Below are 55,220 nucleotides of genomic sequence, written 5' to 3'. Positions count from 1 at the left end.
CGTCGCCGCGTAGCCGTAGCCGCCGTTCGACTTCTTGACGATCAGCGGCGCCGGGTTGCCGTCCGGGCCCTTCACGTCGTCGAAGAACACGCAGAGCGCGCCCTCGGAGCGGACGGCGACGCCCGACTCCTCAAGGATGCGGCAGGTCTCCTCGAGCATGTCGTTGTACCCGGACTCGCCGACGATGTCGGCGTCCCGGATCTCCATGTCGAGCTTGTTGAAGACCGAGTAGAAGTAGATCTTCGACTCGTCGACGAAGCGCTGCCACATGGCGAGCGTCTCCGCGTCGCCGGCCTGGAGCGCCACGACGCGGTCCCGGGAGCGGGCCTTGAACTCCTCGTCGGAGTCGAAGAGCGCGCGGGAAGCCTTGTAGAGCCGGTTCAGCGAGGACATGGCGGCCTCGCCCTCCGCCTCACCGCCGGCGCCCTCGTGGGTCAGCTCGCCCGGGTGCTCGGTCAGGTACTGGATGAGCATGCCGAACTGGGTGCCCCAGTCGCCGATGTGGTGCCTGCGGATCACGGACTCGCCCGTGAACTCCAGGATCTGCACCATCGCGTCACCGATCACGGCGGAACGCAGGTGGCCGACGTGCATCTCCTTGGCCACGTTCGGCTGCGCGTAGTCGATGACGGTCGTGCCCGCGGCGCTGTTGTACGGCACACCGAGCCGGCCCTCGTCGTCCGCGGCGCGCGCGGCGAGGGTCTCGATGATCGCCCTGTCAGCGAGCGTGACGTTGAGGAAGCCGGGGCCGGAGACCTCGATCTCCTTGATCAGGCCGCCCGCCGGGATCGCGGCGGTGACCTGCGAGGCGAGCTCGCGCGGGTTGCCCTTGAGCTTCTTGGCGAGGGCCAGGATGCCGTTGGCCTGGAAGTCGGCCCGGTCGCTACGTCGCAGCAGCGGGTCCGCGGTGCCGGCATCCGGCAGAGCTGCCGTCAGGGCGTCCGCCAGCTGCTGCTGGAGCGTGGAAGCGAGGGAATTGACCGAGGCCATGAGCTGGCTGCCGTTTCCGTAGGAGTACAAGGGATCACGCCCAGTATTCCACGGGCGGTAAAGCCGTTTTCTTCGCGCGGGCGATGAGGCGTTCGCGTTGCCGTTCCCGAAGCCGTTCCCGCGCGCGGGCCGTAAGCCGTTTTCGTGGCGGCGGCGGACCTGGGAGAATGGGCGGAGCCCCTACAAGAGAGAAGGACGTGCAGACCGTGGCTCAGAGTCAGAGCAGCACCGAGGCCGACTGGGTCTCCCGCTTCGCGGACGATGTCATCGCCGAATCGGAGCGTCGTGCGCCTGGCAAACCGGTCGTCGTCGCGTCCGGTCTCTCCCCGTCGGGCCCGATCCACCTGGGCAACCTCCGCGAGGTCATGACCCCGCACCTGGTCGCCGACGAGATCCGCCGCCGCGGGTACACCGTCCGGCACCTGATCTCGTGGGACGACTACGACCGGTACCGCAAGGTCCCGAACGGTGTCCCGGGGATCGACGAGTCCTGGGCCGAGCACATCGGCAAGCCGCTGACCTCGGTGCCCGCCCCGGCCGGGTCCGCGTACCCGAACTGGGCCGAGCACTTCAAGGCCGCCATGACGGACGCGCTGGACGAGCTGGGCGTCGAGTACGACGGCATCAGCCAGACCGAGCAGTACACGGCGGGCACCTACCGCGAGCAGATCCTGCACGCGATGAGGCACCGCGCCGACATCGACGCCGTTCTCGACCGGTACCGGACGAAGAAGGACCCGGCGGCCGCGGGCGCCAAGGGCGGCAAGAAGCCGCAGCAGCAGAAGAAGGTCGACGAGGCCGAGCTGGAGGCCGAGGCGGGCTCCGGTGCGGCGAGCGAGGACGACGGCAGCGGCGGTTCGGCCGGCTACTTCCCGTACAAGCCCTACTGCGGCAACTGCGAGAAGGACCTCACGACCGTCACGTCGTACGACGACGACAGCACCGAGCTGAACTACACCTGCACGGCCTGCGGCTTCGCCGAGACGGTGCGGCTGAGCGAGTTCAACCGCGGAAAGCTGGTCTGGAAGGTCGACTGGCCGATGCGCTGGGCGTACGAGGGCGTGATCTTCGAGCCGAGCGGGGTGGACCACTCCTCGCCGGGCTCCTCGTTCGTCGTCGGCGGCCAGATCGTCCGCGAGGTCTTCGACGGCGTGCAGCCGATCGGCCCGATGTACGCCTTCGTCGGCATCTCCGGCATGGCGAAGATGTCCTCCAGCAAGGGCGGCGTGCCGACCCCGGCCGACGCGCTGAAGATCATGGAGGCGCCGCTGCTGCGCTGGCTGTACGCGCGCCGCAAGCCCAACCAGTCCTTCAAGATCGCCTTCGACCAGGAGATCCAGCGGCTCTACGACGAGTGGGACTCGCTGGCGCGCAAGGTCGCCGACGGTTCGGTGCTGCCGGCCGACGCCGCCGCGTACGCGCGGGCCATCGGCACGGCCGCCGGTGAGCTGCCGAGCACGCAGCGCCCGCTGCCGTACCGGACGCTCGCGTCGGTCGTGGACATCACGGCCGGGCACGACGAGCAGACGCTGCGCATCCTGAGCGAGCTGGACCCGGAGAACCCGCTGACCTCGCTGGACGAGGCGCGGCCGCGTCTCGACCGGGCCGAGAACTGGATCACCAGCCAGGTCCCGGCCGAGGCCCGCACGATCGTGCGCGAGGAGCCGGACAAGGAGCTGCTCGGCTCGCTGGACGACCAGGGGCGCCAGTCGCTGCGGCTGCTCCTGGAGGGGCTGGACTCGCACTGGTCGCTGGACGGGCTCACCACGCTCGTCTACGGCGTGCCGAAGGTCCTGGCGGGCCTGGAGCCGGACGCCAAGCCGACGCCCGAGCTGAAGGTCGCGCAGCGGTCGTTCTTCGCGCTGCTGTACCGGCTGCTGGTCGGCCGGGACACCGGGCCGCGGCTGCCCACGCTGCTGCTGGCCGTGGGCGCCGAGCGGGTGCGCAGACTGCTCGGTGAGTAGCCTGCCGGGCGCGTAGACGCCTTTTGCGCCTCTTGTACGGAGGGCCGTCACCCGGTGATTCGGGTGACGGCCCTCCGTCGTCGTTGCTGGTTGCTGGTTGCGGGGTGGCTCAGGCGATGTGGTCCGCTTCGAGTTCGGAGTGGTAGCGGTTCTTGAACTCCGGCATCATGCGGCGGATCAGTGCCGCGCTGCGCGGGTGCCTGACGTTGTGGCCGTCCGTGACGTGTATGTCCAGGGCGTCGACGCTCGGGTAGTTGTTGTGCTGGTTCACGAACGCGGCGAACACCTCGTACGCGATCGCGGCGAACTCCGCGTCCTCCTGCGCCCACTCGACGGGGTCCGGCTCGGGTTCCTGGGCCTGTTCCGGGGCCTGCTGCTGGGCCTGTTCCCCGGCCTGCGGGTGCTCCTGGAGCTGGAGCTGTTCCTGAAGGGGCTCCTGCTCCTGCCGGGGGCCGGGGACGGCGCCGATCGTGCCCACGCTGCCCAGGGGGCGGGTGCGGCCGCCGGGGCCCGAGGGGACCATCACCGGGCCCGGCTCCAGGCCCTCCTCGTACGCGGGGTCGTAGGCGCTCTCGTACGTGTCGTCCGGGACCTGGGCCGCCGCGAACCAGGGGCTCTCGTGCGAGCCGGGCCCTTCCTGGGGCCACTCCTCGGCGGCGGCGCCGGGGTCGGAGGGGTGGCTGTGCTGCTGGTACTGCTGGTGCTGCGGCCCGTGTTGCTGCTGCTGTTCGTACTGCTCCTGGTCCTGCTGGGCGTACTGCTGCTCGGGGACGTACGGCAACTCGGGCTGGAGTTCGGCCGGTTCGGCCTGGGCCAGGGCGGGCGCCTGGGCCGGGGGGAGCAGGGCGGGTTCGATGCCCGCGGCGGCGAGGCCGGCCGGGGCGGTCTCGGCCAGCGGGACGCCGTACTTCGCCAGGCGCAGCGGCATCAGGGACTCGACGGGGGCCTTGCGGCGCCAGTTGCGGCCGAAGCGGGCCTGCAGGCGGGCCTGGTAGATCAGCCGGTCCTGTTCGAGCTTGATGACCTGCTCGTAACTGCGCAGCTCCCAGAGCTTCATGCGGCGCCACAGCTTGAACGTCGGTACGGGGGAGAGCAGCCAGCGGGTGAGGCGGACGCCCTCCATGTGCTTGTCGGCCGTGATGTCGGCGATCCGGCCCACCGCGTGGCGGGCGGCCTCGACGGAGACCACGAACAGCACCGGGATGACGGCGTGCATGCCGACGCCGAGCGGGTCGGGCCAGGCCGCGGCGCCGTTGAAGGCGATCGTCGCGGCGGTCAGCAGCCAGGCGGTCTGGCGCAGCAGCGGGAACGGGATGCGCAGCCAGGTCAGCAGCAGGTCCAGGGCGAGCAGGACACAGATACCCGCGTCGATACCGATCGGGAAGACCAGCGAGAAGTCCCCGAAGCCCTTCTGGAGGGCGAGTTCGCGCACCGCCGCGTACGAACCCGCGAACCCGATCGCGGCGATGAGCACCGCTCCGGCGACCACGAGACCGATGAGTATCCGGTGGGTGCGTGTCAGCTGCATCGCGGCCACCCGCGTTCCCTCCCCGTTCTCCCGTATCCGACGTCATGTTCTGGCGTCGTGCTCCGACTTCTGGCGGGCACAGCCTGGCACACGAGGGCGCGGGGCGTTGCGCGGGGAGGGGCGAAGCCCGGTACTCGGGGAAGTACCGGGCTTCGTGATGCCGCTTCCGGGCCGGGGCGCTGCCGACTGGTCAGCCGGGCCGGTCCGGGTGTGTGGCCGGTTCGTCCGCCGGGCCGGTCCGGGGGTTGCTAGCTCGTCTTCTTGACGGACGACTTGCGGGCGGAGGTCTTCCTGTCCGTCGGCTTGTTGCGGTCGTCGGAGCCGCTGTCCGAGGACTTGGGGTCGTCCGCCTTGTCGGTGGCCTTCTGGCTCGGCGCGGTCGAGCCGGAGTCCTTGTCGGCGGCGACCGCGGCCACCGCTTCCTTGGCCGCCTTCTCGGCGCCCTTCCGGATGTCGTCGGCGGAGGGGGTCTTCGCGCCCGCGTAGCCCGCACCGTTGTAGGTGAGCGTGATGACGACGTTCTCCGTACGGGCCACGACCGTCGCGTACTTGAAGTCCTCGCTGGTCTTGGTGAGGTCGTAGGTGACCGTGGTGGCCTGGTCCCCGATGCCGTTGGCGGGCGCTTCGGCGACCTTCTTGGCGCCGTCGGCCGTCTTCGCCTTGTCGACCTGCTTCGCGAAGTCCTGCTGCGCGCGCTTGGCGCCGCTGCCCAGGGCCTGGTCCGAGTCGAAGCGGGTGAAGCCGACGTCGAGCCAGCGGTACTGGGAGCCCTTCACGCCGTTGTCGTCGAGGCCGTTCCAGGAGCAGCCCGCGCGGGAAGTGAGGTCGCTGGACTTGGTGGCCGTGCCGTTCTTCGACTTCGCCGAGGGAACGAGGGAAGTGACCGTCTTCTTGGTGATCGACTTGCACGGGTCGGGCAGCTGGGTGAACTTCGCCGGTTCGACGGTCGGTTCCGCCTTCTTGCTCGCGCTCGGCGCCGCGGACGACGCGGACGAGTCCGAATCCTTCTTGCCGCCGTCGGAGTCCGACGAGCAGCCGGCGACGACGAGCATCACCGGTACGGCGGCGCAGGCGAGTATGCGGGAGAGTCGCGGGGCTGAACGGTGCATGGTTCCTTCACTCGGGTGGCGCGGCGGGCGGGCTGCCAGGCGGTCGGGTGGCCGGGCGGGTGGTCGGCCGGGGTTCCGGAAGCTGTTCCGGAGGGTTTTCCGGAGGGCCACGGTACGACGGACTGCGACCGGATGCCGCCTCGGCCGGGGGCCCGGTGGCCGCGGGCGGCTCCGGTCAGGGGCGCCCGGGGCGGGGTCATTCGCTGAACTCGTCGACCAGCTTCCGGGCCAGTGCCTGGGCCTTCTCCTGCAGTTCCTTGCTGTCGGGGACGGCGGTGGAGACGGCCGGCTGTTCGGTGTACTCGACGGTCACGATGACGTTCGATGTGCGGAATACCACCTTCACCGTGCGGTGTTGTGCGGTGGAACCTGCCCGGGTGAGTAGATCGTCCAGAAATGCACTGTCGCCGAGGTCGTCGAGGATGCGTGGCTGAAGGCTCTCGTCCGGGGTGCCTGCGCCGTCGTCGGTGTTCTCGTCGTCGGTGCTCTTGCCCTCGGGGGTGGGGCCGGTCAGGGCGTGCGAGGTGGATGCGGAAGCGTCGCCGGACGTGTCACCGGAGGCTTCGTCGGAGTCGGCCGGGGGCGTCTGCTTCTTCTCGCCCTTGCCCTCGCCGCCCTCCGTGTTCTCCGCGCTCTCCGTGGCGTCGGGGGTCGCGGAGGGGGAGGAGAGGCCGGCGGCGGTCTCCTTCTTCGTGTACACCTCGCGGGCGCGGTCGTCGTCGCTCACCGCGGGGTCGTAGGACACGACGCGCTCGAAGTCGATGAACAGGCTGTGCGAGGAGGAGGAACCCTCGGACTTCCAGCGGCAGCCGACCCGGCGGTCGGTGTCGTAGGTGACGGCGGCGGTGCCCTCGTACACCTTTCTCTGCTGGTCCTCGGCGAGTTCGGCGGCGCCCGGGAGCAGGTCCTTCAGCGTCGGTGACTCGACGGCGCGGCACGGCTCGGGAAGAGTGCGGTACTTGCCGGGGGCCGCGGCGGCGACGGTTTCCGTGCCGGACTTGCTGTCGGCTGCGGAACCACCGGTTCCGGTGTCGGCGCTGCAGCCGACGACGAACGCTGCCAGTAGCGCGGTGCCGGTTACGTAGGCCATTCGTCGCACGGTCCTGAGCTCCCTTCGTGCGAAAAACGGTTGCCGCTCGATGGCGACCGGTGGACACAATGTGTATCGCACGCGCCGCTGTGAATGCCGGTCGACCGACTTATTTGCCGACCTTGGCACCGGATTTGCGCTTTCAGACTTTTCGGGGGAATCGAGGAACTATGTCGTATGTAGAGGTGCCGGGGGCGAAGGTTCCCATCCGCATGTGGGCCGACCCGGCCTCGGTCGAGGACGTCGCGATGCAGCAGCTGCGCAATGTTGCCACGCTGCCTTGGATCAAGGGTCTCGCCGTCATGCCGGACGTCCATTTCGGCAAGGGCGCGACGGTCGGTTCGGTGATCGCGATGCACGGCGCGGTCTGTCCGGCGGCGGTCGGCGTGGACATCGGCTGCGGAATGTCCGCGGTGAAGACCTCGTTGACGGCCAATGACCTGCCGGGCGACCTGTCCGGGCTGCGGTCGAGGATCGAGCAGGCCATCCCGGTGGGCCGGGGCATGCATGACGAGGCCGTGGAGCCCGACCGGCTGTACGGCTTCCGGGCGCCGGGCTGGGACGACTTCTGGGGACGGTTCGACGGAGTGGCCGATGCGGTCAAGTTCCGTCAGGAACGTGCCACGAAGCAGATGGGGACGCTCGGATCGGGAAACCACTTCATCGAGTTCTGCCTCGACGAGGCGGGTTCGGTCTGGCTGATGCTGCACTCCGGATCGCGGAACATCGGCAAGGAACTGGCCGACTTCCACATCGGGCAGGCGCAGAAGCTGCCGCACAACCAGGACCTGATCGACCGGGATCTGGCGGTGTTCATCGCCGACACCCCGGAGATGGCGGCGTACCGGAACGACCTGTTCTGGGCGCAGGAGTACGCGAAGCACAACCGGGCCATCATGATGGCGCTCTTCCAGAACGTGGTCCGCAAGGAGTTCAAGAAGGCCAAGGTGACCTTCGAGCCGGTCATCTCCTGCCACCACAACTACGTGGCGGAGGAGCGGTACGAGGGGATGGACCTGCTGGTCACGCGGAAGGGCGCGATCCGTGCGGGTTCCGGGGACTTCGGGATCATCCCGGGTTCGATGGGCACCGGTTCGTACATCGTGAAGGGGCTCGGGAACGAGAAGTCGTTCAACTCGGCCTCGCACGGGGCCGGCCGGAAGATGAGCCGGAACGCCGCGAAGCGGCGCTTCTCGACGCGCGACCTGGAGGATCAGACGCGGGGCGTGGAGTGCCGTAAGGACTCCGGTGTCGTGGACGAGATCCCGGCCGCGTACAAGCCGATCGAGAAGGTCATCGAGCAGCAGCGGGACCTGGTGGAGGTCGTCGCCAAGCTCAAGCAGATCGTGTGCGTGAAGGGCTGAATCCAGGCCTTCAGGCACGGGCGGACGAAGGGGCCGGGGACGCGGGTGGTGTGTCCCCGGCCCCTTCCTGTCTGCCCTTTTCCGGTTCAGTCGGGTCGGGTCGGGTCCGGTCGGGTCCGGTCTGGGCGAGTCCGGTCCGGTCAGGCGGTGCGGTGGACCTTGGAGTTGGAGGCTTGGGCGCGGGGGCGGACGACCAGGAGGTCGATGTTGACGTGGCTGGGCCGGGTGACGGCCCAGGAGATGGTGTCGGCCACGTCGTCCGCGGTGAGGGGGGCGTCGACGCCCGCGTACACCTTGGCGGCCTTCTCGGTGTCGCCGCGGAAGCGGGTGGTGGCGAACTCCTCGGTCTTGACCATGCCGGGGGCGACCTCGATGACGCGGACCGGGGTGCCGACGATCTCCAGGCGCAGCGTCTCGGCCAGGACGTGCTCGCCGTGCTTGGCGGCCACGTAACCGCCGCCGCCCTCGTACGTGGAGAGGCCCGCGGTGGAGGACAGGATCACCACCGTGCCGTCGCCGCTCGCGGTGAGGGCGGGGAGCAGTGCCTGGGTGACGTTGAGCGTGCCGATGACGTTGGTCTCGTACATCTGGCGCCAGTCCGCGGGGTCGCCGCTGGCGACGGGGTCGGCCCCGAGCGCGCCCCCCGCGTTGTTGACGAGGACGGCGAGGGTGCGGAACGCCGTGGCGAACTCGTTCACCGCATCGCGGTCGGTGACGTCCAGCTCGTAGGCCGTGGCTTGGTGGCCCGCCTCGTTGATCTCGGCGGCGAGCGCCTCGATGCGGTCCTTGCGACGGGCGGTCACCACGACGCGGTAGCCGGCGGCGGCGAGCTGTCGGGCGGTCGCGGCGCCGATGCCGCTGCTCGCTCCGGTGATGACGGCGATCGGGGTGGCGGCCATGGCGGACTCCTCGGACAGCTGATCGGTACGGGGGTCAGGATAGGCGGGTACGGGGTGGAGCCGGGCGGCGCGGGGTGTGCCGGGGCGAGGTGGTGCGGGGCGCGGCGGGGTGGAGTGGTGCGGGGTCAGGAGTTGCGGGGGGCGTACATGATGACCGCCATGCCGGCCAGGCAGATCAGGGCCCCGATCACGTCCCAGCGGTCGGGGCGGTAGCCGTCGGCGACCATGCCCCAGGCGATCGAACCGGCGACGAAGACCCCGCCGTACGCCGCGAGGATGCGGCCGAACTCGCCGTCCGGCTGGAGCGTGGCGACGAAGCCGTAGGCGCCCAGCGCGATGACGCCCGCCCCGATCCAGATCCAGCCCCGGTGCTCACGCACGCCCTGCCAGACCAGCCAGGCGCCCCCGATCTCGAAAAGCGCGGCGACGACGAACAGAGCAACGGATCGGGCGATCGACATGGGGCAAGGCTGCCATGTGGGGAGAGGGGCAAGGCGCGCCGAACCGGTCGGTAAATAAGGATGATTCGGGGTGATCTGTATCTTCGGGACATGCTAGTGACGCATAGAGCTGCACGGGCCGTCTCCGCGACGGCGATGTTGGCCGGGAGCGTGGTGCTGGTGGCGGGGGTGGGGGCGGGGGCCGCGGTCGCTGCGCCCTCCGGTCTTCCCGAGCTCTCCGGTCTTCCCGGCCCCTTCGCGGTCATTGCGCCTGAGGCCGATGTGGCACACCACGGGCATGTCCTGCTGTGGGGCGCGGGGCTCAAGGTCCGGGTGCGGACCGAGAACCACGGCCCGTCGAACCTGGCGGGTGTGACCGTGCGGGTGCGGACATCGGTGGCGCTCGCCGGAGGGCAGGAACTTCCGCAGGGCTGTCTGCAGGCCGACCGGCGGACCGTGCTGTGCCGGACCGGCGGCCTGCGCGCCGACGGGGCGCAGGAGCGGCGGCTCGCTCTCGAACTGCGGCTTGTGGCACGGCCGGACGAGGTCGTCGTACGGGTCGACACGCTGTGGAACGGCGGAGCGGCCGACCGGAACCCCGGGAACAACGACCACGAGGTGCTGGCCCTGGCCACCGGAGACGAGTACGTGTTCTGAGCCCGGGCCGGCGGGGCCGGTGAGGCGGGACCCACGCTCATCGGGGCGGGCGGGGTCGGTGAGGCGCTCATCGGGGCCGGCGGGGTGGGTGCCGGGCTCATCGGGTGAGTGCGGCCTGCAGGGCCGTCGGATCGGGGCGGTCGCTCGCCCAGGCGATGTAGCCGTCGGGGCGGACGAGCAGGGTGGTGGTGCGGTCGCCCTGCCAGTGGGCGTGCACCAGCGGGGCCGGTGATGCCGGCGTGGCGGCGCCGGTGGGGGTGACCAGGACGAACGTGCCGTCGCGCAACAGCTGGTGCAGGCGGCCCTCGCGCAGGCTCAGGTCGGGGGCGCGCTTCGCGGTCAGGGGGTGCGCGCCGCGCGGGGCCCGGTAGGCGATGGCGATGCCGGAGACCATGCCGATGGCCTTGTCGGAGGCGGGCCGGATGGTGGCCAGTGTCCTGGCCACCATGGTCCTGACCGTCCGCTGGAGCGGGGTGCGGGCCATGGCGAGGCGGACGAGCGCGCCGCTGGTGCGGAGCACGGTCGCGCCGACCGGGTGCCGTTCGGCGTGGTAGCTGTCGAGGAGCGCCTCCGGGTCGGTCGTGTGCCCCCGCAGTACGGCGGCGAGCTTCCAGGAAAGGTTCGCGGCGTCCTGGAGGCCGGTGTTCATGCCCTGGCCGCCCGCCGGGGAGTGGACGTGGGCGGCGTCCCCGGCGAGGAAGACCCGGCCGGTCCGGTAGGACGGCACCTGGCGTTCGTCGCTGTGGAAGCGGGAGATCCAGCGGGCGTCGTACATGCCGAAGTCGGAGCCGAGGGCGACGCGGCAGATCTCGCGCAGCTCGTCGAGGTCGACGGGGTCGCTGTCGGCGGCCTGGCGCGCGCGGTGCCACCCCATCACTCGGTACCAGCCGTCGCCGAAGGGGGCGATGAAGGCGAAGGCGTCTCCGCCGCCGCTGACCGTCAGGATGTCGGAGGGCTTCTCGGCGAGCCGGACGTCGGCGAGAACGATCGACCGGATCACGGATTTGCCGGGGAAGGGGAGCCCGAGCGCATGGCGCACGGGGCTGCGCATCCCGTCGGTACCGACGAGGTAGCGGGCGGTGAGGGTCGTCCGGCTGCCGTCCGGCTCGCGCAGTTCGGCGGTGACGGATTGCGATGCGGGGCTCTGGTGGAGCGTGGTCAGCTCCGTGTCGTGCCGGAAGCGGACGCCGGCGGTGCGGGCCCGGCGCTCCAGCAGGCGCTCCACCTCGTACTGCGGGGTGATCAGCACGAACGGGAAGCGCGTGTGCAGCCGGGAGAGGTCGAGCGAGAGCTTCCCGAAGAAGCGCAGGGAGGTGAGGGGCGTGCCCGTCCTGATCAGCTCGTCGGCCAGGCCGCGGCTGTCGAGCAGTTCGAGCGTGCGGGCGTGCACGGCGAAGGCGCGCGTCATGTTGCTGATCCGGCTCGGGCGGCGCTCCACGAGCGTGACGGAGACGCCCTGGGCGGCGAGATCCCCTGCCAGCAGCAGGCCGGTGGGGCCCGCGCCCACGATGAGTGCGTCGACGGTCTCGGGTGCGGTGCTCGGGGTGGTGGTCATGGCTGCCTCCTGGGCCCGTCCATCAGCTGTCACCTTTGCGCCGACGTGTGTCGGTCAACGCATGTTGGTCAACGAACGTTGGTCAACGCTTGTTGGCAACGGTAGCTCCGATGCGACTGGCGTGTCAACGGTTGTTGGCCTACAGTTGTTGGCATGACAGAGCCCGTCGCCGCGCCCCGCCGTTCGGATGCCACCAAGGCCGCGATCCTCGATGCCGCGCGCGAGCGGTTCGCCGCCGACGGGTACGAGCGCGCCACCATCCGTGCCATCGCCCGTGACGCGAACATCGACCCGTCGATGGTCATGCGCTACTACGGCAACAAGGAGGGGCTTTTCGTCGCCGCCTCCGCGATCGACCTGCGGATACCCGACCTGGGGGCGATGCCGGGCAAGCACGTGGGTGCGGTACTCGTCGGGCATTTCCTGGACCGCTGGGAGGGCGACGACGTGCTCACGGGCATGCTCAGGGTCAGCGTCACCAACGAAGCGGGCGCGGAGCGGATGAGGGCGATCTTCGCCGAGCAGATCGGCGCGGTCACGACAGGGGTCTGCCCCGTCCCGGCCGAAGCGGCCCACCGTGCGGTGCTCGTCGCCTCGCAGATACTGGGGATGGCGCTCGCGCGCTACGTGCTTCGGTTCGGGCCCGCCGTCGAGATGTCGCGCGAGGAAGTGATCGCCTGGCTCGCGCCCACCGTCCAGCGCTACCTGACCGCCGAGAAGCCGTAGCCCGAGCGGGCAGGCCGGGCCGAGGCAGGTCGGGCCGAGGCAGGCCGGGCCGGGTCAAGTCAGGCCGGGGTAGGTCAGGTCGAGGCCGGTTCGGCCGGGGGCGGTTCGGCCGGGCGGTCGGCGTTGTCTGCTTCGTACACTCTCTGCATGTCGCAGAAGTCCCAGCCCGGCCGCAGTGCGCTGATGGCCGAGCTGACCGTCGAGTCACGCCGCTACATGGCCGCCTACGCGCTCTTCAACCAGGCCGTCGCCGACCATCTGCGGCTCCACCCGACCGATCTCCAGTGCCTCAACCTGCTCGGCCTGGAGGCGGGGCCGGTCACCACGGGCCGTATCGCGGAGCTGACCGGGCTGACCACTGGGTCGGCGACCCGGCTGGTCGACCGGCTGGAGCGGGGCGGGTACGTGAGGCGCGAGCGGGACACCGCCGACCGCCGACGGGTGCTCGTCGCGACCGTGCCGGAGCGGATGGCGGAGATCGGTGCGGTGTGGGAGCGGCTGAACGGGGCCTGGGCGGCGATGTTCGAGGCGTACGACGACGAAGAAGTGGCCCTGCTCATCGCCCACATGCGGCGGACAGTCGAGCTGAGCGCACTGCAGGTCGAGGCATTGCGGCAGGCCCACGGCGGCACGTGACGGCCGGCCCCGGGTCTACGCGCCGTCCGCCGACGTGGGCGCGAACTCCTGGAGGGCCTTCGTGACGATCGCTTCCAGATGCGAGTGGTGGGCGCCCCGCCAGTAGACGCGGTCGCACTCCGTGCACTGCGCGAAGACGTCGTACGAGCGCCGGGTGCCGTGTTCCAACTGGTTACTGACCGTGTCCTTGTCGGCCTCCTTCAGCGGCCCGTTGCATGCGGTGCACCTGGTCCAGGGCGCGAGGCGCGGGGCGAACCGCTCCAGCACATCGCGGAGTTGCTCCTCCGGGCGGTCGCTGTAGACGTAGGCCCCGGCCCAGATCTCCCGCCGGTGCAGCAGTCCGCGGTCCCGTGACAGCAGTACGCGCCGCTCCTGTGCCGACCGGGCGGCCAGCGTGGGATCGCCGATGTCCTCGCTCTCGTACGCCGCATCGACCCCCAGCAGCCGCAGCCGCCGGGCGAGCGTGCCGAGGTGCACGTCGAGCAGGAACCGCAAGGGTGCGCCCGGGACCTGCTGGGGGCGTTCCACGGCACGTACCTCGACCAGTTCACCGGCCGCCGGGATGTGCGAGACCGGTACGGACCGGCCGTCGACCAGGATCTGTCCGGCCTCGGTGAGCGGGATGCCGAGCGATTCCACGACATGGCCGAGAGTGGAGGCGCCGTCCGTGGTCACGGCCGTGCGCCCCCGGCGGCGTTCATGCGCGACGAAGAGCCGCAGCTCGGGGGCGACTTCGAGGTGGATCTCCGGTCCGTTCACTCCGCCAGGATGTCATCGGCCGGGTGCGTCAGCCAGGGGGTTTCGGTTGTCGGGGTGAGCCGGACGCGTACCCGGCGGGCGAGAGCTCAGGGGCGGAAGGCGGCGGCGTTCTCCTCGGCCCAGGCGGCGAAGGTGCGGGCCGGGTGGCCGGTCAGCTTCTCGACGTCGCCGGTCACCTCGTCCGGGATGCCGTCCGAAGCGGCCGTGTACGCGAGCAGCGCGTCGGCGAACGCCTCGGGCACGAAGCCGGCGACGGACTTCTTCCAGGCCGCTCCGGTCACGGTGTTGATGGCGATGGGGCGCCCGGACGCCGCCGCCAGCAGGCCGACCTGCTCGGCGGCGGTGAGCGATTCGGGGCCGGTCAGGTGGTACGCCTCGCCCTGGAGGCGAGGGTCGGTGAGCACGGCGAGGGCGGCCTCGGCGATGTCCGTCGCGTCGATGGGGCTGGTGTGGCTGTTGGGGTAGGGGAGGTCGACCGTGCCGTGGGCCCGTACCGACTGTGCCCACTGGTACGCGTTGCCGGCGAAGGCCCCCGGGCGCAGCAGCGTCGTGGTGAGGGGTGAGGCGAGCAGGGCCTGCTCCACCGCGTGGTGGGAGGCGGCGATCGGGTTGTCCTGGGCGTCCGGGTCCAGGACCGAGCTGGAGGAGAGCAGCACGATGTGGCCGACCCCGGCCGTCCCGGCCGCCGACAGAAAGGCGTCGATGCCGGACGGTTCGGCGTAGAGGAAGACGGAATCGACGCCGTCGAGAGCGGCCCCGAAGGTGGCCGGATCGCCGAGGTCGCAGGCCACGACGGGTACACCGGCGGGCAGTGCGGTGGCTGTGGCGGCGAGGCCCTCGGGGGTGCGCGAGGCGGCGCGGACGGAGTGGCCGTCGCGGTGCAGCAGCGAGACGAGCGTGGAGCCGATACGGCCCCGGCATCCGGTGACGAGAGTGAGCATGGTGGAGGGGTCCCCTCTGCAGGTGCAGATATGGCAGATCCGTGGATCCGCAGGCAGCGCAGATCGGCGGGCAGGGCAGATCCGCAGGCAAGGCAGATCCGCAGGCACGGCAAATCTGCGGCATGGCAGATCTGCAGGAATGGCGGATATAAGGCTGTGTCGCGAATAAGCTGCGTGACGCAGATAAATATCCAGGGGTGGGACCGGCCCGTCAAACGTTTTCGAGGTCGAGCCGCCAGTCGTTCGTCAGCAGCGCATGGCCGGGCGGGTACTCGAAGTCGCACTCGCCGATCAGAGTGAAGCCCGCCTTGCGGCACACCGCGTTCGACGCGCCGTTCCCCACGGACGGATAGGCGTGCAGGAAACGGTGCTTGCGCTCGGCGCGGGCCTGCTCGGCAACGGCCGTCGTCGCGGCCGTGGCGATCCCCAGCCCCTGGAATTCGGGGAGGACGGCCCACCCCGTCTCGTACACCTCCTGGCCCTGCCAGGTGCGCTCCCAGAAGCCGATCGTGCCCACGGCACCGGCCCCGTCCGTCAGGGCGATGCGGAACATCCTGCCCCGGCCCGTGCGGTCCGCGCTCAGCTCCACGTAGCGCTCGTGACGCGCTATGAGCTGCTCCTCCGTCTCGGGGCCGCCCAAGTGGTCCATCAACTCGGGTGCGTTGGCGCGGCGGAGCAGCTCCAGGTCGGCATCCGACCAGGCCTCGATCCGTACGGACGACGAAGCGGTGCGTTCCATGCCAGAAACTGTAGGACGCGGCACTGACAAACGAGGTCAGTGCGGTGCGAACGCCGTCGGGGGCACGCCTACCGTGGCGGTGAAGTCCCTGATCAGATGGGCCTGGTCGCTGTAACCGAGCTCCGCCGCGAGTGCCGCCCAGTCCACCCGCGGGTCCGACTCGGCCCGCTCCAGCGCCTCGTGGATGCGGTAGCGGAGGATGACCCACTTGGGGCCGACGCCGACGTACGCGGCGAAGAGCCGCTGGAGCGAGCGCGGCGACAGCCCCGCCGCGTGGGCGAGTTCGTCGACGCGGCGCACCGTGCGGTCCGTGCGCACCAGGTCGGCCAGGGCCATCGCGCGTTCGGCCTGCGGGTCGGGTTCCGGGCCGAGCGCCAGCAGGTACCGGTCGAGCGCCGCCACCCGCGCGTCCTCGTCCGCCGGGCCGAGGATGTCGGACGGCGGGGCGGGCGGGGTGAACGCCTCGTCGGCGAGGAGCCGCTGCCCCGTCCACTCCGCGACCGGCCGGTCCGGAGCGAAGGGCCGGAAGCCGCCGGGCCGGAACTGCACCCCGCAGACCCGGCCGCGGCCCTCCAGTTTCTGTGTGAAGAGCTCAAGCCCGATGCCCGAGACCTCCGCGAAATCGGCCTCGCCCTCGAACCGCTGGAAGACCAGGTTCACGGACGGGTGCGGCACCACATGGGAGGCGTACGGCTGGGACAGGTCCCAGTCGATGAGCCAGTAGTGCTCGATGTACGTCCGTAGCCCGGCGGCGGGTTCACGGCGGCGGAAACGTACCTGGGCGAAGAGTTCGGGGGCGTCGACGATGCCCCGGGTGTCGCGTCGAGGACCGGCCATGGCGGCGATCCTATGATCTGCGGGCCGCCGGGGTGCGGGCGATGTCGCGTTTCTTCAAGCCCCCGTCCGTCCGGTCGTGCATCGTCGAACGATGACGAAGATCAGTGAGTTGCTGGATACGGCCGTCGGACCGGCCGTTGCCGTGCTGGACGGGGTCGACGACAACAGCCTCGGCGCGCCCACGCCGTGCGCGGAGTACGACGTACGGGCCCTGATCAACCATCTCTTCCAAGTGATCGTCAACTTCCAGGCCCTGGCGGCCAGGCAGGAGGCCGACTTCGGTACGACGCCGGACGTCGTCACCGGGGACTGGCGGACCCGCTTCGGCGAGGAGGCGGCCAAGCTGGTGGCGGCCTGGGCCGTGCCCGGCGCGGACGAGGGGACCACCGGGGCCATGGGGCTTCCGGCCAGGACCGTCGGGAACATGGTGCTGGGCGATCTGACCGTCCACGCCTGGGACCTGGCGCGGGCCACCGGCCAGGAGTTCACCCCGGACGAGTCCGTACTGGGCGAGATCGGTACCGCGCTGGCCTCGATGGCCCCGATGGCCAGGGAGGCGAAGGTGTTCGGCGAGCCGCACCCCGTGCCGGACGGGGCCAGCCCGTTCGACGAGGTGCTCGCTCTGACCGGCCGGGATCCCGGCTGGCGGCCGCCCGTCGCCTGACCTCGGCGGCCGGAGGAGGGTGGGGGGCCTGGGACCCGCCCTCCGGGGCATCCGGGGTGTCGTAGAGGCCGTCCAGTCTGGTGAACGCGCCGTCCACGACGCCCTCGGCGTCCACCGGCATCGCGCGCTCGTCCAGCCATCGGCTGTTCGGCCGGTCTACTGGCTCCACACATGTACTGCGTCGCCCGGCCCCGACACCGTGTACCAGGTGCCGTCGCCGAGCGCCGTGGGCGCGCCGGATACCGGGAACGGGTACGTGACCTGCGCGGTCACCCGCATTTCCGCCCCGGCCGTGCTCACCAGCCAGTGGCGCGGCTCGCCGTACTCCTCGTCCCGCTCCGCCGTACCGGCGATGACGGTCTCCTCGTCGAGGAAGCCGCACTCGTAGTCCCAGCACGTCTCGTCGGCGTCCCGGTCGTCGGGATCGGCCTCGGGGTGGCGGGGGACGGTGTGCTCGGTGTCGAGTTCGGCGAGTACGGAACCGTCGTCGATCCGGTGCACGCCGAGCGCCTCCCCGTAATGGGTCACCGTCACGAAGCGGTCCCCCGAGGGGCTCACCCCCGTCAGGATCCGTTCGTCGTCGCAGAACTGCCCGACGGAGAGCTTCTCGCCGTCCCACCGGCCCCACCGCAGCGGCACCCCGTCCTGGCCCTCGCCGACGCTCAGCCCCATCCGGGCGGGGTCGGGATGCGGGACGTGATCGGAACCGGCCGCCACCGTCTCGGTCTCCGCCCGGCCGAGCACCCGTCCGTCGGCGGCGTCGATGACCAGCCACTCGTCCAGTGCCTCCGGATCGGGGCCGGACGCGGCGACCGGACCGCGGATATGGGCCCAGACGAGCGCCCCGTCCGCCGAGAACACGGCCGAGCCGCTGTCCGCGTATATATGCCTGTGATCGGCCGCGTACTCCTCGTAGGCGTTGTGCAGCGTGCGGCAGCTGCCGTCCCAGCAGCCGTGCCGCACCTCCCAGCGCACCGCCCCCGTGGGATCCACCGCGCGCACCGCGTGTACCCCGGCGAAGACCGCGAGGTCGCCGCGTGGCGCCACCGTGAAGGTGCCGAAGTTGCGGGGCCAGGGCGCGGGGAAGCGGACCGGCGCCGCGTCCGGGGTGCCGGGGTCGACGGCGATCAGTTCGGCGTCGCCACGCTGGACGAGCAGGCGTCGGCCGACTGCCCGCTGCCCGTCACCGGGCGCGGGTTCTGCGTCCGGCCAGCGCAGGAGCTGCGGGGCTTCCGCCGTGTTCTGCGCGCGGTCCAGCGGTGCGGCGAGCGTGGTGACGAGGCGTGCGGCGGCTGTGCCGGCCATGGGCGGGCCCTCCCCTTCGCGAGCGAGTGAGCGAGTGAGCGCGTGCGCGCGTGTGCGTGTGCGTCGACTCGTACGTCGGCGCATCGGTACGGGGAGAACCGTAAGGCCGGCCGACGGGCGCCCGGTCGGCGCCCTCAGCCCTGGTATGTGTCCGGGACGACGGCGACGGGGCAGGGCGAGTAGTGCAGCACCGCGTGGTTGACCGGGCCCAGTTGGAGTCCGTGCCATACGCTGGCCCGCCGGGCGCCGACAACCAGGAGCTCCGCGGTCTCGGCGGCTTCGATCAGCACTTGGTGCGCCGGTCCCTGCGCCACCGACCGGTGGATGACGACGGATCCGGAGCCGTCGTCATGGGCCCCCTGGCTGTCCTGCGTGTCCTGGCTGTCCTGCTGTTTCCGCGCCTCCAGGGTTTCCAGGGCCTTCAGGACCTCTTCGAGGTGTTCCTCGGCCTGGCGGCGGTAGGCGGATGAGGAGGAGCCGGGGAGCGGCGGGTGGCTGAGGAGCGCGTGCGCGGGGCGGCGCCAGGCGCGTACGGCGGTGAGCTCGCCGTGCCGCGACGCGGCCTGGGCCAGGGCGAAGACGGCGGCGGCCGACGGACCGGTGGCGTCGCTGATGCCGACGACGACGCTCCCGGGTGTCGCCGGTGTGCCGGGCTGCCGCGCCGGAATCACCACGACCGGGCAGTGCGACCGGCCGGCCAGCGCCAGCCCCACGGACCCCAGGAGCATTCCGGCGATCCGGCCCCGGCCCCGGGAGCCCAGGACGACGAGCGAGGCCTTGTGGCTCTCCCGTACGAGGGTGGCCACCGGGTCCTCGGGCTGCACGTCGGCCACCACGCTCACCTCGGGACTGAGATCCCGCACCCGGTCCCGGGCCGAGGCGACCAGATGCTCGGCGAGGAGCTGTTCGCCGGGGACCTCGGGGTCGGCGGGGGGCCGCAGGCCCTCGTAGTGCTCCCACAGCGACGCATGGACGACGCGCAGGGGGAGCCGGATGCGGGCCGCTTCCGCCGCGGCCCAGTCCAGGGCTCGCAGGCTGCCCTCCGAGCCGTCCACCCCGACGACCACCGGGAGCCTCATCGCTCCCACCGCCTTTCCCGCTTCCGCGTCGCTCCGATCGCCTCCACGGTGCGTCGACCGTCCCTACGGCTCGATCGTCAGCACCCGGTCCAGGCGGCGGCGCGGTGTCCGCGGCCCGGTGGGCCCGTAACCCAGGCGGATGATCATCTGGGGGTGTCCCGTGCCGTGCAGCGGGTCGCGCAGGACCCAGCGCAGGTCCGGCCATTCGATGGGCTGGGTCGCGAACGAGGTGGACACCGCGTCCAGCGTGGCGGCGAGCAGGACGCGCTCCAGCGCCTGACCGGCGCGGAGCCAGTCCGCCGGGCGGTCGTTCTCGGTGCTCAGCAGGGCCAGCTGCGGCCGCCGCTCGAACAGGACGCGGGCCCGGCCGTCGGGGGCGCGGGTGCCGGCGAAGTCGCGGTTGATCGCTTGCTCGGAGGCGTCGCGCGGGCCGAAGGCGTAGTCGGGGATGCCGTCGTCCGGTGCGTCGGTCTTGGTGAACCTGGCCCAGTGCTCCTGCTCGGCCTCTCGCGCCGGGTCGCCCCGGTCGTATCCCTCGGCGTCCCGGATCAGGTCGAGCACGGTCTCCAGATGGGGCGGGACGAGGAATGTGAGGTCCGCGCCCTCGGTACGGGCCGCGCCCACGAGGCGTGCGCGGACGTCGTCGGGGATCGGCTGCTCGTCGAACGGGTAGCGGCTGGTGTGCCGCTCCGCGATCGCGGGGTGGAGGGCGCGGAGCGCTTCGTCGGCCCGATCGCTCGGGGTGCCGGGGCGGCTGCCGAGGGCGGCGTCGAGCCGTACGGCTGCCAGGAACGCCGGATCCGACGGGGCGGGCAGCAACGTGGTGGCCGCGGCCAGGCCGTGGTGGGCGGCGGACACCCGCAGGTTCAGCAGGGCCGCGCCGCAGCCCACGTGCAGGGCGCGGGCGGAGGGGTCGGCCGCCGGCAGCGCGCGCTCGAAATCGGCCCGGAGGGCGAGAGTCCGGTCGCCGCGTGAGTACCGGAAGAGCCAGGGCTGGGCGTTGTGCATGGACGGTGCGGTGGTGGCGTCGGCGACGAGGTCGGTCACCACCGTGTCGGTGAGCGTCTGGGCGGACATCTGACCCCCGCGGATCGGGAACTGTCGATGTCTTTCCAGCATGTATCAAGTGCCGCCGGGACGGTACGGGAGACGGTCCGGGTTTCCGGGGTCTCGCCGGGCGGGGACCGTGGTCGAGGAGCCCGGGATCGGGCATCTGCCCCGGAGCGGCCGCAGGCGGCTGCCCTCCTCAGACGGTTGCCCCCAGGCGGGTGACCAGGTGGTGCCAGGCCTCCTCCAGGCGCTCCACCGGCATGCCGCGCTCGATGGTGAGGTGGTGGACGAGGGCGGCGTCGATGGAGGCCAGCAGCGTGTGCGCGAGCAGCTCCGGATCGCCGGGCACCTTCGCCTGCCGCAGCAGCATCGCGAGGTGGTTGAGGCGCAGACGGAGCGCCGGGACGGTGTAGTTGCGCAGCGGGTCCGTCCGGCTGGCCAGGATCAGCGGGTGGTTGTCGCGTTCGTGGCGCAGGACGGCGGGCCCGAAGGCGTGCAGCCGCTCCGCTGCGGGGGCGTCCGGGCCCAGTGGCGGCGGGCCGGAGAGGAAGGCGGCCTGGAGCTGCTTCTCCCGGTGGTCCAGGAGCGCGAGCAGGAGCCCGGCCCGGTCGCCGAAGCGCCGGAAGACGGTTCCCTTGCCCACCCCCGCCGCGGCGGCCACCGACTCCATGGTCAGATCCGCCGCCCCGCATCCGGTCAGGAGCCGGGAAGCGGCGTCCAGCAGGAGAGTGCGGTTGCGTGCCGCGTCCGCCCGCAGCTGCGGGGGTTCGTCGATCGGGGCGAGCGGGAGATGTGTCCGTGCTTCTCCTGGTTCGGGCAGCCTCGGCGTCGGAGGGGTGGCGGAGTCGGTCATGTCGTCAGCGTAACGCCCGGAAGTGACAAGTGGACCGCGGTCCGTTTAGGTGGTACAACTTTAAACGGACCGCGGTCCGCTTGATACGGCTCATTCGATGTACTCGACGTATTCGACGTATCCGATGTACCTGCCTCTCCGCCTCCCGGGAGTTACCCATGTCTGTACGCATCCTCGCGCTCGTCGGCAGCCTCCGCGCCGGTTCGCACAACCGCCAGCTCGCCGAAGCCGCCGCCAAGCACGCCCCTGAGGGCGCCGAGATCGAGCTGTACGAGGGCCTGGCCGAGGTGCCCTTCTACAACGAGGACATCGACGTCGAGGGAAGCGTCCCGGCCGCTGCCGCCCGGCTGCGTGAGACGGCGGCGAACGCCGACGCGTTCCTGCTCTTCTCGCCCGAGTACAACGGCACCATGCCGGCCGTCCTGAAGAACGCCATCGACTGGCTGTCCCGCCCGTTCGGCGTCGGCGCCATCTCCGGCAAGCCGGTCGCCGTGGTCGGCACCGCCTTCGGTCAGTACGGCGGCGTCTGGGCGCAGGACGACGCCCGCAAGTCCGCCGGCATCGCGGGTGCCACGGTCCTGGAGGACGTCAAGCTGTCCATCCCCGGCTCCGTGACGCGCTTCGCGGAGACCCACCCGGCCGACGACGCCGAGGTCGTCACCGCCCTCGCCGACGTGATCGGCAAGGTGCGTTCGGCCGCTTCCGTGGCTGCCTGACCTTTCTGTTTCAGCTCTGATTCATCCGCGCGCGGCCGCGGGGTGGGCGAGGACGCCACCCCGCAGCCGCGCGCAGTGCTGTTCCGGCCAGGGGGCGCGCTTCCTCACCCCCGGGCCACCGCCTCGTTGCCGGGCGCCGGCCCCGTACGGCACGGCCCCCGGTTCAGGGCCAGACCAGGCAATACGCCTGATGCCCCGCGTCGTGCAGCCGGTGCGAGAAGTCCTGCCACTCGTGCAGGAGTTGATAGACGTTGAACGCGTCGCGCGGGCCGCCGCGGTCCGGGACCGTGGACCAGATGAACGCCGCGGCACCCACCGACTCCTCGCCGACGCCGCGCAGCGGGTCGACGACCGTCATCGGAAGCTTGACCACCGCGTAGTCGGGGTGCAGCACCACCAGTTCGAGCGGCGGGACCCTGTGCAGGGGTACGCCCTGAATTCCGGTGAGGACCATCGCCGCCACCGTCTCCGGCTTGATCTTGGTGAACATGCCGCCCATGCCCAGCTCGTCACCGCCGAGCTCCTCGGGGCGCATCGAAATAGGCACGCGTGCCGCGGTGGCCCCGTCGGGGGCACCGAAGTACTTGTAGGTCACCCCCACCCGGCCACCACTCCTGCTTCCGGCTTCGCCATGCTGCGCCCCACCGGCCCGTATGCCTTGCTCGCGCTCCGCATCACGCCGGTGCCGACCCCGCCGGGCAGGCTCGGGCCCCAGGTCGTCGGTCCCTTCGCCCACTCCGCCACCGCGATGCATATCTCATCCACCCGACTACTACTTAGGAGACACAGCCCCCGCCGCGCAACCCGATCATCGTGTCAGTGACCTCCCCCACGGGCGTGCGGTGAAACACCTGTCCGCAAGACCGTCCGTGGCTCTGACACCATGGCTTGTGTGAGCTTTCCCTATGACGCCCCAGTTTCGCAGACGCTTTTCGACCGCGCGTCCCTCGTGACGCCCGGCGGCGTGAACTCTCCCGTACGTGCCTTCCGGGCCGTGGGCGGTACGCCCCGCTTCATGGTGTCCGGCAGCGGCCCGTACCTCACCGACGCCGACGGCCGTGAGTACGTCGACCTCGTGTGCTCGTGGGGGCCGATGATCCTCGGCCACTCCCACCCGGAGGTCATCGCCGCAGTCCAGGAGGCCGTCGCCCGCGGCACCTCGTTCGGTACGCCCGGTGAGGGCGAGGTCGCGCTCGCCGAGGAGATCGTGGCCCGGGTCGAGCCCGTGGAGCAGGTGCGGCTGGTGTCGTCCGGCACCGAGGCGACCATGTCCGCGATCCGCCTCGCCCGCGGATTCACCGGCCGGGCCAAGGTGGTGAAGTTCGCCGGCTGCTACCACGGCCACGTCGACGCGCTGCTCGCCGCCGCCGGTTCCGGGGTCGCGACCTTCGGCCTCCCGGACACCCCGGGGGTCACCGGTGCGCAGGCCGGCGACACGATCGTGCTGCCGTACAACGACCTGGAGGCCGTCCGCGAGGCGTTCGCCGCGCACCCCGGCGAGATCGCCTGTGTGATCACCGAGGCATCGCCGGGCAACATGGGCGTCGTGCCGCCGCTGGACGGTTTCAACGCCGGGCTCAAGGAGCTGTGCGCCGCGAACGGTGCGCTTTACATCTCCGACGAGGTCATGACCGGGTTCCGTACGTCGAAGGCCGGCTGGTTCGGCGTCGACGGGGTGCGGCCCGACCTGATGACCTTCGGCAAGGTCATGGGCGGCGGTTTCCCGGCCGCGGCCTTCGGCGGGCGTGCGGACGTGATGGCCCACCTTGCCCCGGCCGGTCCCGTCTACCAGGCGGGCACCCTCTCCGGGAACCCGATCGCCACCGCCGCCGGTCTCGCCCAGCTGCGGCTGCTCGACGACGCGGCGTACGCCAAGGTGGACGCGGTCTCCGCGGAGATCCGCGGCCTGGTCAGCGAGGCGCTGGCCAAGGAGGGCGTGGCGCACACCGTGCAGGCGGCGAGCAACATGTTCTCCGTCTTCTTCACCGACCGCCCGGTGCGGAACTACGAGGACGCCAAGCAGCAGGAAGCTTTCCGCTTCACCGCCTTCTTCCACTCCCTGCTGTCGCAGGGCGTCTACCTGCCGCCGTCGGCCTTCGAGTCCTGGTTCGTCTCCACCGCCCATGACACGCAGGCCGTCGAGCGCATCGCCGCCGCCCTGCCCGCCGCCGCCCGCGCCGCCTCGGAGGCCACCGCATGAGCGAGAACGGAAGCCACGAGGAAGAGCGGAGCCGCAAGGGCAAGGACATCACCGTCGTCCATCTGATGCGGCACGGCGAGGTGCACAACCCGGAGGGCGTGCTCTACGGGCGCCGCCCCGGCTACCACCTCTCCGAGCTCGGCCGGCAGATGGCCGACCGGGTCGCCGAGCACCTGGCCGGACGCGACATCACCCATGTCGTCGCCTCGCCGCTGGAGCGCGCCCAGGAGACGGCCACCCCGATCGCCAAGACGCACGGCCTGGACCTGGCCACCGACGGGCGGCTCATCGAGGCGGCCAACGTCTTCGAGGGCAAGACCTTCGGCGTCGGCGACGGCGCGCTGCGCAAGCCGGACAACTGGAAGCACCTGACGAACCCGTTCCGCCCGTCGTGGGGCGAGCCGTACATCGAGCAGGTCGTACGGATGATGGGCGCGCTGGACGCGGCGCGCGACGCGGCCCGCGGCCACGAGGCGGTGTGCGTCAGCCACCAGCTGCCGATCTGGATCGTGCGCAGCTTCGTCGAGCGGCGGCGGCTGTGGCACGACCCGCGCAAGCGGCAGTGCACCCTCGCCTCGCTGACCAGCTTCACGTACCAGGGCGACAAGATCGTGTCGGTCGGGTACTCGGAGCCGGCGCGGGACCTGGTGCCGGCGCATCTGCTGGCCGGGGCGAAGCCGGTGAAGGGGAAGTCGAAGGCGTTCGGCGCGTAGCCGGCCCACATGGGCCGGCGGGGGCGGGGCGGGATGCGGGGGTCCCGGGCCCGGTCGCCGGATGCCGGTTTGTTCTTGGTCGATGTTTTGTCCTCAATCGCCGGACGGGCTGATTTTCACCCGTCCGGCGATTCGTTTGCGGTTCGCCGTCGCGGACCGCGAAGGCGGTCGAGCACTGCTCCCGCCCTGTCTCGTCCCGCCTGCTAGGTCATGCGTTCGATCATGACTGGGGTCTGGTCACGCAAAGAATTGTGTGTTAATCGGCGGAACCCCTGCGTTGATTACGCCATCTAACCCATCGCCAGTTTGTATGGACTTAAGGCAAAACGACCGCAGATGGGGTAATCATGCGCGACATCAGCCGAAGGGGTCTGCTCGGAGCCGGGCTTGGAGCTGCCGCCGCCGTCGGGGTGGCAGGCTGCGGCACCTTCGGCTCTTCCGGCTCTTCCGGCACGAGCCGGTCGGGAACCACGGGGGAGAAGGGGTCCGACGGGAACACTCGCGGAACCGGGCCCGCGAAGAAGGACGTGCGGGAGATCGGGGACGGTTCCACCGCCGACACCGGAAAGCAGCCGCACCAGCCCGCCAAGCCGGTGCCGCTCGAACCCGGCGAGACCCCGCCGCAGTTCGTGATCTTCTCCTGGGACGGGGCGGGCGAGGTCGGCAACGGGCTCTTCCCGCGCTTTCTGGAACTCGCCAAGGATCACGACGCGGCGATGACCTTCTTCCTGTCGGGGCTCTATCTGCTGCCCGAGTCGAAGAAGTCCATGTACCGGCCGCCCAACAACCCCGTCGGTGCTTCCGACATCGGTTATCTCACCGATGCCCACATCAAGGAGACGCTGAAGAACGTCCGGCAGGCCTGGCTCGACGGGCACGAGATCGGCACCCACTTCAACGGGCATTTCTGCAGCGGCTCCGGATCGGTCGCGAACTGGTCGTCCGAGCAGTGGCGGAACGAAATCGATCAGGCGGTCTCGTTCGTCACCGAATGGCGCACGAACACCGGCTGGAGCGACCTCGACCCGCTGCCTTTCGACTACCGCAAGGAACTGGTCGGCGGCCGCGCCCCCTGCCTGCTCGGCCAGGAGAATCTGCTGCCGACGGCGAGCAAACTCGGCTGGCGCTACGACGCCAGCTCGCCCGGCGGCACCCAGGTCTGGCCCAAGCGGCGGGACGGCGTCTGGGACCTGCCGCTCCAGGCCATGCCGTTCCCGGGGCACACCTTCGAGGTCCTCTCGATGGACTACAACATCCTCGCCAACCAGTCGCTGAATTCGACCAAGGGCATGCCCTCGCGGTATCCCGAATGGCGCGAGCAGGCCACCCAGTCGTACCTCGCCGGTTTCAACCGCGCGTACTCCTCGAATCGCGCACCCTTCTACATCGGAAACCACTTCGAGGAGTGGAACGGCGGCATCTACATGGACGCCGTCGAGGAAGTGCTGAAGAGAATCGCGGGGAAGCCGGATGTGCGCCTCGTCTCCTTCCGGCAGTTCGTCGACTGGCTCGACGTCCAGACCCCGGCCGTACTCGACAAGCTCCGCACACTGGAGGTCGGACAGTCGCCCGAAGGCGGCTGGAACACCTTCTTTAAACAAGCCTGACAACGGGCTTTACGGGCACCGAGGGGGGTGCCCGAGATCGCCGGAACCGCCATGCGAAACTTTTCACATGAGCTATGGCCGCGCACCTCGACGCCGCTTCACCCTGCTCGCCGCCCCTGCTGCGGTCGCCGCCCTCGCCCTCACGCTGACCGCGTGCGGCGGGGACGGCAACAAGGCCGGCGGCGGTGGCAACACGAACTTCGTCACGGGCAGTGGCGGCATTTCCACCGTGGACAAGGGCGACCGCAAGGCCGCCCCGAAGCTGGACGGCGAGACCCTCGACGGCAAGCAGCTCGACGTCGCCGACTACAAGGGCAAGGTCGTCGTGCTGAACATGTGGGGCTCGTGGTGCGGGCCCTGCCGTCTTGAGGCCCAGTACTTCTCGCGGGTCGCGAGGGAGATGAAGGACAAGGACGTCCAGTTCGTCGGGATCAACACCCGGGACCCCCAGAAGGGCCCCGCGGTGAGTTTCGAGAAGGACTACGGAGTCCCGTACCCGAGCCTCTTCGACCCGACCGGCAAGCTCATGCTCCGCTTCCCCAAGGGCACGCTGAACCCGCAGGCCATTCCGTCGACCGTGGTCCTGGACCGGGACGGGAAGATCGCCGCCCGTTCGCTGGCCGCGCTCGACTCCGAGCAGCTGCACAAGATGATCGACCCGCTGATCGCGGAGAAGTGATCAGGTGATCGCCCTCGCCGTCGCCCAGAACGAGATCGTGAGGAGCGGGGCCCTGCTGGTCGCCCTGCCCCTGGCCGTGCTCGCCGGGCTCGTCTCGTTCTTCTCGCCGTGTGTTCTGCCGCTCGTGCCCGGTTACCTCAGTTACGTCACTGGGGTCAGCGGCACGGACCTGGCGCAGGCCAGGCGAGGGCGCATGGTCGCGGGCGCCTCGCTCTTCGTGCTCGGCTTCACCGCCGTGTTCGTCTCCGGCGGCGCGCTCTTCGGCTTCTTCGGCCAGACCCTCCAGGCGCACAGCGAGGTGCTCACCAAGGTCCTCGGCGTGCTGATGATCCTGATGGGGATCTTCTTCATGGGTCTGATGCCCTGGATGACCCAGCGTGAGTTCCGTATCCACAAGAGGCCGGTGACCGGGCTGGCGGGCGCGCCCGTGCTGGGTGCCCTCTTCGGGATCGGCTGGACCCCGTGCCTGGGCCCCACTCTCAGTTCGGTGAGCATCCTCGCGGTGGACCAGGGCACCGCCGGGCGCGGGGCGATACTGACCGTCGCGTACTGCCTCGGCCTCGGCGTCCCCTTCGTGCTCGCCGCCGTCGCCTTCCGCAAGGCGCTCGGCGCGTTCGGCTGGGTCAAGCGCCACTACGCATGGGTCATGCGCATCGGCGGCGGCATGATGATCGTGACCGGTCTCCTCCTGCTGACCGGCGCATGGGGCACGATGATGCAGCAATTGCAGGTCTGGTCCAACGGCTTCACGGTGGGGATCTGAGTTCCATGAGCAACACCAAGTCCAACCCCTCCGCCCCGGAGCGGGAGGCCCGGGACGAGCGGGAGCAGGAGAACGTCTCCGAACTGGGCGCGGCGGGCTCCCAGCTCTCCACCGCCCCGAGCGAGGAGAGCTCGGCCGGGCTGCCGGCCATGGGCGTCATCGGCTGGGCCCGCTGGTTCTGGCGGCAGCTCACCTCGATGCGGGTCGCGCTGATCCTGCTCTTCCTGCTGTCGCTCGGCGCCATCCCCGGTTCGCTGATCCCGCAGAACAGCGTGGACGAGCTGAAGGTGGAGACCTTCAAGAAGGCCCACACCACCGTCTCGCCGATCTACGAGAAGCTCCAGTTCTTCGACGTCTACAGCTCGGTCTGGTTCTCCGCGATCTACATCCTGCTGTTCATCTCGCTCATCGGCTGCATCGTGCCGCGCACCGGCCAGTTCATCGGCCAGCTGCGCAGCCGCCCGCCGGGCGCCCCCAAGCGCCTGACCAGGCTGCCCGCGTACACCACCTGGCGCACCGGGGCCGAGCCCGAGCAGGTCCGCGAGGCCGCGCTCGCGATGATGCGCAAGCGGCGCTACCGCGCGCACACCGTGGGCGACGCGGTCGCCGCGGAGAAGGGATATCTGCGCGAGGCCGGGAACCTGGTCTTCCACATCGCCCTGATCGTGATGCTGGTGGCGTTCGCCGTCGGACAGCTCTACAAGTCCGAGGGCGGCAAGCTGGTCGTCGAGGGCGACGGCTTCTCCAACACGCTCACCCAGTACGACGACTTCAAGTCCGGTTCGCTCTTCGACACCGACTCGTTCGCCCCGTTCAGCTTCAAGCTCGACAACTTCGTCGGCACGTACGAGCGCAGCGGCCCCCAGCGAGGTACGCCCAGGACCTACGAGGCCCATGTGACGTACGAGAAGGGCGCGTACGGCAAGTCGCAGAAGACCGTCATCAGGGTCAACGAGCCCCTCGTCATCGACGGCACCAAGGTCTACCTCAACGCGCACGGCTACGCGCCGATCGTCTCCGTCAAGGACGGCAAGGGCAAGGAGGTCTACCGGAGCGCGGTGCCGCTGCTGCCCATCGACAACAACGTCACCTCGTCCGGTGCGATCAAGGTCTTCGACGGCTACCGCGACAAGAACGGCGAGAAGACCCAGCTGGGCTTCCAGGCGTTCTTCGTGCCGACCTTCGCGGGCAACGGCAAGGGCACGATGTTCTCGCAGTTCCCGGCCGCCGACATGCCCGTACTGGCACTCAACGGCTTCCACGGCTACCTCGGCCCCGACTCCGGGCTGGCGCAGAACGTGTACCAGCTGGACAAGTCCAAGATGACGGAGTTCAAGGACGCCGACGGCAAGCAGCTCAAGCAGCGGATGCTGGTCGGCGAGACGATGAAGCTCCCCGACGGCGCGGGCTCCATCACCTTCGAAGGCGTCCAGGAGTGGGCCAGCTTCCAGATCACGGAGCAGCCGGCCAGCGGGTGGGCGCTCACCGGGGCCGTCGCCGCCATCGCCGGACTCGCGGGCTCGCTGTTCATCCAGCGGCGCCGGGTCTGGGTGCGGGCGGTACGCGGTGCGGACGGTGTCACGGTCGTCGAAATGGCGGGTCTCGGCCGCAGCGAGTCCGCGAAGCTTCCCGAGGAGCTGGCCGACCTCGCGGGCACGCTCATCGAATCGGCACCCCCCGAGCCGGACGCCGAGCCCGGAATCGAGTCCGGCACCGGGTCCGATTCATCCCCCGAACCCGACTCCGACTCCGACTCCGATTCCGACTCCGTCGAAGAATCCTCCGAAGAACCTGCCGAAGGGGCTGAGAAGTGAATCTCGCCGCCGCAACCAACGAGAACCTGGCGCACACCAGCAATGTGCTGATCTATTCGTCGATGGCCGTCTACACCCTGGCCTTCTTCGCCCACATCGCTGAATGGGTGTTCGGCAGCCGCAGCAAGGTCGGCCGCACCGCCGCCGCGCTGACCGAGGCCGGGGCCGAGGGCGCGGGCGCCGCGGGCTCGGTGAAGGTGCAGGTCGCGCAGCAGGGCGGCGGCACCGCCGTGATGGACCGCCCGAAGATCATCACGCGCGCGGCGGCCGGTTCCCGCGACGTACCGGACGGGCCCGGCGCGGCCGGCGGCACGTTCAAGGGCGACCTCTACGGGCGGATGGCGGTCTCCATGACCGTGCTCGCCTTCCTCGTGGAGGCCAGCGGGGTCATCGCCCGCGCGATGTCCGTGCAGCGTGCCCCCTGGGGCAACATGTACGAGTTCTCCATCACCTTCTCCACGGTGGCGGTCGGCGCGTACCTGGTCCTCCTCGCGCTGAAGAAGAACGTCCGCTGGATGGGGCTGCTCCTGGTCACCACCGTCCTGCTGGACCTCGGCATCGCGACCACGTGGCTCTACACCGACAGCGACCAGCTGGTGCCCGCGCTGCACTCGTACTGGCTGTGGATCCACGTCTCCACCGCCATCATCTGCGGCGCCGTGTTCTTCCTCGGCGGCGTCGGCACGCTGATGTACCTCTTCCGCGACAGCTACGAGAACAAGATCGCCAACGGGGGCGAGCCGGGTGCGTTCGCGCATTCCGTGCTCTCCCGGCTGCCCTCGGCCGCCTCGCTCGACAAGTTCTCGTACCGCATCAACGCCGCCGTCTTCCCGCTGTGGACGTTCACGATCATCGCGGGCGCCATCTGGGCGGGCGACGCCTGGGGCCGCTACTGGGGCTGGGACCCCAAGGAGGTCTGGTCCTTCATCACCTGGGTCGCGTACGCCTGCTACCTGCACGCCCGCGCCACCGCCGGCTGGAAGGGCCGCAAGGCCGCCTACCTGGCGCTGATCGCCTTCGGCTGCTGGATCTTCAACTACTACGGAGTGAACATCTTCGTCACCGGCAAGCACTCCTACGCCGGCGTCTGACCCGTTCCCCCGTACGGGTGCGGATCCCGCACCCGAGGGCCACGCTGGAACCATGACCGACGCTACCGAGGTCATCGAGCCCGGAACCAGCGAGACCCACGGTGACCTGCACACTCTGAGGTTCACGCTACGGCTGCCCCACCCCGTTCCGCGGGTGTGGGCAGCCGTTGCCAGTTCCGGGGGGCTGGTCGGCTGGCTCGCCGCAGCCGACCCCTTCGAGCCGCGCATCGGCGGGGCGATCACGCTCCGCTGGCTCAACACCGGCCAGGACGGGCAGGCCACGGTCGCCTCCGGCACCGTCACCGCCTGGGACGTCGAACGGGTCGCCGAGTACACCCTCGAAGGGCTCCACGGCCGCATCCGCTTCCACCTGGAGCCACCGCGCGGCGACCATGTGCTGCTGCGGTTCACCAACGAGTTCCGGGGCGACGACGAACTGCGCCTGGACTGTCTGGCCGGCTGGCACGACCACTTCGGCTACCTCGTGGACGCGCTCGACGGATACCCCGCCGACTGGTCGAAGTGGACCCCGCTCCGGTGGGCCGGGCTGCGTGAGGAGTACGTGGCGGCCGAGCCGTGACCGGTCACGGCGCCGAGGACGGCGGCAGGCACTTCGGGTCCGGTGGCCCGCCCTCCGGCCAGGCGATCGCCACGAACCGCTGACGGGCGTCCTCGGGCGCCAGCTCCACCACCGGAACCGCCTTGTTGTACGGGTTGCCGTGGTTGTCCAGGCAGATCCAGCCACCGGCCCCCGACACCTTCAGCGAGCTCTTCACCCGCGGCCACTGCTCGCCCACGTCCGCGAGGAGCGGCAGCCGCGCGTCCTTCGGGGTCGCCTGCCGGACGGCGTGCACCGCCAGGGTCATCGCGTCGTGCGCGACGATGACCTGGCCGTCGGTCAGGGCCTGGTGGTCCGTCGGGCCGATCGGGCCGGCCGGCTCCTTCGACACCGTGGCCAGCAGGTCCAGGAAGGCCCGGTAGTCCGCCGGGGAACCGCCCGTCGCGCTCCCGCCCTTCCGCCCGGCCGCCCAGGTGTCCGGATGCGCCAGCGAGGCGTAGCGGACGGTCACCTTCCGGCGCAGCGCGCTCCGGTCGAGCTTCTGGTCGCTGCCGAGGTACGAGCCCTCGTCGCCGGTCAGGACCGTGATCGCGCGGCTCTGGCAGCCGCGGGCCCCGAGCGCGTTGATGAACTGCCGCAGCTGGACGTGGCGTCCCGCGAAGAACACCGTCTCCGCGTCCGTGTCGCAGATCAGGTGGGTGATCTGCTGGAAGGTGTTGGCCGTGGTGCCCTCGTCGTTGGGGTCGCCGCGCGAGGTGAACAGCTCCGGCTGGTACCGGGTGCCCTTCACCAGCTCGGTGAAGGCCGCCCGCAGGGTGTCCGTGTAGTGGTCCCCGGTACGGGTGTCCTGCACCAGCAGCGCCTTGGCCGCCTTGACCTGCCCGAAGTGGGCCAGGGCGCGCGCCTCGTCCCGGTTGGTCGGCGAGACCCGTGCCAGGCCGGGGAACGGGTCGCCCTTCGGGCCGTTGGCGATGTCGTCGGCCGTGATCGTGGTGCCGACGACCGCGATGTGCGCGGCGGTCAGCTCCTTGACCGCCGACTTGATCTGGGTACTGCTGGTGGCGACGCCCGAGACGGCCCGCAGGTTGTCCGGGGCCCCGGTCATCGTCTTCAGCCGGTCCACCGCCGGCCGCCACAGCAGGTTGTTCTTCCCGGTGTTGGCGAGCACCAGCCGGATCTTCGGCACCTGCTCGTTGGAGAGGCGGTTGGCCCGGTACTGCGCGGCGAACGCGCCCTGCAGCTCCCGCTGCATCTTCGTCTGCATCGCCGCGTCCGTCGACGTCAGCGGCAGCAGCAGCGCGATCGTCGCGTACCGGCCGGACTTCAGGGTGGCGTTCTCGCGGGCGATGGCCGAGGCGACCTCGGTCAGCTTCGACCGCCCGAAGTCGTAGCCGTTGCCGGAGACGCCGACGCACTCGTCGCTGCCCTGCGGCCGTTCGACCCCCTTCGCGCAGGAACGGTCCTCGGGGGCGGTCAGCCGGCCGATGCCGTACCAGCCGGACGTGATCACCAGGGCACCGGCCAGCACCGAGGTGACGACCTTCTGCCGTGTCGTGTACCAGAGGCGGTAACGCAGTGGATTACGCATCCGGGCCGCCGTTCCCCCGCTGTCGCCGCTGCCCGCCGCCGTCCGCCTCCGGCTTTCCCGGAGGCATGGACAGCGGACGCCAGGCCCTGATGTCCCGCGGCCAGTGCGTCGCAGCGTCCCACAGCACGCTGTTGCCCGTCGGATGACGGCCGGACAGTTGTCGCAGTTCGTGCGCCATCTTGTCGATCACCTCTTCGTCCGGCAGGGCCAGTGGATCGGACAGCAGCCAGATGCCGTGCAGCAGCCGGCGCAGCAGTACATGGAGCTCCGCGACCGCCGGTTCGAGCCCCCTCGGCGCCGCGTTGTCGGCCCGGCCGAGCGCGACCGCGCGCCGCGGATCGGGGCCGGTGTGTCCCCGGACGCGGGGGTACGGTGCCGAGGCGATGAAGCGCAGCGATTCGAGCCACTCCGTCACGTCCGGCCCGTCGAACCGCAGCCGCAGATGCCCCACGCACGCCTCCGCGTCGCCCAGCACCAGCTTCTGGTGCAGCAGATGCGGGACGCTGGGGCGGCGGCCGCCGGGCCCGTACGCCCCGCGCAGCGAGACGTGCACCGCGTGCCACACCGCGTACGAGGGATGGTCACCGTCCTGGAACCGCAGGCGGTGCAGCAGCAGGGCGCGCAGCAGCGGATCGGCGACGAAGTGGCCGGGCCCGACCGGCCAGTCGTCCGCCCGCAGCGCGTCGCGCATCCGCAGGGCCACGTCCCCGTCCGGCGACCCCCGGCCCAGCCGGCTCTCCGCGAGCAGCCGCGCCGACTCCTCGCCGTGCGCGGCGGCCAGCACGGCGAGGAAGTCCAGCCGCTGCCCGGGGCCGGGCAGCAGCCGCGCCAGCAGTTCCTCGGCGACCTGGGCGGGTGCCCGGTCCTCGCGCACCTCCACCGTGCGGTCCAGCAGCGAGCCCGGTACCAGCGAGGCGGGCTCCGGCGCTTCGCCCGCCGCCAGCGCCAGCAGCTCGACCGCCAGCGGACGCCCGTCCGTCAGCCGGTGCACACCACGGGCCAGCCCGGCCGGGACACGGCTCGCCCGGTCGTGCCGGTCGAACGCCGAGCGCACCTGCTCCGGGGTGAGCGGGGTCAGCTCCACGGCCAGGATCCCGGCCGTCACCCCCGTGCCCCTGGACCAGTGCGAGCCGTGCGCCACCTCCGGCAGCCGCCGCCGCACCGCATGGCTCAGCCCCTCGTGGTCCCGGACCCGGGAGGAGGCGAACACCGCGATCCGGTCGAGCACCCCGGCGGCCCGCTGCCGCAGCAGCGGTTCCACCAGCTGCCGGCCCAGCGGGGTGTGCGCGTTGTCGACGAGCAGCACCGGGCGGCCCCGGCGGGCGCCCCAGGCCAGGCCCCCGTATGCCGCGACCAGGTCGGCGGCGAGCGCGAGCACCAGATGGTCCTCGGCCCGGCGGCGCAGATCGCCGCCGCGCTCGAAGTCGACCGCCAGTTGCCGCAGCCCGGTCCGGCCGTTGCCGCCCGCGTGCGGATAGCTTCCGTACCAGTCGGCCGAACGCCGCTGGAATCGGTTGAACGATTCCTCCAGGACCGTCTCGACCGTGGCCTCCGCGACCATCCCGGCCATCGGGGCCACCGAGTCGAAGGCGCTGGCGGCCAGCTTCGTCAGCACCTTGGTGACCCAGCCGGTCGCCGCGTCCCCGCGGCCGTCCACGGTCGCCAGCATCGGGCCGAGCGACTGGAGATCCCGCCGCGCCCGGGTCTCGTCCTCACGGGTCCAGGAGATGGAGGCGACCGCCACCAGCCCGAGGCTCAGCCGGGGGAACTGCACCGGACGGGCGGCGCGCACCTTCGCCGTCAGCTGGGTGGCGAGCTCCGGCAGCGCCCCGGTGACCGGGGTCCAGCCGGGGCCCGCGTCCTCGGGGGCCACGACGGCCTCGCAGTCGACCAGGGCGACCGGGGTGATCTCCCGGTACAGATGGCGCAGCTGCTTGAGGACGGCCGTCTTGCCCATGCCGCGCCCGCCGGTCAGCACGGCGACCGGGAGATCGTCACGGTGCTCGTAGCCGACCCGGGCGGAGCCGTACGGAGTGAGTCCGGTCAGGCGCGCCGCGAGTCCGTCGTTGCCGAAAATCGCCTCGCGCCCGTACAGCTCTCTCTCCACAACACCCCCAGCGTCGACGATCGAGCCGATCTGTCACACCGTCAACACCAGGGTATCGCCCGGCTGTTGGAGGGGAGAGAGGATTTTCGAACGATCACCGGCCGCGCGGCGGCGGATCAGCCGGCGCCGATGTCCTCGTTCCAGAGCTCGGGGTGCTCGCGTACGAACTCCCGCATGAGCGCGACGCATTCGGCGTCGTCGAGCAGCACGATCTCCACCCCGTGCCGGGCCAGCCAGTCGTGCCCGCCGCTGAACGTCCGCGCCTCGCCGATCACCACCCGCGAGATCCCGAACTGCCGCACGAGGCCGCTGCAGTACCAGCACGGGGAGAGCGTCGTCACCATCGTCGTGCCGCGGTAGGAGCGCTGCCGCCCGGCCGCGCGGAAGGCCGCGGTCTCCGCGTGCAGGGACGGATCGCCGTCCTGGACACGGCGGTTGTGGCCACGGCCGAGCAGGGCGCCGTCCGCTCCGTACAGGGCGGCGCCAACAGGGACGCCGCCCTCGGCGAGACCCGTGCGGGCCTCGGCGAGGGCGGTGGCGAGCATGTCCGCGTCGTTCACGGCCGTGGGAGCTACTCGCCGGAGGCGCTGGGGCTCTCGCCGTTCTCACGGCGCTTCAGCTCCTCCTCGCGGCGGCGCAGGTCCGCCTCCCAGTCCTTGAGGAGCGACTCGTCCTTCTTGTTCTCGTCCTTCAGTGCCTTCAGGAACTCCGGATTGTCGTCCGGCGCCACCCACTGCGAGCGGTGGTTGCGGTGCCATTCGGAGGGCGTACGGCCCGCGGCGGGCGCGTGGCGCATCTTGCCCGCGGCGAGCCAGACGATCGGGCCGACGATCCAGAACAGCAGGATGATGAAGACCCAGGCGATCTTCGGAAGGTGCTTGGCCTCGTCCTCGGGGGTGTTCAGGCAGTCGATGAACGCGTAGATCGTCAGCGCCAGAGGCAGGAGATAGATCAGGGCCCGGAACATGATGGAAAGGTCCCCCTGCGGAGAGTTGGCGGGGCTTGTCCCGCCCCGGTTCGGGCCCAGGGTAACCGGTGGCTGTGACATATCACGGCGAGCTGGGTGAACCGGCCGCGGGACGCGGGGGCGACCGGGTCGCGGACCGGCCCGGGTGGGGTCCCCCTGGTGATCGCCGACGGTGATGACAAACTGGGCGGCATGGCTTACGACGATCTTCGCTCCCTCCTCCGGGCCCTGGAGCGCGAGGGCGAGCTCAAGCGCATCAAGGCTGAGGTCGACCCCTACCTGGAGGTCGGCGAGATCGTCGACCGGGTGAACAAGGCGGGCGGCCCCGCGCTGCTCTTCGAGAACGTCAAGGGGTCCTCGATGCCCCTGGCCATGAACGTTTTCGGGACCGACAAGCGGCTGCTCAAGGCGCTCGGCCTGAAGTCGTACGCCGACATCAGCGACAAGATCGGCGGGCTCCTCAAGCCGGAGCTGCCGCACGGCTTCGTCGGGGTGCGGGAGGCCTTCGGCAAGCTCGGCTCGATGGTGCACGTGCCGCCGAAGAAGGTGAAGCAGGAGAGCGCCCCGGTGCAGGAGGTCGTCCTCACCGGCGACGACGTGGACCTGGACCGACTGCCCGCGCTCTTCACCTGGCCCGAGGACGGCGGCTCCTTCTTCAACCTGGGGCTCACCCACACCAAGCACCCGGAGACCGGCGTACGGAACCTGGGGCTGTACCGGCTCCAGCGGCACGACAAGCGCACCATCGGGATGCACTGGCAGATCCACAAGGACAGCCGCAACCACTACCAGGTCGCCGCCAAGCGGGGCGAGCGGCTGCCGGTCGCCATCGCGTTCGGCGCGCCGCCCGCGGTGACGTACGCCTCCACCGCGCCGCTGCCGGGGGACATCGACGAGTACCTCTTCGCCGGGTTCATCCAGGGCAAGCGGATCGAGATGGTCGACTGCAAGACCGTGCCGCTCCAGGTCCCGGCGCAGGCCGAGGTCGTCATCGAGGGGTGGCTGGAGCCCGGGGAGATGCTTCCCGAGGGACCGTTCGGCGACCACACCGGCTTCTACACGCCGCAGGAACCGTTCCCCGCGCTGACCATCGACTGCGTGACGATGCGGAAGCGTCCGCTGCTCCAGTCGATCGTGGTCGGCCGCCCGCCGACCGAGGACGGGCCGCTGGGGCGGGCCACCGAGCGGTTCTTCCTGCCGCTCCTCAAGATCATCGTGCCGGACATCGTGGACTACCACCTGCCCGAGGCGGGCGGCTTCCACAACTGTGCGATCGTCTCGATCGACAAGAAGTACCCGAAGCACGCCCAGAAGGTGATGAGCGCGATCTGGGGCGCGCACATGATGTCGCTGACCAAGCTGATCGTGGTGGTGGACTCCGACTGCGACGTCCACGATCTGCACGAGGTGGCCTGGCGGGCGCTCGGCAACACGGACTACGCGCGGGACCTGACCGTCACCGAGGGGCCGGTCGACCACCTCGACCACGCCTCCTACCAGCAGTTCTGGGGCGGCAAGGCGGGCATCGACGCGACGAAGAAGTGGCCCGAGGAGGGCTACACCCGGGACGGGGGCTGGCCGGACATGGTCGAGTCCGACCCTGAGACGGCGGCGAAGGTCGACCGCCGGTGGAAGGAATACGGACTGTGAGCGCCGCCGAAGCAGCACTGGGCTCAGAGCCCGTACAGCCGAACAGCAAGGTCAAGGCGTTCCTGCGGCTCGTGATGATCGAGCACTCGGTCTTCGCGCTGCCCTTCGCGTACATCGCCGCCCTGACCGCGATGTTCCAGGCGGACGGGTCCATCGACTGGGTCACGCTGCTGCTCGTCACCGTCGCGATGGTGGGGCTGCGGACCTTCGCGATGGCCTGCAACCGGATCATCGACCGGGAGATCGACGCCCGTAACCCGCGCACCGCGAGCCGGGAGCTGGTCACCGGGGCGGTCTCGGTGAAGTCGGCGTGGACGGGGGCGCTCGTCGCCGTCGTCCTCTTCCTCGGCGCGGCCGCGCTGCTGAACCCGCTCTGTCTGGCGCTCGCACCGATCGCCGTCGTGCCGATGGTCGTCTATCCGTACGGGAAGCGGTTCACCCACTACCCGCACGCCATCCTCGGCATCGCCCAGGCCATAGGGCCCATCGGCGCCTGGCTGGCGGTGACCGGCAGCTGGTCGTGGGACGCGGTGATCCTCGGTCTCGCGGTGGGGATCTGGATCGGCGGCTTCGACCTGATCTTCGGCTGCCAGGACGTCCAGGCGGACCGGGCGCACGGGGTGCGCTCGGTGCCGGCCCGCTTCGGCATCCCGGCCGCGCTGTGGGGCGCGCGGGTCTGCCACGTGGTGACGACCGGGCTGCTGGTCTGGTTCGGGCTGGCCACCGAGGCCGGGCTCTTCTACTGGATCGGCATGGCGATCGTCGCCGTCGCGTTCGTGTACGAGCACCGGGTGGTGCGGCCGCACGATCTGTCCCGGCTGAACCGGGCGTTCTTCTCGGTCAACGGGTTCATCGGGATCGCGCTCTTCGCCTGCGCGCTGCTGGATCTGCTGGTGCGGGGTCTGACGGTCTGAGCCGGTTCTGTGTCTGTCGGGCGGCGTGTCCGGGCGTGTCCGTCCGCGTGTGTAACAGGGATGTCTTAGGGATGTATTAGGGGGTGGCCGGGCGGAACGCGTTGCCCGGCCAGGTGGCTCTTGGTGATCAGGAACGCTCGCTCGTACGGACTCGTACCGGGCAACCGGCACCTCCCACCGAACCACCGAACCTGAGGACGAAATGATGCGCGTACGCAAGCTCACCTTCGCAGCCCTGGCCATTGCCGCAGGCCTCTCGCTCACGGCCTGCCAGAACGGCGAGGACGACATGGGGCAGAGCGCCCCGTCGTCCGCGGCCGGGGCGTCCTCCACGAGCGGCGGTTCGGGCTCGGGCGGTTCGGAGCAGGGCGGCGCGAAGGACTCCGCCGGGAAGGACTCCGGCGGGCAGGGCACGGCCGCCGGGACCGGCTCCAACGTGAACGGCAAGGTCGGCAAGTGCCGCACCGACGAGCTGGAGATCACGGCGTCGGACAGCACCATCGGCGGCGACACCGACGGGACCGTCGCGGTGCAGCTGAAGAACGGCGGCGGCCGGGACTGCGTGCTCTCCGGGTACGCGGGCGTCGACCTGAAGACCAGCGCGGGATCGCTGTCCGCGGAGCGCACCGGTGAGAAGGCCACCCCGATGACCCTCAAGGACGGGAAGTCGGTGTACTTCGGCATCACCTACCCGGTCAACGAGTCGGGCGGCTCCGGCGTCCGCATCACGGGGCTGGTGGTGACCCCGCCGGACGAGACGAAGTCGGTCACCCTCGACTGGCCGGGCGCCGCCACGCTGCCCGTCACGGACGGCTCCGGCTCCCAGGTGAAGGTCGGCCCGATGGGGAGCGCCGGTCAGGGCGAGGGCTGAGCCGGACGCAAGGGGATCCGGCCGCGCGCGGGGCGGCGGAAGACGAACGCCGCCGCCACGCCCGCCGCCAGTCCGAAGAGGTGGCCCTGCCAGCTGACCGAGGTGTTGGCGGGGGAGATCCCCACCAGGATCGACGAGCCCCATACGGCGCCGATCGCCAGGCCGGCGCCGATGTCGAGCGCTCTGCGGTCGACGAAGCCCCGGACCAGCAGATAGCCGAAGAGGCCGAAGACCAGTCCGGACGCCCCCGCCGTGTTGGATCCGGCCGGTGAGACCAGCCAGACGCCGAGCCCGTCGACCACGATGATCACCGCGGCCACGGCGGCGAACCTGCGGAGGCCGCCGAGCGCGGCGAGGAAGCCGAAGACCAGCAGCGGCACGCTGTTGGAGGCGACATGGCCGAAGCCGAAGTGGATGAAGGACGCGGGCACGACGTCCACCAGCTCGGCGGCCCGGCGGGGCTCGATCCCGAAGGCGTCCAGCGAATGGCCGGTGGCGGCGTCGACGATTTCGAGCAGCCAGAGGAGGGCCACCCAGCCCAGCATCACCTTGGCCGCGGCCCTGGCGCGGCCGCCCGCACTCCACGCCGGTGCGGATCGATCCGGCATCGCGGCCATCGTGCCCCCTGTAGTCCGCTGCTGTCCCCTGCCGCCCCTGCCGTCCTCGAAGTCCCCGGCAGCCCCCGGCAGTCCAGTCCCCGGCAGTCCCTGTTCCCGCCCCTGGAACGACCGGGGCACCTTACTCGGTTCCGGTTTCGCACCGCCGGATAGGCTCGGGTGTGTGGATTCCGGTACTTCAGTGAGTCAGCACCAGCGGCAGCCTTGGATTGTCGGGGTTTCAGGCGCTTCGGGCACCCCATTCGCCGCCGCCGTGCTGCGCGGTCTGCTGGCCGCCGGGGAGAGCGTCGATCTGGTGGTGAGCCGGGCCTCCCGGCTGACCCTGCTGGACGAGACCGGGATCGCGTTCCGCGACGGGCACTGGCAGGAGGATCTGCGCAGCTGGCTGGCGCGCGGGGCGGACGGGAAGCCGCACACCTTCGACGTGGACGTCGAGAACGTACGGCACTGGGCGGCCGGTGATCTCGCGGCGGGACCGTCCTCGGGTTCGTACCCGGCGAAGGGGATGCTGATCGTCCCGGCCTCGACGGCCTGTGTGGCCGGAGTGGCGCTCGGGCTCTCGAAGGATCTGCTCCAGCGGGCCGCGAGCGTGACGCTCAAGGAGCGGCGGAAGCTGGTCGTCGCGGTGCGGGAGACTCCGCTGAACGGGCAGACGCTGAAACATCTGGTGAGCCTGGACGAGGCGGGCGCCGTGGTGCTGCCCGCCTCTCCGGCGTTCTACGCGGGGGCGACGCACATCCAGGATCTGGTGGACTTCGTCGCCGGGCGGGTACTGGACGCGGCGGGGGTGCCGCACGACCTGTACCGCCGGTGGGAGGGAGAGCTCGGTGGCGGCTCCCGTGACTCCCGTGGCTGAGGCTGTGGTCAGCGCTTCTTCATGGCGCGCGGCTTACGGGTCCGGTCGACCCGGTGCGCGGCGGCGGGCTGGTGGGCACGCGAGCGGTTGGCCAGGTCCTGCAGCTCGCGCATTCGGGCGTAGGCCATCTCGATCGTGTACACGGTGTTCTCACTCCTGAAGATTCGAAAGCATTTTTTGGATGTTCGGAAAGATTTGCAGGCGATGAAGCCCGCATGCCTTAGATTCTACACATAGACTCGCGATACTGCTGAACAATGGAAGGTTTCAGTCATATGGACGCGGTGGACAGGCAGCTCATCCAGGCCCTCAGGGAGAACGGCAGGGCCTCGTACGCCGAGCTGGGGCGGCTCGTCGGGCTCTCCGGGCCCAGCGTCACCGACCGCATCAACCGGCTGGAAAGCGCCGGTGTCATCACCGGTTACCGCGCCACCGTCGACGCCGCGTCCCTGGGTCTCGGGGTCACGGCCCTGATCGGCATCTCGCTCTCCGACGCGGCCGATCACGAGGACGTGGCGCGCCGGCTGAAGGACCTCGCGGAGATCGAGGACGCCTGGTTCATCGCGGGCGACGACTCGTACATGCTCAAGGTGCGCGTCGGTGACGTGGACGGGCTGGAGAAGACCATCCGCCGGCTCAGCGGTACGCGGGGCGTCTCGCGCACCCGGACCACGATCGTGCTCTCCACCAAGTGGGAGAACCGGGTCGGGGAACTTCCCGAGGAGTCGTAGGCGTAACGTGGTGGAGCCCCCGGGAGACCGGGGGTTACGCCCGGTATCAACGGTCACCGGGAAACGCACGGCACTACGCACAGCACGTAGACGACTGGGAGGCAGCCGCATGGACGTCGGGCTCAAGCGCGAGCTGGAGGAGAAGGTCCGCGCAGGAGAGCGGCTGACCCGTGAGGACGGCATCGCCCTCTACGAGTCGGACGACCTGGCCTGGCTCGGCGGCCTGGCGCACGAGGTGCGGACGCGTAAGAACGGCGACGTCGTCCACTTCAACGTCAACCGCCACCTCAACATGACCAATGTGTGCACCGCGTCGTGCGCCTACTGCTCGTTCCAGCGCAAGCCGGGCGAGAAGGACGCGTACACGATGCGCATCGAGGAGGCCGTCCGCCTCGCGAAGGCGATGGAGGGCGAGAACCTCACCGAGCTGCACATCGTCAACGGCCTGCACCCCACCCTGCCGTGGCGCTACTACCCGCGCTCGCTCTCCGCCCTGAAGGAAGCCCTTCCGCAGGTCTCCCTCAAGGCGTTCACCGCCACCGAGATCCACCACTTCGAGACCATCTCCGGGCTCTCCGCCTCCGAGATCCTGGACGAGCTGATCGAGGCCGGTCTGGAGTCGCTGACCGGCGGCGGCGCGGAGATCTTCGACTGGGAGGTCCGCCAGCACATCGTGGACCACGCCACCCACTGGGAGGACTGGTCGCGGATCCACCGCCTGGCGCACGAGAAGGGGCTCAAGACCCCGGCGACCATGCTGTACGGGCACATCGAGGAGCCCCGGCACCGCGTCGACCACGTGCTGCGGCTGCGTGAGCTCCAGGACGAGACCAACGGCTTCCAGGTCTTCATCCCGCTGCGCTACCAGCACGACTTCGTGGACATGAAGGACGGCAAGGTCCGCAACAAGCTCCAGGCGCGCACGACGATGGCGACCGGCGCCGAGGCGCTGAAGACCTTCGCGGTCTCGCGGCTGCTCTTCGACAACGTCCCGCACGTCAAGGTCTTCTGGGTGATGCACGGTGTGCAGACCGCCCAGCTCGCGCTCCAGCACGGCGCGGACGACATGGACGGCTCGGTCGTCGAGTACAAGATCACGCACGACGCGGACAACTACGGCACGCCGAACAAGCTCGGCCGCGAGGACCTGCTGGACCTGATCCGTGACGCGGGCTTCCGTCCCGTCGAGCGCAACACCCGGTACGAGATCATCCGCGAGTACCCGGGCCCGGACGCCGGACGGCGTGAGTCGCCGCAGCCGATGCGCGTCTGACCCACCGGTCCCCAGCAGTCCAGAAGTACGGGAGCCCCGGCCGCCGGCCGGGGCTTTCTCGCGTGCTGGACAGGGTTTGAGGCGGTGGATCGGTAATGGCTAATCTGCGCCTATGGCGCTTACATTTGAGCTGGATCCCGAGATCGACGGCACGCTGCGGGACGGGATCGCCGGGCTGTGGACCGATGTCTCCAATGCGGGCGGCGCGGTCGGCTTCGTGCCGCCCGTCACGGACGACGACATCCGGCCCGAGCTGGCCAAGCATCTGGCCGCCATGGCCGAGGGGCGCACCCGCCTGCTGATCGGCCGCGACGAGGACGGCGCCGTCGCCGCCACGGCCTTCCTCGCCCTCAACACCCACCGGCTGATGACCCACTGGCTCTGGCTCTACACGGTGATGGTCCACCCGCGCCACCAGGGCAGGGGCTACGGGCGCGACCTGATGGACGCGGCCGCGCGGGCGGCCCGCGGGATCGACGGGATCGAGGCCGTCCGGCTCACCTGCCGCGGCGGCACCGGCGTCGACCGGTTCTACGCCTCGTGCGGGTACAAGGAGGTCGGGCGGGTGCCGGACGCGATCCGGGTGGCCGACGGGGACGACCGCGACGACATCGTCATGCTGCTGCCGCTCGGCCTCTGAAGCGCACCCCGCACCCTTTGGCGGAGCCCTGCGAACTGATCGATTCCGGGGCATGCTTCACTGGTCGGGCAGGATCGAAGGACCGTCACACGTCGAGAGAGGGGCCAACTGTGTCCGCTGCCAAGCCGAGCGCGACCATTCGGTACACCGCGATGCGCCTCAGCATCTTCGTCGGCTGCTTCGCCGTCGCCGCCGTGGCCGTCCACTTCGGCCTGCTGCCCTCCGGGACGAACGGTTCGAATTTCGTCTGGGTGATCCTGCTCGCCCTGGTCCTGTCCGCGCCGCTCAGCTACGTACTGCTGCGCAAGCAGCGCGACGAGATGTCCGAGCAGATCGTGTCCAAGGTCGACCGCGCCAAGGAGCGCCTCGAGGCGAACCGCACCCGCGAGGACCACGTCACCCCCTGACGGCCGCGGCGACGCGAAGGTTCCGCAGGGGCTGCGTAACCTTCCTCACATTCGCATGGTTTCCGTTCGAAACCCCAGCGCCGGAGCATCCGCTCCTGTACTGGGGTTTTGTCGTTCCCGCAGGGGTTCGGGGTGCGGTGACGGCACCGGTGCGGGATCGTCGGGGTCAAAGAAGAGCTTTGAGCTTCTCAAAGTTCAAGTGTTAACGTGTTCGCCATGAAGACAGCAGTGCGCCATCGATTCGCCGCGAGCGTCCCGCTCGTGGAGCGCCTGCATGTCGATCTCTGCCGCTGTATGTCCGCGGTCTGTTGCCGCAACGTCTGAACCGGCACCATGCAGCGGCGCCGCCCCTGACGCGGGCGCCGCACCCCCGTCCCCCCGCACGGTCGTCCCCGTGTGCCCCGATGCGTCACATCTGGAGTGTGTCCGTGTCCGCGAACCCCGCGTCCACCGCCGCCGGCAGTCAGTCCGGCTCCGGTTTCCGCATACCCAAGGTCCCGTTCTGGGCCCAGATAGTCGCCGGTCTCGTCCTCGGTGTCGTACTCGGCTGGATCACGCGTACGTACGACATCGGCTGGCTCTACACCACGCTCGACAAGGTCGGCCACATCTTCGTCCAGCTGCTGAAGCTGGCCGTCGCGCCCCTCGTCTTCTTCGCGATCCTGGTGTCGATCACCAACCTGCGCAAGGTCAACAACGCCGCCCGGCTGGCCACCCGCACCCTGCTCTGGTTCATGATCACCTCGCTGATCGCGGTCGCCATCGGCCTCGCGATCGGCCTGATCACCAACCCGGGCTCCGGAACGGGCCTCACGCCGAAGGACGGCAAGCTGCCGGAGCACGCGGGCTCCTGGCTCGACTTCCTCACCGGCATCATCCCGGACAACGTGATCACCCCGTTCACCGAGCTGAACGTACTCCAGATCGTCTTCATGGCCGCCGTCGCCGGTATCGCCGCGCTCCAGCTCGGCGAGAAGGCCCAGCCGATCCTCACCCTCAGCGAGTCCGTCCTGGAGCTCCTCCAGAAGGCCCTGTGGTGGGTCATCCGCCTCGCCCCCATCGGCACCGTCGGCCTCATCGGCTACGCGATCGCCGACTACGGCTGGGACCTGATCGGCAAGTACGCCACGTTCACCGCCGACGTCTACATCGGCTGCGCCCTGGTGATGTTCGGCGTGTACCCGCTGCTGCTCGCCACGGTCGCCAAGCTCAGCCCGGTGCAGTTCTTCAAGGGCGCCTGGCCGGCCATCCAGCTGGCCTTCGTCTCCCGCTCCTCGGTCGGCACCATGCCGGTCACCCAGAAGGTCACCGAGCGCCTCGGCGTCCCGAAGGAGTACGCCTCCTTCTCCGTCCCGTTCGGCGCCACCACCAAGATGGACGGCTGCGCCGCGATCTACCCGGCGCTGGCGGCGATCTTCATCGCGCAGATCTTCGACGTCCAGCTGGGTGTCGGTGACTACATCCTGATCGCGTTCGTCTCGGTGATCGGTTCGGCGGCCACCGCCGGTCTCACCGGTGCGACGGTCATGCTGACCCTGACGCTGTCGACCCTGGGCCTCCCGCTGGAGGGTGTCGGTCTGCTCATGGCCATCGACCCGATCCTGGACATGATGCGCACGGCCACCAACGTGGCGGGCCAGGCGCTGGTCCCGGTGATCGTCTCGGCCCGCGAGAAGATCCTCGACCACGACGCGTACAACTCGGCCACGTCCTCCCCGGTCGACGACGAGGTGCGCGAGAGCGACCCGCAGAAGGTGGCGGTCGCCGCGTAACCACGCGCACGCACGGCACGCAGGAGCGCCCCCGGTCCGCCTCGCGGCAGGACCGGGGGCGCTCCTGTGCCGTACCGGCCGCGTGCGGCCCCGCGGGCTCCGCCGCGTACGACGGGGCAGGGGCCCGCGCCGTACCCTTACCGGGGAGTGGCACACGGGGGTGGGAGGAAGTCGACGTGGGTGCTGTGAAGAGCAAACGGATGCCGCGGGCCGTGCGTGAGCAGCAGATGATGGACGCCGCCGTGCAGACCTTCGGGCAGCGTGGCTACCGGGCCGCCTCGATGGACGAGATCGCCGAGCTGGTGGGGGTGTCCAAGCCGCTCGTCTATCTGTATCTCAACTCCAAGGAAGAGCTCTTCACCGCCTGCATCAGACGCGAGGCGAAAGCCCTGGTCGGAGCGGTGCGGGCGGGGGCGGAGCCGGGGCTGCCGGCCGATCGGCAGCTGTGGTCCGGGCTGCGGGCGTTCTTCACGCACACGGCGGAGCACCCGGACGGCTGGGCGGTGCTGCACCGTCAGGCGCGTACGCACGGGGAGCCGTTCGCCAACGAGGTGACGGCGATGCGGGACGAGCTCGTTGCTTTCGTGACGGAGCTGATCGGGGCCGCGGCGTGCGAGGCGCACCACGACCCGGCGCTGCCCGACCGCGATGTGTCGGGGCTCGCGCAGGCGCTCGTGGGGGCCGCGGAGTCGCTCGCCGGGTGGGCGAACGAGACCCCGGGCGTCTCGGCGAAGGAGGCCGCGGCCACCCTGATGAACTTCTCCTGGGCGGGGCTGGAGAACCTTATGAACGGCCGTCCCTGGCAGCCGCCGGGCCAGGCCGCGGACCGTCCCCGCCGAGGATCCGGCCGGTGAGGTGGACGCGGCCGGTGCCGCGCAGCTGGAAGCCGGTGGCGTCCGCCGCGTAGGTGACGGTGGCGGGCAGCAGGACGGGGGCCCTGAAGTCGGCCCGTACGCCCTGGACGTCATCGGGTCGCGGCGCCTCGGCCAGGCAGCGGGCGACGGTCCACATGCCGTGGGCGATGGCCCGGGGGAAGCCGAAGAGCCGGGCGGTGAGCGGATACAGGTGGATGGGGTTCCGGTCGCCCGACGCGGCGCCGTATCGCCGGCCCAGATCGCCGGGGAGCCGCCACTCGGCGACGGCGGGCAGCTCGGCGACCGGGCTCGGGGCAGAGGGCGGGGCAGGGGCCCCCGTGGTGGCGGTCGCGCGCGTCGCGTGCCGGGAGAGGTAACCGCTGCGGGACTCCCAGACCAGCTCGCCCGCCAGCCGCGCCTCGGTGACCATCGTGACCTCGGTGCCACGGCGGTGCGGCGTCAACTTCTCTGCGTACACCGTGAGGTCGATCAGGTCGGTGGGGCGCAGGGGGCGGTGCCGGGTGATCTCGATCCAGGTGTGGACGAGACCGACGACCGGCAGCGGGAACCTCCGGGCGGTCATCAGCCGCATGGCGAGCGGGAAGCCCAGCACGTGCGGGTAGGTGAGCGGCAGGGTGTCCGGCTCGGTGAAGCCGCAGATCCGGCGGTACGAGGCGAGCGGGGCGGTGGCGATCGGTGCGGCCGGGAGCACGGCCCGGTCGGCGGGCAGGGTGGCCCCCGGGCGGCCGGCCCTCTTGAACGGGGACGTGACAGCTGCCCGTACAAGTGACACGTTCGGATTCGGCATGGGTTCACATCCCTGCCGGGGCGACAGGCCCTCTTGAACGGGAACGTGACACTTGCCCGGGCAAGTGACACGTTCGGATCCGGCATGGGGTCACATACCCGCCGGGGTCGCCGTCCCTCTTGAGCGCGGACGTGACAGTTGCCCGTACAAGTGACACGTTCGGATTCGGCATGGGTGTCACGCCCCCAGCAGGCTCTGGCCGCAGACCCGTACGACCTGGCCGTTGACGGCGGTCGAGGCGGGCTGGGCGAACCAGGCGGTGGTCTCGGCGACATCGACCGGGAGGCCGCCCTGCGCGAGGGAGTTCATCCGGCGTCCCGCCTCGCGGATGAAGAGGGGGACGGCCGCGGTCATCTTCGTCTCGATGAAGCCGGGGGCCACCGCGTTGACCGTGACGTCGTGGTCGGCGGCGGCGCGCGGGGCCAGTGAGCGGACCAGCCCGATGATGCCCGCCTTGCTCGCCGCGTAGTTCGTCTGGCCGTTGTTGCCCGCGATGCCGGCGATGGACGCGGTGGCGACGATCCGGCCGCCGCGGTTGAGGGTGCCCGCCTTCAGCAGGGCGTCGGTGGTGCGCAGCACGCTGTCCAGGTTCACGTCGACGACCGAGGCCCAGCGTTCGGCCGGCATGTTGGCGAGGCGGCGGTCGCGGGTGATGCCCGCGTTGTGGACGAGGACGTCCAGGCCGTCGGGGGCCGCGGCGGCGATCCGTTCCGCGGCGTCGTCGGCGGTGATGTCCAGTGGCAGCGCGGTGGCGCCGAGCTCCTCGGCGGTACGGGCCAGCTCCTCGCGCACCTGCGGGATGTCCAGGCAGACGACCCGGGCGCCGTCCCGGGCCAGCACCGAGGCGACCGAGGCGCCGATGCCGCGCGCCGCGCCGGTGACCAGCGCGGTGCGCCCGGCGAGCGGGGCCGCCCAGTCGGCGACGGGGCCGGGGGCGGCCGAGGTCAGCTCGATCACCTGGCCGCTGACGTACGCGGAGCGGGGCGAGAGCAGGAAACGCAGGGTGGATTCGGCCGCGCCGACGGCTTCCGGCGCGATACGGAGCAGCTGTACGGTGGCGCCCCTGCCGATCTCCTTGCCCAGCGAGCGTACGAACCCTTCCAGCGCCTGCTGGGCGGCGGCCTGGTGGTGGTCGTCGGCCGACGGCCGTACCCCCAGCACCACGACGCGCCCGCCCGGGGCGAGGGAGCGGATCACCGGGTGCAGCGCCGCGTGGACACCGGCCAGTTCGCCGGGGGTGTCGACGGCCGTCGCGTCCAGCACGATCCCGGCGGGGCGTTCGGCGCTCCCGGTGACTTCGAGGCCGGTGGCCGCGAGGAGCGCGCCGAGCTCCTCGGTGGACGCGGAGTCCCCGGCGGTGAGGTGCAGCAGCGGGCCGTCCAGCGTCGGGGTCCCGGGCGACCAGCGGCGCAGCGGGGCGGGCTGCGGGAGCCCGAGCCTCCGGGTCAGGAAACGGCCGGGTGCTGTGCCGGTGAAGTGCAGATAGCGGTCGGCCATTGTCCAGACTCCCTGCTCGGTCGTAGATTTACTACAGAGTAAGGTTACTCAAGAGTCAGGAGCTGGTCGAGATGATCCCCCTCGAACTCCCGCAGCCCCGCAGGGTCGCGGTCATCGGAGGCAGCCGCGTTCCGTTCGCGCGCTCCGACGGCCCGTACGCGCACTCCTCCAACCAGCAGCTGCTCACGGCTGCGCTGGGCGGTCTGGTCGAGCGGTTCGGGCTTCAGGGGGAGCGGGTCGGCGAGTTCGTCGCGGGCGCCGTGCTCAAGCACAGCCGCGACTTCAACCTGGCCCGGGAGACCGTGCTCGGCTCGGCACTCGACCCGCGCACCCCCGCGTACGACATCCAGCAGGCGTGCGGCACCGGCCTCCAGGCGGTCGTCGCCGCCGCGAACAAGATCATGCTCGGGGCGGTCGACTCGGCGATCGCGGGCGGCACCGACACCACGAGCGACGCACCCCTCGGCGTCAACGACGAGCTGCGCAGGCTGCTCCTCGCCGCCCGGCGGGCGAAGACGGCGGGCGGCAGGATCAAGGCGCTCGCAGGCGTACGTCCCCGCCACCTCGTCCCGGACATCCCGCGCAACGCGGAACCCCGCACCGGCCTCTCGATGGGCGAGCACGCGGCGGTCACCGCCCGCCGGTGGGGCATCAGCCGCGAGGACCAGGACCTTCTCGCGGCCACCAGCCACCAGCGGCTCGCGGCGGCGTACGAGCGCGGCTTCCTGGACGACCTCGTCGTCCCGTTCCAGGGCCTGGCCCGTGACCAGAACCTGCGCCCCGGCTCCACGGCCGGGAAACTCGCCACGCTGAAGCCGGTGTTCGGCACCGACCACCCCGACGCGACGATGACCGCGGGCAACTCCACCCCGCTCACCGACGGCGCCGCGACCGTACTGCTGGCGAGCGAGGAGTGGGCCCGCGCGCACGACCTGGAGCCGCTCGCCTATCTCTCCCTGTACGAGACAGCCGCCGTCGACTACGTGAACGGCGACGACGGGCTTCTGATGGCGCCCGCGTACGCCGTACCGCGCCTGCTGGAGCGCGCCGGGCTCACCATCGAGGACTTCGACCTGTTCGAGATCCACGAGGCGTTCGCCTCCCAGGTGCTGGCCACCCTCGCGGCCTGGGAGAAGCAGGGACTGGCCCCCGTCGACCGGGACCGGCTCAACGTCGCGGGATCGTCGCTCGCCACCGGCCACCCGTTCGCCGCGACCGGCGCCCGGATCGTCGCCACCCTCGCCAAGCTCCTGGCGGAGCGCGACGGACCGTCCCGGGGCCTGATCTCGATCTGCGCGGCGGGCGGCCAGGGCGTCACGGCCATCCTCGAACGCCCCTGACCCCCCGCCCCGAGGCGTCCGAGGCATCCGCGATGCTCCCGACGCCTCGGGCGCCTCGGACGAACCGGCCGCCGGACGGACCCGGCGGGATCACCCGACCCCACGTTGAGGAGCCGCACGTGTCCACGTCACCCACCGCCCCCGTCGCCGTCCCCACCCTCGTCGAGCCGACCAAGGTCAGGGCCGTGGACGGCTCGGTGCGGCAGGTCTCCGTACCGCCGGCCGCGCCGCCCGTCCGCCGCGGCTCGCTCGCCGAGATCCCGTTCGACAACGCCCGCGAGGCACCCGCCGACACCGTGCTCAGCCGCAAGCAGCCGGACGGCGGCTGGCGGGACGTGACGGCGGCGGCCTTCGCCGAAGAGGTCCTCGCCGTTGCCAAGGGCCTGATCGCGGAGGGCCTCGGGCCCGGCGACCGGATCGCGATCATGGCCCGGACCACCTACGAGTGGACCCTGCTCGACTTCGCGGCCTGGGCCGCCGGGCTCGTCACCGTCCCCATCTACCCGACCTCCTCCGCCTTCCAGACCCGCTGGATACTCCAGGACTCCGGCGCCGTCGCATGCGCCGTCGAGACCGCGGACCAGGGCCGGCTGATCAGCCAGGAGCGCAAGCAGCTCGGCGATCTGGACCACCTGTGGCAGTTCGACACGGGCGTGCTCGGCCGGCTGAAGACCCTCGGCCGGGACGTCCCCGACGACGCCGTCGCCGCCCGCCGCGCCACCCTGGAACCGGAGACCCCCGCCACCCTCATTTACACCTCCGGCACCACCGGCCGTCCCAAGGGCTGCGTGCTCAGCCACGGCAACTTCTTCGCCGAGGTCGACAACGCGATCGAGCTGCTCCACCCGGTCTTCAAATCGGTCAGCAAGGACCCCGCCTCCACCCTGCTGTTCCTCCCGCTCTCCCATGTCTTCGGGCGGATGGTCGCGATCGGCTGCCTGCGCGCCCGGGTCCGCCTCGGACATGCCCCGTCCATCCGGACCGAGGACCTGCTCGCCGACCTGGCGGGGTTCAAGCCGTCGTTCCTGCTGGCCATCCCGTACGTGCTGGAGAAGGTCTACAACACCGGCCGGGCCACCGCCGAGAAGATGGGCCGCGCCTCGTCGTTCGACCGCGCCGCCCGGATCGCCCAGCGGTACGGGGAGGCCGTCGAGGCCGCCGAACACGGCACAGGCCCCGGCCCCGGGCTGGGACTGCGGGCCGCCCGCGCCCTGTACGACCCGCTGGTCTACCGCCGGATCCGGGCCGCGCTCGGCGGCCATGTCCGGTACGCGATCTGCGGCGGCTCCCCGCTGGGCCACCGGCTCGCGGCGTTCTACGCGGGCGCGGGCATCGAGATCTTCGAGGGCTACGGCCTGACCGAGACCACCGCCGCCGCCACCGTCACCCCGCCGCTCAAGCCGCGCCTGGGCACCGTCGGCTGGCCGCTGCCCGGCACCGCCGTACGGATCGCGGACGACGGAGAGGTGCTGCTCAGCGGCGGTCAGGTGTGCCAGGGCTACTGGGACGCCGAACGGGGCCGGCCGGTCCCCGTGCAGGAGGGCGGCTGGTTCGCCACCGGGGACCTGGGCGCGCTCGACGAGGACGGCTACCTCACGATCACCGGCCGCAAGAAGGACATCATCATCACTTCCGGCGGCAAGAACGTCACCCCCGCCCCCCTGGAGGACTGGCTGCGCGCCCACCCCCTGGTCAGCCAGTGCATGGTGGTCGGCGACAACCGCTCCTTCATCACCGCCCTGATCACCCTGGAGCCGGACGGGCTCGCCCACTGGCGGCAGATGAAGAAGAAGCAGCACCTGCCGATGCGGGAACTCGTCGACGACGAGGAGCTGCGCAAGGCGCTGCAACGCGCCGTCGACGAGGCCAACCGGCTGGTCTCCCGCGCGGAGTCGATCCGTAAATTCGCCGTCCTGCCCGTGGACTTCACCGAGGAGGGCGGCCATCTGACGCCCTCGCTGAAACTGAAGCGGGACGCCATCGCGCGGGACTTCGAGGCCGAGATCGAGGCGCTGTACCGGAAGTGAGCGCACGGGCCGCGACGCGGTGTATCCGGGGGCGGCCTGCTCGGTGCCGCCCCCGGATCCCTCAGTTGTCCCGCGCGCTCGTCATGCGGTCCGCGTGCGGGCAAAGGTGGCGTGTGCCGACCGGCCGGTTCCTGCGGCGACACGATCGGCCGCGAATCTGCGGTTGCTGATGGTCTGCTGACGGAAGTTGTCCGGGAGGTCGGGCAGGGCGAGGAGACGGTCGCAGGCAGCCAGCGACCCGCGCGCGTCACCGGTCCAGTAGGAGGTGATGGAGTGCTCGAAGAGCAGTCCCCAGCTGTAGACCCAGGGTTCCACGAACAGCCAGTCCTGGGGCGCGGGGCGGTTGAGGCCGGCGACGGCGAATGCGTTGGCGGCCTGGAAACGTCCCTTCTTCCGCAGCCGGGAGACCAGCTCGTAGCAGGCCTCCAACCGCTGCGGCCGGCTCTCCCACGCATGGGTGAGAGCCTCCATGGCGCCGGGCCAGTCGCCGCTTTCGGCCTTGAGCACTCCTACCTGGAGCAGGGCGTAGTACACCTCCTCGCTCCATCCGCCCATGCCGGCCCGGCGTTCGTACGCCGCGATCGAGTCCCGGGTCTCACCCATGTCGCGGAGGGTCTGCGCGAGGTAGAAGACGGTGCGGGGATTGTCCGGATCGCGCTTGAGGTCCTCGCGCAGCAGACGGGCGTCCCGGGTGAACTTGTCCCCGCGTGATCCGCCGTCGGCGAAGTGCTCGATGCTGAGAACCTGGAGATCGGCGACGGTGTGCTGCTGGTCGGTGGTCAGGTATTCGTGGGTTGCGCCCTCGTACCGCCATGGGATGTTCCCATTGACCAGCCGGGGGATGCGGTATTCGAGGGCGCCCAGATGGCGCAACATGTAGGAATCGGAGCGCAGTTCGGAGAGTGCGGACAGTGCTCCCTCTCGTCGGACGGCCATATCGGCATCGATGAGGAGGAGATAATCGGCCTTTCCGCGTGCGCGCTGGATGTTCAGGGTGCGGTTGTGGCCGAAGTTGGTCCAGGGATCCTCATGGAGTTCCCCCGGAATCCCCTTGAGCGCGGCACGGATCAGTTCCTGGGTGCCGTCACGGGAACCGGTGTCGGAGATGACCCAGGTGTCCACCAGGTCACGTACGGAGTTCAGGCATCGCTCGATGACCTTCGCCTCGTCCTTGACGATCATGCACAAACAGATCGACGGCCTGCCCTGCGGGGCGGCCGGCCGCTTTGCGATCGGGCGGTCGATCAGATTCTTCACTTGGATCTCCCCATCCTGATGTTCATGGAACAACGCCCCACGTGAATCGACACGGCCTGCGCGTTCGACCGGTGCGGCCACCGGTGAAGAGCGGCACCGATGCGCCGAGGAAACAGGGGACCGCGTCGCGACGCGGAATGCTCGGAGGCACACAGGCGGTCCGCCGAAATGACCAATAGGTCCAATTACAGTGAGAATGAGGGCAGATGGCTGTGCCGGTCTCACTCGCAAGAGGTGCGGTTCGCGCTCAAACGGCAGATCGGCGCGTGGCGCATATGCCGATCACTCGCCGCGGCTGTCACATTCACGGCTCCAATCCCTGTCGAAGCGGTTAGGAACCGAGATGTACAAATCGAGAAGTTGGGACATTCTGTCTCGCTCGACTCTGGGCGCCATGTCGCTGGGCATGACTCTGGCGCTGTGTCCCGTGAGCGTCGCTCACGGGACGCCGAACCCCACGAGTACGCAGGTCTCCAACCGAGTGATGGCCAGCCGGGTGCTGGCCAGCGTGTCCGGGACGGTCACCTCCAACACCTCTCAGAACATCCGCAGCGGTCCCACCACCCGGTCGCAGATCGTGGGCAGCGTGCCGCCCGGCGGCCAAGTGTCCATCGCCTGCCAGGTGTCCGGCCAGAACGTCGACGGCAACCCCATGTGGTACCTGCTGTCCAACGGCAGTGGCTGGATGAGCGCCCGCTACGTCTCGACACAGACCGCCGTGCCGTTCTGCGACGACTTCCCGGGGACCGGCGACACCGGTCCGATGGGCCCCACCGGTCCGACGGGTGCGACGGGTGCGACGGGTCTGCAGGGTCCGACGGGGCCGACGGGTGCGACGGGTCTGCAGGGCCTGACGGGTCCGACGGGTGCGACGGGTCTGCAGGGCCTGACGGGTCCGACGGGTGCGACGGGTCTGCAGGGTCCGACGGGTGCGGATGGTGCGGACGGCCTTGATGGCGCGACCGGTCCGACGGGTGCGGATGGTGCGGACGGCCTTGATGGCGCGACTGGCCCGACGGGTCCGACGGGTGCGACGGGTCTGCAGGGTCCGACGGGTGCGGATGGTGCGGACGGCCTTGATGGCGCGACTGGCCCGACGGGTCCGACGGGTGCGACGGGTCTGCAGGGTCCGACGGGTGCGGATGGTGCCGACGGCCTTGATGGCGCGACTGGCCCGACGGGTCCGACGGGTGCGACGGGTCTGCAGGGTCCGACGGGTGCGACCGGTCTGACGGGTCCGACGGGTGCGGATGGTGCCGACGGCCTTGATGGCGCGACCGGTCCGACGGGTCCGACGGGTGCGACGGGCCTGCAGGGTCCGACGGGTGCGACGGGTCTGCAGGGTCCGACGGGTGCGGATGGTGCCGACGGCCTTGACGGCGCGACCGGTCCGACGGGTCCGACGGGTGCGACGGGTCTGCAGGGTCCGACGGGTGCGGATGGTGCGGACGGCCTTGACGGCGCGACGGGTCCGACGGGTCCGACCGGTGCGGCTGGTGCCGACGGTGCGACGGGTGCGGCTGGTGCCGACGGCCTTGATGGCGCGACGGGTCCGACGGGTCCGACCGGTGCGGCTGGTGCCGACGGTGCGACGGGTGCGGATGGTGCGGACGGCCTTGATGGCGCGACGGGTCCGACGGGTCCGACCGGTGCGGCTGGTGCCGACGGTGCGACGGGTGCGGCTGGTGCCGACGGCCTTGATGGCGCGACGGGTCCG

54 protein-coding genes (1 of these 54 cut by a window edge) are annotated in these 55,220 nt (G+C 70.7%); 28 read left to right on the top strand and 26 right to left on the bottom strand.

The genetic code is table 11. From position 1 onward, the window contains the following. Positions 1–990 carry the 5' portion of an arginine--tRNA ligase gene (gene argS, locus ACFYY7_RS20325; protein ID WP_388663247.1) on the bottom strand. 783 nt of this gene lie to the left of the window's left edge, so only the first 990 of its 1,773 coding nucleotides appear in the window; the start codon lies at positions 988–990; its stop codon lies beyond the left edge, outside the window. Positions 991–1,187: 197 nt separating this feature from the next. Here argS and lysS point away from each other — a divergent pair, with 197 nt between their 5' ends. Next, the gene (gene lysS / locus ACFYY7_RS20320; RefSeq protein WP_388663160.1) at positions 1,188–2,954 is read left to right on the top strand and encodes a lysine--tRNA ligase; all 1,767 of its coding nucleotides are present in this window, start codon (positions 1,188–1,190) and stop codon (positions 2,952–2,954) included. Positions 2,955–3,063: 109 nt separating this feature from the next. Here lysS and ACFYY7_RS20315 read toward each other — a convergent pair whose 3' ends face one another. The 3 genes from ACFYY7_RS20315 to ACFYY7_RS20305 all read right to left on the bottom strand — a co-directional run bounded on the left by ACFYY7_RS20315 (position 3,064) and on the right by ACFYY7_RS20305 (position 6,681). Next, a complete protein-coding gene (locus ACFYY7_RS20315) occupies positions 3,064–4,491 on the bottom strand; it encodes a DUF2637 domain-containing protein (RefSeq protein WP_388663158.1) in 1,428 nt (475 codons plus the stop codon). A 239-nt stretch (positions 4,492–4,730) separates the two neighbouring features. Beyond that, complete coding sequence (locus tag ACFYY7_RS20310) at positions 4,731–5,591, bottom strand: DUF3558 family protein (RefSeq protein WP_388663156.1); 861 nt, start codon at positions 5,589–5,591, stop codon at positions 4,731–4,733. Between the two features lie 196 nt (positions 5,592–5,787). Next, on the bottom strand, positions 5,788–6,681 hold the full coding sequence (locus ACFYY7_RS20305; RefSeq protein WP_388663154.1) for a DUF3558 domain-containing protein: 894 nt from the start codon (positions 6,679–6,681) through the stop codon (positions 5,788–5,790). 170 nt (positions 6,682–6,851) lie between these two features. Here ACFYY7_RS20305 and ACFYY7_RS20300 point away from each other — a divergent pair, with 170 nt between their 5' ends. Beyond that, positions 6,852–8,045: an RtcB family protein gene (locus tag ACFYY7_RS20300; RefSeq protein WP_266732015.1), complete on the top strand. Its 1,194-nt coding sequence runs from the start codon at positions 6,852–6,854 to the stop codon at positions 8,043–8,045. 140 nt (positions 8,046–8,185) lie between these two features. Here ACFYY7_RS20300 and ACFYY7_RS20295 read toward each other — a convergent pair whose 3' ends face one another. Together ACFYY7_RS20295 and ACFYY7_RS20290 are read right to left on the bottom strand one after the other, a co-directional pair. Continuing rightward, entirely contained in the window at positions 8,186–8,944 is a 759-nt protein-coding gene (locus ACFYY7_RS20295) for an SDR family NAD(P)-dependent oxidoreductase (RefSeq protein WP_259930095.1), read from the bottom strand. A gap of 125 nt (positions 8,945–9,069) precedes the next feature. Next, positions 9,070–9,405 (bottom strand): YnfA family protein, encoded by a 336-nt coding sequence (locus tag ACFYY7_RS20290; protein WP_376317101.1) that lies wholly within the window; start codon positions 9,403–9,405, stop codon positions 9,070–9,072. Positions 9,406–9,495: 90 nt separating this feature from the next. Between ACFYY7_RS20290 and ACFYY7_RS20285 the strand changes: the two genes are divergently transcribed. Next, positions 9,496–10,041 (top strand): hypothetical protein, encoded by a 546-nt coding sequence (locus tag ACFYY7_RS20285; RefSeq protein ID WP_388663152.1) that lies wholly within the window; start codon positions 9,496–9,498, stop codon positions 10,039–10,041. Between the two features lie 97 nt (positions 10,042–10,138). Here the strand turns inward: ACFYY7_RS20285 and ACFYY7_RS20280 are convergent, their stop codons facing one another. Continuing rightward, the gene (locus ACFYY7_RS20280) at positions 10,139–11,596 is read right to left on the bottom strand and encodes an FAD-dependent monooxygenase (protein WP_388663150.1); all 1,458 of its coding nucleotides are present in this window, start codon (positions 11,594–11,596) and stop codon (positions 10,139–10,141) included. Between the two features lie 153 nt (positions 11,597–11,749). On the opposite strand from ACFYY7_RS20280, the gene ACFYY7_RS20275 reads away from it, so the two are divergent. Together ACFYY7_RS20275 and ACFYY7_RS20270 are read left to right on the top strand one after the other, a co-directional pair. Beyond that, positions 11,750–12,322: a TetR family transcriptional regulator gene (locus tag ACFYY7_RS20275; RefSeq protein ID WP_388663148.1), complete on the top strand. Its 573-nt coding sequence runs from the start codon at positions 11,750–11,752 to the stop codon at positions 12,320–12,322. A 147-nt stretch (positions 12,323–12,469) separates the two neighbouring features. Beyond that, the gene (locus ACFYY7_RS20270) at positions 12,470–12,958 is read left to right on the top strand and encodes a MarR family winged helix-turn-helix transcriptional regulator (protein ID WP_376427738.1); all 489 of its coding nucleotides are present in this window, start codon (positions 12,470–12,472) and stop codon (positions 12,956–12,958) included. A 15-nt stretch (positions 12,959–12,973) separates the two neighbouring features. On the opposite strand, the gene ACFYY7_RS20265 is transcribed toward ACFYY7_RS20270, so the two are convergent. From ACFYY7_RS20265 to ACFYY7_RS20250, 4 genes are all read right to left on the bottom strand, one after another. Continuing rightward, on the bottom strand, positions 12,974–13,717 hold the full coding sequence (locus ACFYY7_RS20265; protein WP_388663145.1) for a Mut7-C RNAse domain-containing protein: 744 nt from the start codon (positions 13,715–13,717) through the stop codon (positions 12,974–12,976). Between the two features lie 86 nt (positions 13,718–13,803). Further along, a complete protein-coding gene (locus ACFYY7_RS20260; protein WP_388663143.1) occupies positions 13,804–14,658 on the bottom strand; it encodes an NAD(P)H-binding protein in 855 nt (284 codons plus the stop codon). Between the two features lie 211 nt (positions 14,659–14,869). Continuing rightward, positions 14,870–15,397, bottom strand: coding sequence for a GNAT family N-acetyltransferase (locus ACFYY7_RS20255; RefSeq protein ID WP_388663141.1), 528 nt, complete (start codon positions 15,395–15,397; stop codon positions 14,870–14,872). 36 nt (positions 15,398–15,433) lie between these two features. Beyond that, complete coding sequence (locus tag ACFYY7_RS20250) at positions 15,434–16,234, bottom strand: DUF6597 domain-containing transcriptional factor (protein WP_388663139.1); 801 nt, start codon at positions 16,232–16,234, stop codon at positions 15,434–15,436. 91 nt (positions 16,235–16,325) lie between these two features. On the opposite strand from ACFYY7_RS20250, the gene ACFYY7_RS20245 reads away from it, so the two are divergent. Beyond that, a complete protein-coding gene (locus ACFYY7_RS20245) occupies positions 16,326–16,898 on the top strand; it encodes a TIGR03086 family metal-binding protein (protein ID WP_388663137.1) in 573 nt (190 codons plus the stop codon). A 156-nt stretch (positions 16,899–17,054) separates the two neighbouring features. Here the strand turns inward: ACFYY7_RS20245 and ACFYY7_RS20240 are convergent, their stop codons facing one another. From ACFYY7_RS20240 to ACFYY7_RS20225, 4 genes are all read right to left on the bottom strand, one after another. Continuing rightward, complete coding sequence (locus ACFYY7_RS20240) at positions 17,055–18,203, bottom strand: hypothetical protein (RefSeq protein WP_388663135.1); 1,149 nt, start codon at positions 18,201–18,203, stop codon at positions 17,055–17,057. A 134-nt stretch (positions 18,204–18,337) separates the two neighbouring features. Beyond that, positions 18,338–19,282 carry a universal stress protein gene (locus ACFYY7_RS20235; protein WP_388663133.1) on the bottom strand — a complete coding sequence of 315 codons (945 nt, stop codon included), beginning with the start codon at positions 19,280–19,282 and terminating at the stop codon, positions 18,338–18,340. Positions 19,283–19,345: 63 nt separating this feature from the next. Further along, the gene (locus ACFYY7_RS20230) at positions 19,346–20,359 is read right to left on the bottom strand and encodes an Acg family FMN-binding oxidoreductase (RefSeq protein ID WP_388663131.1); all 1,014 of its coding nucleotides are present in this window, start codon (positions 20,357–20,359) and stop codon (positions 19,346–19,348) included. Between the two features lie 169 nt (positions 20,360–20,528). Continuing rightward, on the bottom strand, positions 20,529–21,185 hold the full coding sequence (locus tag ACFYY7_RS20225) for a TetR/AcrR family transcriptional regulator (RefSeq protein ID WP_388663129.1): 657 nt from the start codon (positions 21,183–21,185) through the stop codon (positions 20,529–20,531). A 158-nt stretch (positions 21,186–21,343) separates the two neighbouring features. Between ACFYY7_RS20225 and ACFYY7_RS20220 the strand changes: the two genes are divergently transcribed. Next, positions 21,344–21,901 (top strand): NADPH-dependent FMN reductase, encoded by a 558-nt coding sequence (locus ACFYY7_RS20220; protein ID WP_388663127.1) that lies wholly within the window; start codon positions 21,344–21,346, stop codon positions 21,899–21,901. A 163-nt stretch (positions 21,902–22,064) separates the two neighbouring features. Here the strand turns inward: ACFYY7_RS20220 and ACFYY7_RS20215 are convergent, their stop codons facing one another. Both ACFYY7_RS20215 and ACFYY7_RS20210 read right to left on the bottom strand, forming a co-directional pair. Continuing rightward, a complete protein-coding gene (locus ACFYY7_RS20215) occupies positions 22,065–22,496 on the bottom strand; it encodes a hypothetical protein (RefSeq protein ID WP_388663245.1) in 432 nt (143 codons plus the stop codon). Further along, positions 22,493–22,666, bottom strand: coding sequence for a hypothetical protein (locus ACFYY7_RS20210; protein WP_266732040.1), 174 nt, complete (start codon positions 22,664–22,666; stop codon positions 22,493–22,495). Before ACFYY7_RS20210 ends, ACFYY7_RS20215 begins: the two co-directional genes overlap by 4 nt. A gap of 118 nt (positions 22,667–22,784) precedes the next feature. On the opposite strand from ACFYY7_RS20210, the gene hemL reads away from it, so the two are divergent. From hemL to ACFYY7_RS20170, 8 genes are all read left to right on the top strand, one after another. Further along, positions 22,785–24,101 (top strand): glutamate-1-semialdehyde 2,1-aminomutase, encoded by a 1,317-nt coding sequence (gene hemL, locus ACFYY7_RS20205; RefSeq protein WP_388663125.1) that lies wholly within the window; start codon positions 22,785–22,787, stop codon positions 24,099–24,101. Further along, positions 24,098–24,814, top strand: coding sequence for a histidine phosphatase family protein (locus tag ACFYY7_RS20200; protein ID WP_388663124.1), 717 nt, complete (start codon positions 24,098–24,100; stop codon positions 24,812–24,814). The genes hemL and ACFYY7_RS20200 overlap by 4 nt, the downstream gene beginning before the upstream one ends. A 347-nt stretch (positions 24,815–25,161) precedes the next feature. Next, complete coding sequence (locus tag ACFYY7_RS20195) at positions 25,162–26,421, top strand: hypothetical protein (RefSeq protein WP_388663122.1); 1,260 nt, start codon at positions 25,162–25,164, stop codon at positions 26,419–26,421. Positions 26,422–26,488: 67 nt separating this feature from the next. Further along, positions 26,489–27,100, top strand: coding sequence for a TlpA family protein disulfide reductase (locus tag ACFYY7_RS20190; protein ID WP_388663120.1), 612 nt, complete (start codon positions 26,489–26,491; stop codon positions 27,098–27,100). 4 nt (positions 27,101–27,104) lie between these two features. Beyond that, positions 27,105–27,863 carry a cytochrome c biogenesis CcdA family protein gene (locus ACFYY7_RS20185; protein ID WP_388663118.1) on the top strand — a complete coding sequence of 253 codons (759 nt, stop codon included), beginning with the start codon at positions 27,105–27,107 and terminating at the stop codon, positions 27,861–27,863. A gap of 5 nt (positions 27,864–27,868) precedes the next feature. Beyond that, positions 27,869–29,677, top strand: coding sequence for a cytochrome c biogenesis protein ResB (locus tag ACFYY7_RS20180; RefSeq protein WP_388663116.1), 1,809 nt, complete (start codon positions 27,869–27,871; stop codon positions 29,675–29,677). Next, complete coding sequence (gene ccsB, locus ACFYY7_RS20175) at positions 29,674–30,768, top strand: c-type cytochrome biogenesis protein CcsB (RefSeq protein ID WP_388663114.1); 1,095 nt, start codon at positions 29,674–29,676, stop codon at positions 30,766–30,768. Before ACFYY7_RS20180 ends, ccsB begins: the two co-directional genes overlap by 4 nt. 52 nt (positions 30,769–30,820) lie before the next feature. Further along, complete coding sequence (locus tag ACFYY7_RS20170; RefSeq protein ID WP_388663112.1) at positions 30,821–31,348, top strand: hypothetical protein; 528 nt, start codon at positions 30,821–30,823, stop codon at positions 31,346–31,348. A gap of 4 nt (positions 31,349–31,352) precedes the next feature. Here ACFYY7_RS20170 and ACFYY7_RS20165 read toward each other — a convergent pair whose 3' ends face one another. From ACFYY7_RS20165 to ACFYY7_RS20150, 4 genes are all read right to left on the bottom strand, one after another. After that, positions 31,353–32,915: a hypothetical protein gene (locus ACFYY7_RS20165; protein ID WP_388663110.1), complete on the bottom strand. Its 1,563-nt coding sequence runs from the start codon at positions 32,913–32,915 to the stop codon at positions 31,353–31,355. Beyond that, positions 32,908–35,022 (bottom strand): hypothetical protein, encoded by a 2,115-nt coding sequence (locus tag ACFYY7_RS20160; RefSeq protein WP_388663108.1) that lies wholly within the window; start codon positions 35,020–35,022, stop codon positions 32,908–32,910. Before ACFYY7_RS20160 ends, ACFYY7_RS20165 begins: the two co-directional genes overlap by 8 nt. A gap of 116 nt (positions 35,023–35,138) precedes the next feature. Next, the gene (locus ACFYY7_RS20155) at positions 35,139–35,567 is read right to left on the bottom strand and encodes a nucleoside deaminase (protein ID WP_376307247.1); all 429 of its coding nucleotides are present in this window, start codon (positions 35,565–35,567) and stop codon (positions 35,139–35,141) included. A 26-nt stretch (positions 35,568–35,593) separates the two neighbouring features. Further along, positions 35,594–35,989, bottom strand: a complete 396-nt coding sequence (locus ACFYY7_RS20150; RefSeq protein ID WP_388663106.1) for a PLD nuclease N-terminal domain-containing protein — start codon at positions 35,987–35,989, stop codon at positions 35,594–35,596. Positions 35,990–36,181: 192 nt separating this feature from the next. On the opposite strand from ACFYY7_RS20150, the gene ACFYY7_RS20145 reads away from it, so the two are divergent. From ACFYY7_RS20145 to ACFYY7_RS20135, 3 genes are all read left to right on the top strand, one after another. Continuing rightward, on the top strand, positions 36,182–37,639 hold the full coding sequence (locus ACFYY7_RS20145) for a menaquinone biosynthesis decarboxylase (protein WP_266690267.1): 1,458 nt from the start codon (positions 36,182–36,184) through the stop codon (positions 37,637–37,639). After that, the gene (mqnP, locus tag ACFYY7_RS20140) at positions 37,636–38,553 is read left to right on the top strand and encodes a menaquinone biosynthesis prenyltransferase MqnP (RefSeq protein WP_388663104.1); all 918 of its coding nucleotides are present in this window, start codon (positions 37,636–37,638) and stop codon (positions 38,551–38,553) included. Before ACFYY7_RS20145 ends, mqnP begins: the two co-directional genes overlap by 4 nt. 205 nt (positions 38,554–38,758) lie before the next feature. Next, on the top strand, positions 38,759–39,424 hold the full coding sequence (locus ACFYY7_RS20135; RefSeq protein WP_388663102.1) for a DUF4232 domain-containing protein: 666 nt from the start codon (positions 38,759–38,761) through the stop codon (positions 39,422–39,424). Here the strand turns inward: ACFYY7_RS20135 and ACFYY7_RS20130 are convergent. Continuing rightward, positions 39,409–40,032 carry a rhomboid family intramembrane serine protease gene (locus ACFYY7_RS20130; RefSeq protein ID WP_388663100.1) on the bottom strand — a complete coding sequence of 208 codons (624 nt, stop codon included), beginning with the start codon at positions 40,030–40,032 and terminating at the stop codon, positions 39,409–39,411. The genes ACFYY7_RS20135 and ACFYY7_RS20130 overlap by 16 nt on opposite strands. A gap of 190 nt (positions 40,033–40,222) precedes the next feature. Between ACFYY7_RS20130 and ACFYY7_RS20125 the strand changes: the two genes are divergently transcribed. Next, a complete protein-coding gene (locus ACFYY7_RS20125) occupies positions 40,223–40,897 on the top strand; it encodes a UbiX family flavin prenyltransferase (RefSeq protein WP_266732064.1) in 675 nt (224 codons plus the stop codon). Between the two features lie 8 nt (positions 40,898–40,905). Here the strand turns inward: ACFYY7_RS20125 and ACFYY7_RS20120 are convergent, their stop codons facing one another. Then, positions 40,906–41,040 (bottom strand): hypothetical protein, encoded by a 135-nt coding sequence (locus tag ACFYY7_RS20120; protein ID WP_256260259.1) that lies wholly within the window; start codon positions 41,038–41,040, stop codon positions 40,906–40,908. Between the two features lie 132 nt (positions 41,041–41,172). Between ACFYY7_RS20120 and ACFYY7_RS20115 the strand changes: the two genes are divergently transcribed. The 6 genes from ACFYY7_RS20115 (at position 41,173) to ACFYY7_RS20090 (ending at position 46,574) form a co-directional block, all read left to right on the top strand. Beyond that, positions 41,173–41,628, top strand: a complete 456-nt coding sequence (locus ACFYY7_RS20115; RefSeq protein WP_266732066.1) for an Lrp/AsnC family transcriptional regulator — start codon at positions 41,173–41,175, stop codon at positions 41,626–41,628. 109 nt (positions 41,629–41,737) lie between these two features. Continuing rightward, positions 41,738–42,901: an aminofutalosine synthase MqnE gene (gene mqnE / locus ACFYY7_RS20110; protein WP_266733750.1), complete on the top strand. Its 1,164-nt coding sequence runs from the start codon at positions 41,738–41,740 to the stop codon at positions 42,899–42,901. 112 nt (positions 42,902–43,013) lie between these two features. After that, entirely contained in the window at positions 43,014–43,541 is a 528-nt protein-coding gene (locus ACFYY7_RS20105; protein WP_388663098.1) for a GNAT family N-acetyltransferase, read from the top strand. Between the two features lie 110 nt (positions 43,542–43,651). After that, a complete protein-coding gene (locus ACFYY7_RS20100; RefSeq protein WP_388663096.1) occupies positions 43,652–43,948 on the top strand; it encodes a DUF4229 domain-containing protein in 297 nt (98 codons plus the stop codon). A 428-nt stretch (positions 43,949–44,376) separates the two neighbouring features. Then, entirely contained in the window at positions 44,377–45,720 is a 1,344-nt protein-coding gene (locus ACFYY7_RS20095; protein ID WP_388663094.1) for a dicarboxylate/amino acid:cation symporter, read from the top strand. Between the two features lie 200 nt (positions 45,721–45,920). Continuing rightward, positions 45,921–46,574, top strand: a complete 654-nt coding sequence (locus tag ACFYY7_RS20090; protein WP_388663243.1) for a TetR/AcrR family transcriptional regulator — start codon at positions 45,921–45,923, stop codon at positions 46,572–46,574. On the opposite strand, the gene ACFYY7_RS20085 is transcribed toward ACFYY7_RS20090, so the two are convergent. Both ACFYY7_RS20085 and ACFYY7_RS20080 read right to left on the bottom strand, forming a co-directional pair. Further along, positions 46,504–47,382: a MaoC family dehydratase gene (locus ACFYY7_RS20085; protein WP_388663092.1), complete on the bottom strand. Its 879-nt coding sequence runs from the start codon at positions 47,380–47,382 to the stop codon at positions 46,504–46,506. The two genes, ACFYY7_RS20090 and ACFYY7_RS20085, sit on opposite strands and share 71 nt — an antisense overlap. Before the next feature lie 177 nt (positions 47,383–47,559). Then, the gene (locus tag ACFYY7_RS20080) at positions 47,560–48,879 is read right to left on the bottom strand and encodes a 3-oxoacyl-ACP reductase (protein ID WP_388663090.1); all 1,320 of its coding nucleotides are present in this window, start codon (positions 48,877–48,879) and stop codon (positions 47,560–47,562) included. Between the two features lie 71 nt (positions 48,880–48,950). On the opposite strand from ACFYY7_RS20080, the gene ACFYY7_RS20075 reads away from it, so the two are divergent. Both ACFYY7_RS20075 and ACFYY7_RS20070 read left to right on the top strand, forming a co-directional pair. Beyond that, positions 48,951–50,219: an acetyl-CoA C-acetyltransferase gene (locus tag ACFYY7_RS20075; RefSeq protein WP_388663088.1), complete on the top strand. Its 1,269-nt coding sequence runs from the start codon at positions 48,951–48,953 to the stop codon at positions 50,217–50,219. A gap of 119 nt (positions 50,220–50,338) precedes the next feature. Next, the gene (locus ACFYY7_RS20070) at positions 50,339–52,246 is read left to right on the top strand and encodes an AMP-dependent synthetase/ligase (RefSeq protein ID WP_388663086.1); all 1,908 of its coding nucleotides are present in this window, start codon (positions 50,339–50,341) and stop codon (positions 52,244–52,246) included. Between the two features lie 81 nt (positions 52,247–52,327). On the opposite strand, the gene ACFYY7_RS20065 is transcribed toward ACFYY7_RS20070, so the two are convergent. Beyond that, entirely contained in the window at positions 52,328–53,503 is a 1,176-nt protein-coding gene (locus tag ACFYY7_RS20065; RefSeq protein WP_388663085.1) for a glycosyltransferase, read from the bottom strand. Positions 53,504–53,699: 196 nt separating this feature from the next. On the opposite strand from ACFYY7_RS20065, the gene ACFYY7_RS20060 reads away from it, so the two are divergent. After that, positions 53,700–55,220, top strand: a 1,521-nt coding sequence (locus ACFYY7_RS20060) for an SH3 domain-containing protein (protein ID WP_388663241.1), incomplete at its 3' end; no start/stop codon positions are given.

The sequence above is a fragment of the Streptomyces sp. NPDC001933 genome, assembly GCF_042890955.1.
Classification (GTDB): Bacteria; Actinomycetota; Actinomycetes; order Streptomycetales; family Streptomycetaceae; genus Streptomyces.
The sequence above is the reverse complement of the archived record's forward strand: the minus strand, read 5'-3'. Positions and strand labels throughout refer to the sequence as shown.

Bases quoted from the DNA above. Each gene is read 5' to 3' on its own strand.
- ACFYY7_RS20090 (WP_388663243.1), top strand. From the start codon at position 45,921: ATGCCGCGGGCCGTGCGTGAGCAGCAGATGATGGACGCCGCCGTGCAG.
- ACFYY7_RS20275 (WP_388663148.1), top strand. From the start codon at position 11,750: ATGACAGAGCCCGTCGCCGCGCCCCGCCGTTCGGATGCCACCAAGGCC.
- ACFYY7_RS20130 (WP_388663100.1), bottom strand. From the start codon at position 40,032: ATGCCGGATCGATCCGCACCGGCGTGGAGTGCGGGCGGCCGCGCCAGG.
- ACFYY7_RS20260 (WP_388663143.1), bottom strand. From the start codon at position 14,658: ATGCTCACTCTCGTCACCGGATGCCGGGGCCGTATCGGCTCCACGCTC.
- ACFYY7_RS20285 (WP_388663152.1), top strand. From the start codon at position 9,496: ATGCTAGTGACGCATAGAGCTGCACGGGCCGTCTCCGCGACGGCGATG.
- ACFYY7_RS20255 (WP_388663141.1), bottom strand. From the start codon at position 15,397: ATGGAACGCACCGCTTCGTCGTCCGTACGGATCGAGGCCTGGTCGGAT.
- hemL (WP_388663125.1), top strand. From the start codon at position 22,785: ATGGCTTGTGTGAGCTTTCCCTATGACGCCCCAGTTTCGCAGACGCTT.
- ACFYY7_RS20075 (WP_388663088.1), top strand. From the start codon at position 48,951: ATGATCCCCCTCGAACTCCCGCAGCCCCGCAGGGTCGCGGTCATCGGA.
- ACFYY7_RS20180 (WP_388663116.1), top strand. From the start codon at position 27,869: ATGAGCAACACCAAGTCCAACCCCTCCGCCCCGGAGCGGGAGGCCCGG.
- ACFYY7_RS20295 (WP_259930095.1), bottom strand. From the start codon at position 8,944: ATGGCCGCCACCCCGATCGCCGTCATCACCGGAGCGAGCAGCGGCATC.
- ACFYY7_RS20135 (WP_388663102.1), top strand. From the start codon at position 38,759: ATGCGCGTACGCAAGCTCACCTTCGCAGCCCTGGCCATTGCCGCAGGC.
- ACFYY7_RS20290 (WP_376317101.1), bottom strand. From the start codon at position 9,405: ATGTCGATCGCCCGATCCGTTGCTCTGTTCGTCGTCGCCGCGCTTTTC.
- ACFYY7_RS20280 (WP_388663150.1), bottom strand. From the start codon at position 11,596: ATGACCACCACCCCGAGCACCGCACCCGAGACCGTCGACGCACTCATC.
- mqnE (WP_266733750.1), top strand. From the start codon at position 41,738: ATGGACGTCGGGCTCAAGCGCGAGCTGGAGGAGAAGGTCCGCGCAGGA.
- ACFYY7_RS20200 (WP_388663124.1), top strand. From the start codon at position 24,098: ATGAGCGAGAACGGAAGCCACGAGGAAGAGCGGAGCCGCAAGGGCAAG.
- ACFYY7_RS20305 (WP_388663154.1), bottom strand. From the start codon at position 6,681: ATGGCCTACGTAACCGGCACCGCGCTACTGGCAGCGTTCGTCGTCGGC.
- ACFYY7_RS20310 (WP_388663156.1), bottom strand. From the start codon at position 5,591: ATGCACCGTTCAGCCCCGCGACTCTCCCGCATACTCGCCTGCGCCGCC.
- ACFYY7_RS20195 (WP_388663122.1), top strand. From the start codon at position 25,162: ATGCGCGACATCAGCCGAAGGGGTCTGCTCGGAGCCGGGCTTGGAGCT.
- ACFYY7_RS20105 (WP_388663098.1), top strand. From the start codon at position 43,014: ATGGCGCTTACATTTGAGCTGGATCCCGAGATCGACGGCACGCTGCGG.
- ACFYY7_RS20250 (WP_388663139.1), bottom strand. From the start codon at position 16,234: ATGGCCGGTCCTCGACGCGACACCCGGGGCATCGTCGACGCCCCCGAA.
- ACFYY7_RS20230 (WP_388663131.1), bottom strand. From the start codon at position 20,359: ATGTCCGCCCAGACGCTCACCGACACGGTGGTGACCGACCTCGTCGCC.
- ACFYY7_RS20170 (WP_388663112.1), top strand. From the start codon at position 30,821: ATGACCGACGCTACCGAGGTCATCGAGCCCGGAACCAGCGAGACCCAC.
- ACFYY7_RS20240 (WP_388663135.1), bottom strand. From the start codon at position 18,203: ATGGCCGGCACAGCCGCCGCACGCCTCGTCACCACGCTCGCCGCACCG.
- ACFYY7_RS20270 (WP_376427738.1), top strand. From the start codon at position 12,470: ATGTCGCAGAAGTCCCAGCCCGGCCGCAGTGCGCTGATGGCCGAGCTG.
- ACFYY7_RS20300 (WP_266732015.1), top strand. From the start codon at position 6,852: ATGTCGTATGTAGAGGTGCCGGGGGCGAAGGTTCCCATCCGCATGTGG.
- ACFYY7_RS20115 (WP_266732066.1), top strand. From the start codon at position 41,173: ATGGACGCGGTGGACAGGCAGCTCATCCAGGCCCTCAGGGAGAACGGC.
- ACFYY7_RS20225 (WP_388663129.1), bottom strand. From the start codon at position 21,185: ATGACCGACTCCGCCACCCCTCCGACGCCGAGGCTGCCCGAACCAGGA.
- ACFYY7_RS20145 (WP_266690267.1), top strand. From the start codon at position 36,182: ATGGCTTACGACGATCTTCGCTCCCTCCTCCGGGCCCTGGAGCGCGAG.
- ACFYY7_RS20245 (WP_388663137.1), top strand. From the start codon at position 16,326: ATGACGAAGATCAGTGAGTTGCTGGATACGGCCGTCGGACCGGCCGTT.
- ACFYY7_RS20220 (WP_388663127.1), top strand. From the start codon at position 21,344: ATGTCTGTACGCATCCTCGCGCTCGTCGGCAGCCTCCGCGCCGGTTCG.
- ACFYY7_RS20085 (WP_388663092.1), bottom strand. From the start codon at position 47,382: ATGCCGAATCCGAACGTGTCACTTGTACGGGCAGCTGTCACGTCCCCG.
- ACFYY7_RS20190 (WP_388663120.1), top strand. From the start codon at position 26,489: ATGAGCTATGGCCGCGCACCTCGACGCCGCTTCACCCTGCTCGCCGCC.
- ACFYY7_RS20150 (WP_388663106.1), bottom strand. From the start codon at position 35,989: ATGTTCCGGGCCCTGATCTATCTCCTGCCTCTGGCGCTGACGATCTAC.
- ACFYY7_RS20165 (WP_388663110.1), bottom strand. From the start codon at position 32,915: ATGCGTAATCCACTGCGTTACCGCCTCTGGTACACGACACGGCAGAAG.
- ACFYY7_RS20155 (WP_376307247.1), bottom strand. From the start codon at position 35,567: ATGCTCGCCACCGCCCTCGCCGAGGCCCGCACGGGTCTCGCCGAGGGC.
- ACFYY7_RS20235 (WP_388663133.1), bottom strand. From the start codon at position 19,282: ATGAGGCTCCCGGTGGTCGTCGGGGTGGACGGCTCGGAGGGCAGCCTG.
- ACFYY7_RS20080 (WP_388663090.1), bottom strand. From the start codon at position 48,879: ATGGCCGACCGCTATCTGCACTTCACCGGCACAGCACCCGGCCGTTTC.